Source organism: Corynebacterium freiburgense, assembly GCF_030408815.1.
Lineage (GTDB): Bacteria > Actinomycetota > Actinomycetes > Mycobacteriales > Mycobacteriaceae > Corynebacterium > Corynebacterium freiburgense.
The window spans coordinates 576,714-634,384 of sequence record NZ_CP047355.1 but is presented as its reverse complement, the minus strand read 5'-3'; the positions used below and the strand labels follow the sequence as shown (position 1 = coordinate 634,384).

The following is a 57,671-nucleotide window of genomic DNA, read 5'->3' as shown; positions in this document are numbered from 1 at the left end:
CTGGATAATGCACCCATCCGTGTTTAATTTCTGTTTGGAGTTTAATATTTCGTAAGCTTTGGAATTTAAGTACTTTTACTAACTCTGGAACATCAACGTATTTTGAAGTTAAACCACCACGTAAAACATTGTCACAATTAGCCATTATCTCTACACCCATACCACGCACATATGCATGTAATTGGCCAGCGTCTAAGTATATTGCTTCACCAGGTTGCAGTGTGAGTTTATTAAGTAATAATGCACCTAAAACCCCAACGTCTCCAGGATAAATATTCGCAATTTCAATAAGGTTTTTACATGCTTCCTCAATCCAGCCATGCTCAGAGGTGCCAGCAATATGCGCCCGTGCTTTATCTACTAACGCCCCAATAAGTTCGTTTCGTGCAGCTGTCGGGATAGTGATCCAGGTGGTAAATAGCGCACGTAGGTTAGCTTCCTCGTCCGCTGGGGCACCGATAAGCATCGTGCGGTAGCGTTCCAACTCCGGGCAGGCTAGCGCATCGAATAATATTGCGGTTTCTGCAAGAGGCCGGAATCCAGCCATCGCCTCAAATTCCGTAAGGGCAACAATAAGTTCCGGTTTATGGTTATCGTCTTTGTAGTTTCGCGTCGGGTCCTGGATCGCAATACCCGCTTGGTTTTCCCGAGCAAATCCTTCGATTGCTTGTTCACGCGATGGGTGTGCTTGAAGACTTAACGGCTCATTCGCCGCGAGTATTTTCAGCAAAAAAGGTAGATTTTCACCGTATTGCTTTAGTACTCGCGGCCCCAACATGCTTTCTGGGTCTTCGGCAATGCAATCAATAAGTGGTTTGCCATTGAGTAGCGAGGATCCTCCTGGATGGGCACCAAACCAAAGTTCTGCTTCAGGTGAGGCACTTGGCTGTTCACCTCGTAATTTTGCGATTGCTGTGCGAGAGCCCCAAGGGTAGGCGCGAATAACGCCAGAGAGCAATTCCACGAAGTTCCGTCCTATTCATGAAGTTCGAAAACGGCTGCGGCTAGGGCACGAACAATGAGTCGAGCGGCCGTCGCCAAGCGACCTAATTGAGTATCTGGGCAGTGTTGCGCGTAGGTCGCGGTAGCAAATGCAACCGAAGGGGCATGGTCAACACCCCACATAACAACCTTTAAGCGTAGCATCGAGCCTTCTGAGTCCAAGAATGGATCATGGAATAGATCGCCGCTATCAGGAACTCGTTCACTCACGGATTCCATTACGGTAGCGTCGGCGGCAAAGCACGGTATTCCATTACGCTGCCATACTCGGGCAATAACTTCGGCTGCGGCCTGAAATTCTGGAGTTGAGGTATGTATTACACAGGCGTCGGCAACCGCTGTACGAAGTTGCCTGGCTGGATTCATATCGGTGTCACGCTCGGGACTTAAGGCCAAAAGATCTTCATCGATGGCATTGGCAACTCGTTCGAGTTCTTCTGCTACCAGGTGCTTATCAAAGGCAAGCGATTGCAGTATTGCGAATAGTGCGTATGCTAACCGAATTGGATTCTGCTCTGGCCCTGCGGTTGGCGGTACCGGAATATAAGGTGCCGGGCTTTCGTCGCGCAAATAACTCGACCCTTGGACCAAAATAGTTCTCGCCCCTCGGCGCATAGCTTCACTCATAGCAGCTGTTGCACGTTCTTCTACACGCAAGGAACCATCAGTGGCCACCAGTAGGATATCCAAAGGGCCAGTGTAGAGGGGCAGTTCGGCTGTAACTACCACTGGGCATGGAGATTGAAGAGTGCTGAGCACTAGCCGTGCTACCGCAGCATCTTCGGCACTTTCAGAAAGTAGAATAACGCTGCGGGCCATCATGCCTTCAAGGTCAGCGAGTTCACCTGCCTCGATGTATTGCGCCAGTGCCCGAACATGAGCACCGGTGTGCGCGACGTCGAAAAACCGCACAATTTCCGGATCGTAACGTGAGCCATCCGAGTAGGAGAGGTCCATACCGTCCCACACTAGTGAAAAATCAAGCCCGAATAATCGCCAAGATTTCGGCTACCAATGAATCCACTTCATCCTGAGAGGGAGCCTCAACATTTAGCCTGAGTAATGGTTCAGTATTGGATGCGCGCACATTAAACCATGCTGGTGTACCAACCAGCTCGACAGTGACACCATCTAAGTGGTCCACATGTTCCGTACGGTGAGCAAATGCATCAAGCACGGCTTGGGTGCGCTCAGCTTGAGCTTGTGCGGACGCAAGCCGAGAGTTAATTTCTCCAGATGCCACGTATGGGCTGTAGCGCTCCATAAGTTTCGAAAGCGGCTGCTCCTGCCCACCCAACGCCGCGAGGACATGCATTGCAGCAAGCATGCCGGAATCAGCATTAAAAAATTCGGTGAAATAGTAATGCGCAGAATGTTCACCACCGAATACTGCCCCAGTTTCGGCCATTTGTGCCTTAATAAAAGAGTGCCCAACGCGGGTGCGTACAGCTGTCCCGCCGTGAGCAATGATTGTTTCGGGGACAAATTTTGAAGTAATGAGATTATGAATAATCGTTGCACCGGGATACTGCGCTAAATAGCGCTCTGCCACAATCGCACAAATCGCCGATGGACTTACTGGTGCCCCGGTTTCATCAACCACAAAACAGCGGTCAGCATCGCCATCGAACGCTAGCCCGATATCTGCCCCGGTTTCGACTACAAACTGTTGTAGATCTACAAGGTTTTTAGGTTCCAGCGGATTAGCTTCATGGTTTGGAAAATTCCCATCAAGCTCAAAATAGAGCGGCTCGATCGCTATTGGTAGCCCCTGTAATACCGCCGGAACGGTCAATCCACCCATACCATTGCCAGCATCTACAGCAACCTTTAAGGGCCGGATATTGCGTAGGTCTACCAACCCACGGAGAAATTCGCCATAGCTTTGTAGTACGTCGCGGTCTTCTATTGTGCCGGTGCGCCCATCCCAGAGTGGGACGCCGTTTACTAAATCGTCGATAATTGTTTTGAGTCCAGATTCTTGCCCGACTGGTCGCGCGCCTGCTCGGCACATTTTTATACCGTTATATTCGGCAGGGTTATGGCTCGCGGTAAACATAGCGCCGGGGCACTCTAATACACCTGACGCATAATAGAGTTCATCAGTTGAGGTCAGACCTAGGGCAATAACATCAAGCCCTTGTGAGGCTGCACCTGAGGCAAACGCAGCGGACAGCTCTGGGGAACTATCACGCATATCGTGTCCGACCACAATCACGCCTGCTCCCTCGGTGCGCATGAGCCGCCCAAATGCCGCACCTGTGTCTCGCATGAATTCTGCGTCGAAACCATTACCTACTATTCCGCGAACATCATAGGCCTTAATTACAGCTTCAACGGATTCACGGGTTCGCATAGAGCACTCCTTGGGTAAGCGAAAAGCACTACCTGTGCATTCTACGCACGAGTGTTTGAGCGTGCCTTAGTCTTCGGTGTTGGGTACGACAAAAAGGTGGCCTTTCCGATGAATCGGAGGTGTTTTCGGCCGGTGCACTGGGTGATTTGTACCAGTGGTTTTCCGTGCGGAACGTTCTTGTCTGCGCACTCGTGAGGTTGGGTTTCCGTGGTGTTCATCGAATTCCTGCAGGATGAGTCCGCTGGCATTACGCCCTGCCTCGCGGACAGCCTTTGCGAGGGCGGTGAGATCATCGTCGGCATCATCATGCTCAATATCGTCAACTCGCAGCATTTCCCAACCAAGTGGAGCGGTAATGCTTGCGGCGTGGGCTTCGCAAAGATCCCAACTATGAGGTTCACTGTTTGGGGCTAATGGCCCCACAACTGCAGTGGATTCGGAATATGCATAGGTGAGGGTGGCTACAGCAGGTTTGCCGCAGCCGGGGCGGGAACAGCGTCGGAAATTGCTCACAAAAGCAGAGTCTAGACCTAAAGCAGAACTTTAGGTAGCCCGCCACCCCGTTTCCCACCAGAATTAATTCCGGCGTGCCCAACTGGTTTCTTAGGCTGAGATGAATAGAGTATTGGATTATGCGGAAAACAAGTTCCAGGGATCGCCATGGGCGCGGGGTGCGTGGCCCACTGTTTCCACGTTCCATTCCGCGATACCGCACACGAAGTGAGCGTTTCGACGCCCTGGTCCTTGATGCATACGCTCCGTTACAGCAACGCTATACACAGGCTTTAGCCAACTTAGATATTGCTATTGACCTGGTTCCTCGAATGCGGCTACACGGTGTGCAATTCTTAAGCGACGAAGTATTTGCAGATGGCCCCGTCCCTCTTGGCCGCGTTATTCCCGCTGGAATCAATACTCGGGGCGTACCAACCAGACCGCGCATTGTGTTATTTCGAACCCCAATTGAGCAACGCAGCCGCACACTTGAAGAGCGCCGCAATCTTATTCACACTGCACTTACTGCCTTGGTGGCGAACCATTTAAATATATCCCCACAAGATATTGATCCCTCGTATCATTGGTAATACATGTTTTGGCCCCGATTACCGCTAGAAAGTAACCGGGGCCAAAACTAACTACTAATTACAGGGTTAGACATTAACCTATCTGACGCTTAAGGCGACGGCGTTCTCGTTCAGAAAGGCCGCCCCATATACCGAAACGCTCGTCATGTTCCAGTGCGTACTCTAGGCATTCGTCCCGCACAGCACATGCTTGGCAGATACGTTTTGCTTCGCGAGTGGATCCCCCCTTTTCTGGGAAGAATGCTTCTGGGTCAGTCTGAGCGCAGAGTGCTTGTTCCTGCCACTCCTGCTCCACAAAGCCAAACAACTCGTCCAAAGTAAGGGCCGAGCTATCCACACTGCCCGTGGCGTCGCGGAGAGTTGCGTCGCTAGCGAAATCTTCCACGCTATGCTCCTCAGTTTCTCCGTTGATTAATTTCCATGCCGCACTAAATAAACGGCGTGAAGATGAACAGTTGTGATTACACATTGCTTCCGATGCGATCGTCAACCCGCCGTAAAAGATGTGTGATTTTCAAGGTATTTCTGTTTCACTTCTTCACCAACAGTCACTTGCGCCACATAATGACAATAGAGGGGGTAAACAGCGGGGGTACTACATATAGTGCCTCAGGGGCTTAAATAACAATATGTACCACCACCACTACACACAGGCCCCTTTAAGCATCGGATGAGAAGCGAATCCCATTATCTGGGATAATTACCCCCGGCCACACCCGCATGCCTTTGCCTAATTCGCACCGTGCACCAATATGCGCACCCTCCCCAATTACGCAATCGGCAATACGTGCATTGGCCCCAATACGAACGCCAGAAGCAATAATCGAATTCTCAATCACCGCACCAGGTTCAATTGTTACACCGTCAAATACCACGGTGGCATCGAGCCGACATCCAGCTCCAATTTCGGTTCCTCGGCCCACAACTGTGCCACCAAGAAGCAGCACACCATCCTTCACACCCGCGGTTTCATCAACAATGCTTTCGCCCGTCTGTCCCACTAAAAGTGGCGAATACGCAATGCCTCGAACTAGGTCAGAAGAGCCGCGAACAAAATCATTAGGCGTCCCCATATCGCGCCAATATGCATGGTCTACATGACCATAAACTCGGCGCCCTTCCTCCAGGAACTTAGGAAAGGTTTCGCGCTCTACACTTACCGCCCTACCTGCAGGGATACATTCGATGAGTTCGCGGCGGAATACATAACATCCAGCATTAATCTGATCAGTGGGAGGATCTTCAGTTTTTTCCAAGAACGCTTGTACCCGCCCCTCCCTATCCGTTGGCACACAACCAAATGCACGTGGGTCTGGTACTCGAACAAGATGCATGGTTACATCCGCTTCCTTAGAAACATGCGTTTCTAAGATCGCCGTGAGATCCGTGCCACCAAGCACATCCCCATTAAATACCATTACGGTGTCATGCCGAAGCATATCGAACACGTTTCTGATTCCACCGCCGGTACCGAGGGCTTCCTCCTCCACCACATATTCGATTTCAAGGCCAAATTTCGAACCGTCCCCGAAATACTCCTCAAAAACCTCAGCTTTAAACGATGTTCCTAACACCACGTGAGTAATCCCGGCTGCCTTAATACGAGCCAAGAGGTGTGAAAGAAAAGGCACACCAGCGGTGGGCAACATGGGCTTAGGTGTGGATACCGTAAGGGGGCGTAGACGAGTCCCCTTTCCACCGACGAGAATAACGGCATCTGTATTGCTCGCCACTGATGTGATTTCATTCATCGCTAGGTGGTTACCTTTCAACTCTAAGTTCACTTTCGAATTTTCGTAGCTCCCACAACTACGGCAGCGCGGACTCGCAAACCAAGCCACAGCGCGGCGCGTAATGGAGCTTGCCAGATTCCTGGATGCCGGTCAGCCTGGAACCGGTATGCGCTATCGTGGTGCGCTGGCAGCATAATTTCCGGGTGTTCGCCCGCAGCATGGCCTTTTGCATGCATAATCTGCGCGGAAGGACAAAAGATATTGCTATATCCGGCGCGACTAAAGCGGTCCCCCAGATCCACATCTTCCATATACATAAAGTAGCGTTCATCAAATCCGCCAATGGCGTCAAACGCATCCCAGCGAAGCAATAAACATGAACCTGAAAGCCATCCAGCTGGCCGTTCACGGGTCATATCTGCATTATCTTTATAGGACTTGGACCATGGATTATTTGGCCAAATAGTGCCAAAAAGTGCATGCCCAATACCATTACGAAGTGTTGGTACAGCGCGTGCAGAGGGATATGCTGACCCATCAGGTTCACGGATATAAGGCCCAATTGCCGCAGCTTGCGGGTGACGGTGTGCACACTCAATCATTGCGTCAATGGCACCGGGATCAAACACGACATCTGGGTTACTGACCACAAAGAATTCGGTGTCTATTTCGCCCGCGTTTCGACGCCCCGCCAATGCGCGCGCCGCGACATTGATAGCACTTCCATACCCAATATTTCCACCGGTAGGCAGGAATTCGATGGTATCCCTGGCTGCTGCTTCCGGGATACCATCTGTAGAGCCATTATCTGCCATAACAATATGTGTCGGCCTATGAGTGGCGTGTGGTACGGACTCTAAAAAATCTTTGAGGTACTTGCCAGGCGAGTACGTTACGGTAATAACGGCTATTGGAGTGTTCACAGCCACTAGATTCTAGCCGTAGTCGCACGTGCTACACCCGTTTGCCACGCAGGTAAGGGCTGGAAACCCGCAGCCTTCCATGATGAAGTATCGAGCACAGACCAAGCAGGCCGTGGGGCTGGCCTGGGAAATTGCTCAGAAGCACATGGCAAGACCCTGGACGGATCAGCCCCGGCACATTCAAAAACCTCTCGCGCCACATCCCACCAGGAAGCTTGCCCCTCCCCCACCGCGTGAAGAATTCCCTCCGGCTGTTGTACAACCACATCCCAGAGTCCACGTGCTAGATCGATGGCATAGGTTGGGCTCCCGATCTGATCATTCACCACCTGGATATCACGTTGCTGTGCAGCTAATTCCAGCATGGTGGATACAAAACACGAATGCATTGGCAATGTCCGCCCGCTATATACCCAAGCGGTACGAATAACTGCGGCGTGCGATGCTGTAGTGAGTACCGCTTGCTCACCGACCAGTTTTGTTGCGCCATATACAGAAGCCGGTGCGGTCGGGTCGTCGATACGCAGTGGATGTTGAAAATTCCCACCAAATACATAATCTGTGCTCAGTTGCACAATGTAGGGTCCACGTTGAGCTAGGTAACGTGGTGCATGTCCATTAATGGCCATTGCTTGGCCTTGATTTTCCTCCGCCTGATCAACCGCCGTGTAGGCTGCTGCATTGATAATTACGTCTACATCCAGCGCCGGATGTGCGGCGACAGCAGTCGGATCCGTAATATCAAGTTCAGTCCGCGTAAGGTAATGGACTTGAGCATCTGGAGGTTGTGTGAGACGTAACGCGGCGGCAACTTGGCCGCCTCCACCCACCACCGCAACCCTCATGGCTTAGACTCCTTGAATTAGAAATAAAAACAAGGACCATCGTAACTTTGGGAGTTTCTCAGTGACCGACCGGTACCGTACCGTCCGCGACATCCAGGCCGCACCATCAGCACCCGCGGCATTCCGGCAAGCAGGCCCACGCGCCGTACGTGTACTCCTGGCATTGATGTCCACGTTGGTCCTTGTGTTTTCCGGAATGGGGTATTTCCTGGTTGGGGCATTAAGCCAAACCGTATCCGGTACTGGCAATCTAGGTCTTGGCGACGGTGAAGGCAGCCGACCTGGCCAAGCAAAAGATGGTGCTACAGATATCCTTCTTGTGGGTTCCGATTCCCGCTCTGATGCCCAAGGCAATGCTCTCACTCCAGACGAAATCGCTATGCTTCGCGCTGGTGATGAACCGAATGATAATACTGACACTATTATGCTGATTCGCGTGCCCAATGACGGCACCTCTGCTACAGCCATTTCTATTCCTCGTGATACTTATATTCGCGACGATGAATTTGGCAATATGAAGATTAATGGCGTGTATGGAAACCATAAGGCCAAGCGCCTTGGGGAATTAATCGAAGACGGCGTAAGCAATGAAGCAACTCGTGAAAACCAAGCAAAAGACGCCGGGCGCCGCGCATTAAGCGAGGCTGTTTCCGACCTCACTGGTGTAACCGTTGACCATTACGCTGAAGTTGGCCTCCTGGGATTTGTATTGCTTACCGACGCCGTCGGCGGCGTCGACGTCTGCCTCAACGATGCCACGTACGATGAATTCTCCGGTGCCGATTTCCCCGCTGGACGCCAAACCCTAAATGGCCCCGATGCGCTATCCTTTGTGCGCCAGCGACACGGACTTCCTCGCGGAGACCTTGACCGCATTGTGCGCCAGCAGGTATTTATGGCTTCATTGGTCAATAAAGTCCTTTCTTCTGGCACATTATCCTCCCCAGGCAAGCTAAATGAGCTTTCTACCGCCGTCGGCCGAAGCGTCACTATCGATGAAAATTGGGATATCACCCAATTTGGTTTGCAGCTCCAAAACCTTGCGGGCGGCAATGTGCACTTTGAAACCATCCCCGTTACCAGTATCGACGGTGTGGGCGATTATGGCGAATCCGTAGTCACGGTGGATACCAAACAAGTGCACACCTTCTTTGAGCAATTGCTCAAACCAAAAGATCAGCGCGCTGAAATGGGTAACACCCCGCCTAGCTCTTCTGAAACTCCGGCACCTGAAGACCCAGCAAAACCACAACATAGTGCCAATATCTATGTATTAAATGCCGGTGGTGTTTCCGGCGAAGGCGCCCGAGTAGGCAATCATCTCACCGAATTGGGCTACAACATTGTGGAAGTAACCAACGCCCCTGAAGGTTTATACACCGATTCCCGAGTACTCTCAGCCAATGCCAATGACCCTGCCGCCCGCGAACTTGCGAAGCTCCTTGGTGATGTCCCGATCGGCGTTTCTCCATCCTTAGAGCCCGGTGAACTCGCGGTTGTAGTGCACACAGATTATCGCGGACCTTCTTCCCAGGAAACCACGCAAGAAACCAGCTCGCAGCAAACTTCTGTTGGGCAACCTGGTTCACCAGTAGATGAAGAAAGCGCCTCACCAAAGTTTAATGCTGGCGGCGACGGCCCCCGTTGTGTGAACTAGGGTACTTCTTCGCATACGCTAGGCCGCATGGAACTGCTACGTCATCTATTAGACGCCCAAGCCACCACGCCTAGACTTACTGTGTATAACGAAACTACTGGTGCCCGCCTTGATTTTTCCGCAATCACGCTGGATAACTGGGCTGCCAAAGTGGCAAATATGCTGGTAGAAGAGTTTGATCTTAGCCCTGGCGAAAGCATTCGAATAGATCTTCCTGCCGGATGGCAAACTGTAGTTTTAGTGCTGGGTGCATTAGCGGCAGGCATTGAACCGAAATTCTCGGGCGAGGGTGACGTGCTTTTCACTGCCCCCGATCGCCTGGCTGATTTAGAAGGATGGATTGCGCTTGTAAGCGACGATCCATTTGGCCGCGGCATTGCAGAAACGGGTGGGGAGGTTCCACCCGGAATTATTGATTTCGGCCCCACTGTTCGTCTTTATGGTGATGTATTTGATGCCCCCACGCCGGCCCTTCCAGATATAGTCCCCACATCCCTGCCGGCAAAGGTTCGCACCCTCGCAACAGGATGGACCGATGCACAAAGTTTTGCAGCTCAGGTGCTGGAACCGCTTGCCGCTGGCGGTTCTACAGTGATTGTAACTGGGCTTGCCGACGCCACGCGCCTTGCAGCCATTGCAAAGGCTGAGCGAGTCACCCTGCCATTGCATTCTTAGCACCCAAAAAGGATTGCGCAATTTACCCCCGAGTTGGGTTAAATAGCCCACATAGTAACCATATGAGTGATTCGGGTTACTACATTAGGGGGGACGTGAATTTCTTCTGTCGATTGCGTCAGAAAAACCAAACGAGAAGGAAGTATCCCTATGAAGCGCATTGCAGCGGCAACTATTTCACTGCTTGCCTCCGCCGCCCTCTTTGTCGGATGTAGCTCCGACACCGGCAGTACCACAGGCAGCAGCTCCCAAGCCGCCGACGAGGCTTCGGGCGCACGTGGACCCATTACATTCGCAATGGGTAAAAACGACACCGATAAGCTCAAGCCGATCATCGAAAAGTGGAACTCCGAACACCCCGACGAGCAAGTAACGCTCAAGGAACTCGCCGGTGAATCAGACGACCAACGTGAAACCCTCGTCCAATCCCTCCAAGCAAAGAGCACAGACTATGACGTCATGGCTTTGGACATAATTTGGACTGCGGACTTTGCCGCCAATCAATGGCTTGCTCCACTCACTGGTGATCTTGAGGTAGACACCTCCAAGCTTCTCCAACCAACTGTGGAATCCGCAACCTATAACGGCACCCTTTATGCAGTTCCGCAAAACACCAATGGCCAATTGCTATTCCGCAATACAGAACTTGCACCAAATAAGCCAAATAATTTCACAGAACTGGCTGATTCCTGCAAGGATCTCCCTGAAGAAAAGGAATGCCTCACCCTCCAACTCAAACAATATGAAGGCCTTGCGGTAAACACCGTTGGCTTTATTGAAGGTTGGGGTGGTCACGTTGTTGAATCAGACGGTAAGACTCCTGCTGTGGACTCCCCAGAGGCTAAAGAAGGTATGCAAGCCATGGTGGATGCCTATAAGCAAGGTGTGATTTCCAAGTCTTCTACGGGCGCTACCGAAGAAGAAACCAATAATGCATTTGTTGGTGGGGAAACTGCCTACGCCATTAACTGGCCATATATGTTTGATAATGCTGGGGAATCAAACTCCGCCGTTGCAGGTAAATTCGAAGTTCAGCCACTAGTAGGCAAAGACGGTGTTGGTGTTTCCACACTTGGTGGCTACAACAATGGAATTAACGTAAATTCCAAGCACAAGGCCACTGCTCGGGACTTTATTACCTTCATTATCAATGAGGAAAACCAAACTTCCTTCGCTGATGCTTCATTCCCGCCAGTATTGGCATCGATTTATGAAGACCAAAGCTTGGTTGATAAGTACCCATACCTGCCAGCGCTCAAAGAATCCTTGGAAAACGCCGCTCCACGCCCTGTGAGCCCCTTCTACCCAGCTATTTCTAAGGCCATTCAAGATAATGCCTATGCTGCATTAACCACCGATAAAAGCGTCGATGATGCTGCAGCAGATATGAAAGCAGCTATTTCCAACGCCGCAAAGTAATGAAATATTACTAAGAGGGGAGAGCATTGAACGCTCTCCCCTCTCTGCTTTTGTTTTTGCACACAACCTAAACTGACACCAATTGTGAGGAACACTGTGACCAAAAAACCCACGCGCGCAGTCATTCTCTTAATTACTCCGACCCTAGCGGTGCTTTCGGTAGTTATTGGCTATCCAATTTTGCGCGCTATCTGGCTGTCCTTCCAAGCGGATAAACGCCTCGATCCGGAAACCGGCATTTTTATTGAAGGTGGTTTCGCAGGAATTGAACACTATTGGTATTGGCTTTCACAACGATGTATGGGTGCCGATGGCACCATTGGCACGTGCCCTCCCGGAGTGCTGGCCACGGATTTCTGGCCAGCGGTCCGCATTACATTGTTTTTTGCCATTGTGACCGTGGCATTGGAGACGATCCTTGGCATGTGGATGGCAATGGTCATGAATAAGGAATTTAAAGGGCGTGCTTTTTTACGAGCCGCCGTATTGATTCCTTGGGCCATTCCCACTGCGGTCACCGCAAAACTGTGGCAGTTTATTTTCGCGGATCGGGGAATTGTTAATGCCTTATTAGGCACTCATATCCATTGGACAACGGATCCTTGGGCAGCCCGCGTTGCGGTAATTATTGCTGACGTTTGGAAAACCACCCCCTTTATGGCCTTACTCATTTTGGCTGGTCTCCAAATGATCCCGAATGAGCTTTATGAAGCCGCGCGCGTTGATGGTGCTTCCCGATGGCAGATTTTTACAAAAATCACCATGCCATTAGTAAAACCTGCGCTCATGGTCGCAGTGTTATTCCGAACCTTGGACGCATTACGGATGTATGACCTACCAGTCATTATGATTTCCAGTTCTTCGAATTCTCCAACAGCAACCATTTCACAACTCGTGGTAGAAGATATGCGACAGAATAACTTTAATTCAGCTTCCGCGCTTTCCACTTTGGTATTTTTGCTGATCTTTACAGTCGCATTTATTATGATCCGATTCTTTGGCGCTGATGTGTCTGGCCGCGCCGCCCGTAAGGAAGGTGCTACACGATGAAAACAGTCCGCACATATGCTGGTGTTGTCCTGATCCTTATTTGGGGTTTGGCACCATTTTATTGGATGCTGATCACCGCATTACGGGATAAGAAATACACGTTCGATACCACCCCTTGGCCAACCCACGTTACATTAGAAAACTTTTACGACGCCCTCTCCACCAGCGAAGGCAATAATTTCTTACGCGCCATCGGAAATTCCCTACTTGTTGGCGCCCTCACAACATTCCTTGCAGTTCTTGTCGGGGTCTTTACCGCCTATGCATTGGCTCGCCTGGATTTCCGCGGCAAGGGTTTTGTGACCGGTATTGTTTTGGGCGCTTCTATGTTCCCAGGCATTGCATTAGTCACTCCACTGTTTCAGCTTTTTGGCGATCTCGGCTGGATTGGCACCTATCGCGCATTGATTATTCCAAATATTTCCTTTGCATTGCCGCTTACTATTTACACATTGGTATCGTTTTTCCGCCAGCTTCCATGGGAATTAGAAGAAGCGGCGCGTGTCGACGGCGCGACGCGCGGCCAAGCATTCCGGCTTGTGCTCCTCCCACTTGCCGCCCCTGCCTTATTTACCACCGCAATCTTGGCTTTTATTGCCACCTGGAATGAATTCATGCTGGCTAAGCAGCTTTCTTCCACATCGACCGAACCGGTTACTGTAGCAATTGCCAGGTTCTCAGGCCCGAGCTCATTTGAATTCCCCTACGCATCTATTATGGCGGCGGGATCTTTGGTAACCATCCCGCTGGTCATTATGGTCCTTATTTTCCAGCGAAGAATTGTTGCCGGGCTCACAGCCGGTGGCGTAAAAGCCTAATTGGTAGTATGTTCACATGGACCCCGAAGACCCTACCCGCGAAACCAGGAGAAAACTCCAACGTGATGCCCTCACCGGATTTCTCTCCTTTTTTGCCTTGGTCTCCGTAATCCAAGCCGTGCTCAATCTTTTTGCCCCAGAACCCGCAATTTGGCCAGCAGCGCTCGCACTAATCCTAGTGATACTTACCATAATTAGTTGGCGCAGCAGCTAAAAATAGGCCAGCTGCTTTTTGGGGCTACTCCACGATGCTAACTTCAGCTTTAATATCCTCAAAGGAGGATTCGTGGATTTTCTTATATTTGCTGGCACACCATTACTTATTTTCTTAATTGGAAAGCGATACGGACTCATCACCGCCGGAATAGTTGGCATCATTGCAACTATACCAATATGCTTTTATTATCAAGCATGGAATATTCATCCGCTGATTTTCTGGCTCGTACTTTACATTGCCGCAATATCTATTCTTAATGCAATTTTGGTGCGATCAGGCGCAATAGAAGTCGCCCACTATCACCTAATTCGAAAATTCCCAGCCCCCGAGAAGCACGTCTTCTTTGCCATGGCCTACTTGTATCTCATCACCACATTCACCGGTAATGGATACCTTGTGTATTCCGCATTCCCATCGATTTACCAGATATACAATCAGCCACTTCAGAAACCCGACTTAGCTAATAAATTTTATGCCCTCAGTCTTCCAGCCCAAGCTGGCGCCCTTACATCACCGATGTCAATTCTTCCGCTAAGCCTAGTATCGACCATCCTAGCAAGTGAACGTCCATTCCTACCAAGCATGTATCTCGCCTTTTGCGGCACAATTATATTTTTTACAATAATGTTTTCTCTGGCCGAAATAAAACCCAGAGTTAATGAACCAATGGTTGTCCTCGATCCTATATTTATACACCTTGAAACTAATCCCTTAAGTCATAGAACCAGCGATCAACGATATAGGTCAAAGAATGCTAATTGGGTTCTAATTACCTATTGTTTTGGGACGATAGCGACGTTAACCATAACAATACAAGCTTATTTGAATCCGATCACAGTTTACAATACAACAATTACACCACTTACTGCAGCAACTCTGGCTACACTTGCACTCACATTGCTACTTGGATTAGTAAGCCAAGTATCTGTTACCAGTTTGCATAAATCTCCCGTGGCAAAATTAGGTTTATCTTCATTTTTTGGAACACTAGCGTTTACAACGGTGCCCAATGCCATCATAGTTAAAAACTTCGATAGCATTTATGAGTCACTGCATAGTGTTCTATACGCATCATTTGTCACACCACTTGGGCCCCTAATATGGTTTTTCTTATTACCAGGAATCTTAGGGGAATGGCTAGCATCCCTTTAAAGTTTAAGTTTGTGAATTAACAATTTTTAATTAAGCTAGATTTTTTAAAGGTAAATACATGAATTTGCTTCTTTTTGCAGTTACCACACTAATCGTTCTAATAGTTTGGAGACGCTATGGAATCAGCATTGGCTGCCTAACGTGTAGCTTCATTATCATACTCCCATATTATGTGATCCCTAAATGGAGTTTTGAGTCCTCGACAGCAATTACCATAGCATTAATGACTGCGTTTTGGAGCATTAATATAGCGCTTATTAATTCTGGCACAATGACGATGACGCGCCAAGTTTTCCTTAGGAAATTCGCCACCATACAAACATCACGAACTTTACAAGCGCTATATACTTTTGCTGTGACTTTTCTGACCGGTAATGGTTACCTCATGCATTCTACACTCCCCTTAATACATAAAAACTCCAGTAAACAACTAGGGCCGGACATCTTAAAATACCAGGTAAAAAGACTAAATGTCGCCACACAACTTGGCGCTTACCTCTCACCACTATCTCCACTGGCTTTAATCTTTGCACCAATTGTATTAACAAATGACAACGCAGCTTTTCGGACAGTTACGCTACTAAACTGGTTTATTATAGCCACGTATTTTACTTTGCTTACCGCCTTGGTTTTCAATAAATTTATCCCCCAATCAGAATCAGGTTTTATTTTCAAGCCATTATTTAGCCACATCGAAAAACCATTAAACTTTGCTTCTTTCTATGAATATGAACGCAAGAGCGCCCGCAATAAACTGCTATTATCGGTTTATATTGGCGGAACTGTTTTAGCGTTGAGTAGCATAATATGGGCACCATATGTGCCTATCGCGAATCAATACGCTTTTAGAAACTGCTTATTAGTTTCCGCTAGCGTGCTAACAGTTACAGCTGCTTTGCTAACTCTTTTCTCGAGAAAGGGTAATCTATACTCATTTTTGGTGGATAATAAAGAATTAAACTTTTTACTATATGCAAAAATTATATGTTACTGTTTTTTCATTTTGATCGTCGAGTTTATCGCTGATACTTTTTTTCAAAAAGATTTTCGCAAATTGCTGGATTTCTTTCTTTTTGATCGTAGCTCGTTATATACGATACTGGATTACTTTATCAATGGGGCTTAATCTTTCACCAGTTTTCGCATATTCAAACCAAACTAAAATATTTTTCACCGTGACTACGTATTCCAGCTGGCAGTATTGTCTTATACTTTATGACCTATATGGTCACGGTTTGCACTACACTGCTAAGCGTCAAGTAGGTACTCACGCATATAAGGCAAAGTAAAACCAAGGTACCCATATTTTGGGACCACAATAAGTTCCCGTGCTAAAAGGTTTGCGCGGCGTACTGATAGGGCGTTGGGTTTTACCCCGAGTGCTTTAGCAAGTGCACCGGTTGGTACGGGATCATTTCCTTCCATAAGGTTTGCCATCGCTTTCAGCATATTGACTTCACTATCGGGGACACCGGCAAGAGCAGGGCGGTGTACTTGCGTGCCCATGCGTTTAATAATCTGTGGGTGGGCTTGCCGTACATCGTGAAGCGTGATCTCGTCTCGCTGTTCCAGGCTGGCATATGTCCAAATCAGTGACCCCACAAGCTGAATGAGATATGGATAGCCTTGGGAAATGCTTGCAGCTGCTTCGGCTGCTTCTTCGGTAATCTCCTTTCCGCTATCAATGACTGTTTGGACTATTACATGTCGGGCTTCTTCGTGAGTTACTGGTAGCAGCTCTACTCGCTCTGCGCGACGTAGAAACGTAGTGCCATCATGCTGGAGTAGATTATTGATCCCTAGAGGCAGCCCTGCGGCTACAAATGCAATATCGTATTCATCACGGATTAAGTCTTGGACCGCAGTTGCTAGCTGGTGCATAAGTTCGGGCTCAACACTCTGCACTTCGTCTACGGTAATAAGCACTCCGGCTTCGTGTTGCCCTACCAGGCTGGCCAGCTCTCGGAATTTGGAAATAAGTGTAGGTACGGGCTTTTGCCCGGTTTCTACAGACGTAGAAACTGAACCGATTCCGGCGATTGATGCACCAGTGATTGTGCGGGTCGTTTGATCCTCTCCAAGAGCAGTCAATGCCTCAGGAATCGTCGATTGAATAAGCTGCTCTATAAGGTGGTTGTCGGGGTAGGCACGAAGTACTACCCACCCAGCTTGGCGGGCAGCATCTTCTACCTCATTCAGAAAGACAGTTTTCCCAATCCCACGACTACCAGAGACGAGCATTGCCCGGTAAGGGCTACCTATGCCTTCGACGAGTCCGATTTGAAAATCTCGGAGCGATTCTTGGCGGCCAGCTAAATATAGTGGGGAAACCCCGAAGCTTGGGCGGAAGGGATTTCGTTGGGCCATTCCAACTCCTTTCGCAATGGAGTAGATCTTATAGAACTCCACCCAAGGCTTAGAACTTATAGATCTCTCTGAATTAAATTGAACTCTTCAATAGTGGCCAATGATTCTAATGCAGATGCTGTATCCATAATAGACATCGCAAAGCCGTTCTGAATGAGCACATAGTCACCCACTTGGGCTTCTGGTAAATAAGCCAAGCAACAGGTGCGTTCTTGCCCAGCAATATCGAGCCTTGCGGAGGGCAGCGGTCCGTCTGTAATTTCGAGTATTTTAGCGGGGATTCCTAGGCACATTCCACGGTCCTTACATTCATTTGGCCTTCTGGCGCGGAACTACACGGCAAACACGGATCGGCTGCACGGATTGCGGCTTCTGGATCGAAACGCAATAGCATTTCCGCAAGCCAAGGTTCATTTTGCGCAGTTGGGGTGAGGATTTGGCAGGCCGTAAGCACACCATCAACCGCAGTATAAACATGGGCGAGGATCCCACGGGGGCCGTCGATAAGCCCCACGCCGGTGCCATCGCACAGTGTTCCAGGCGTTTCCCAAGGGCCACTATAATCCGCGGCTAATAGCACCTTTATTTGGTCGAGCGCATGGTTGATTTGGTGAGCTTGCGCGGCTATGGGATGCATATCGCCGAATTGTGCTAGCGGCCCCACCCGGTAGGGCTCGCCTTGGTAGGTGGGTTGTGGTGCGGGCTCACCGCGGTGCTTTTCCATGACCAACTCAGGCCACTGTTCAATAGGGGCCCCGGTACTTAACTTGGAACCTAGTGGATCAAACTTATCTTCGGTTTCCAGGCGGAGCGAAAGCCCCGAATAAGCATCATCCCATTCCAATTCTGGTACGGTGATCGGCTCTGGAATTGCAAGTTTTGAAATAGTCGCTGGGCGCACCCCACCAGGAAGAGCGACATCAGGAAAATGCCCTGGGCACCCTGCCATAGTGAGCACTTCTTTGGCGAACTTTTTCAACTCTATAGCCTTGTCTGGGCTATGCGAAAAAATCTTCGGGGCTACCGCATCGAGTACGGAACCATAATGCAGCAGGCGGCGTAGGTTTTGGGCTGCTGGTGGCGGCGAAACATCAAAAAGCATATCGAGGGCACGTATGCCCGCTAAGTGGTGCGTTACCGGACAAATCCCGCACAGGCGTTTGACTATATCGGGGACCTCAATAACCTTGCGCCCAAGCAACATAGAATCCAAGCGAGGTAATGCGGACAGGTCGAACCTAGGGCCGTTTTCTGTAACCACGATCCGGGCTTCGAATGGGTCAAGAAAGTGATCGAGCCGCAAGGTTGTGCTCATCTTCCTGCCTTTCCATAATAAAGAGGTGCATGAACTTGGTTTACTCACCGGCGTAATGCGAGCCGCTAAAGAAACAGCTGGAGAGCGCCCTATTTTACGTGTTGCCTTGCAGATAGGCACTCGCGCAGGCGTAGTTGAAGACGCGCTCTACGCCGCCTGGGAACTTGTTGGTGAAGGCGAACTTATTGTTGAAATTATACCCGCAACCGTATATTGCCCCGCATGTGCTCAAGAGCAAGAAATAGATGAATTTTTCGCCCTTATCTGCCCAGCGTGCGGCACCCCAACTGCAGATCTTCGCCATGGCCGGGAATTCGCTATTCAGTATGTGGATCTTGCCACCGAGCCATAAGCTCCCGCACCGCCGCAACTGCATTCGGGAGTGCTTGGATCACGCTTTCGCTCAGCCCTACGTGAAGCTCAGCTGATTCCGGTACGATCCCAACCACTGCTACCCGGCGCGGCTCATGTCCAAGGAGTTTTGCTGTGGCGAGCAGATCTAACAACCCCACCTGGTGAGGAGACAACTTCGATTGTAAAAGCCGTGGAACTTGGTCCCCTTCAAGCACTACAACAGTCCCTGGGGTGTCCCCTGCCACGGCGTCGAGGACGATTAAATCCTCGGCGTCTTGAACTATTGGCAATAATTCCATACCATTTGTCCCACCATCGATATATTCGACAGTGTCTTCGGCAGCTGTGCTATGGCGGCTAGGAACCCAATCAAGGTCATCAACTTTCTCAGCTCGAAGCCGACGCATAATGGCAAGTCCTATGCCATCATCACCCATAATTGGGTTGCCAATACCGAGTACAATCATCCGATCTCCGGTGCATCTACTGGTCGGGCTCCGCGACGCAACCATACGCCACCATTAAACATAGATGACACACCACCGTGGCGTTCCAGGGCATCTGCACGAATAGCCAAATACACATGAAGCACCACAAACGCCCACAAAACAAACATAATAAGCGCGTGGATTAATCGAATTACCGGAATACCAAACCAGTGCACCGGATAGGCCATAAGAATCCAAAACCAATTGTCCTGGTGGTAAAGCCCATACAACATAAGCCCGGTCCACATTTGGATAAAACACATTGCATAGATTCCAGTATAGGAAAGCTGCTGCAAAGGATTATGTGCCAAATAGAGCGGTCCGTGTTTGCGCAGGAACATATAGTACTGCATAGTTCCCCACAGGTTTTTTACGTCTTCTTTGGAGTTCAATGGCCACAGTGAACGCCAACGTAGCTGCCTGTCTTTAGCTGTAAAACTCAAGATCAAGCGGGAAAATCCAAGCCCTAACCACAAGAATGCGGACACATAATGGATAAGCCTGATCCAACCCATTAAATACCCAACATCTGGTCCGGTTTCTGCGGCAGGCCCAAAAAACGGCCGCATAATGTAATAGCCGGATGTGCTCATAAGCACAATAAGTGCCATATTGGCCCAGTGCTGAAAACGCAATGTTGCGGACCAAATGTTTACGCGTACCCATTCATTCGGATTAGCTGCCACATTTGAGGCAAGTTCCTGTGGGTGCTCCAAGGAAAGCGCCACAAAACCTTCCATGCGGTATTCGCCTATGGTGCCATCTGAGCCTACTGGTGCACTTGCCACTGCCAGACATCTACGGCCTGCTTTATCTTGGATTTCCGCGTTTCGGGTAATAAGCGCGCGCTCTTCGCGGGTCATTTTGGCGGATGCCATTACGGCATTAAAATCACCGCGCATAACCATTACATTGCCTACTTGCGGTAAATCTACTTTGGCTAAGGAGTATTTGCGCTTTGGGCTTGCGGGGCTGAATTCTGAAGTAAACGTTGGGACAATATCTGGGCGGTTCACCTTCAGTGAGGCATCCAGCGCCAAATCTACTGGGTCTTTGGAGCCTTCTGGGGATACTGCCGCCATCGCTAGAAGTCGTCCGGGGCTTAGTTTTCGCACCGGATAGCTGGTTGCCACACGAATCACTCGGGTGCTCATGGCGTAATCACCTGCACTTGCATATTGCCGTTTTCATCCATGATGTGCACAGCACAGGACATACATGGATCAAAGGAGTGAATGGTACGTAACGCTTCCAATGGTTGTTTAGGGTCAATGAGAGGATGTCTTTTATTCCCCGCAAGGGATTCTTCATACGGCCCCATATTGCCTTCGGGGTCACGGCCGCCAGCGAGCCATGTGGTAGGAACCACTGCCTGATAATTTGTGACCTTGCCTTTTTCTATACTGACCCAGTGCCCAAGGCAACCTCGGGCTACTTCTTGGAGGGCAAACCCATCGGCTTTCTTTGGCCAGGATGAAGGTTCCCATTTTGTTGGGTCGAAAACATTATAGTCACCACGGGTTAACCCATCAATAAATTTTGGAAGCAAATCATCACTGAGATGATGGGCTGTAGTCACTGCCTCGACCGCCCTGGCAAAGGTACGGCCACCAGTAGAATTCAATTGCTCGACTTTAATATCGAGTTTCTTGGCTGCTTCATCAACCAATTTTTTGGTGAGTTCTTCGCCTTGAATATATGCGGAGAGCACTCGGGCAATCGGACCAACCTGGGTTGGGCGGCCGTCGTACCGCGGTGCTTTGGACCAGGTATATTTATCGCTATCAGCTAGCCACGTATATGGCGGTTTTGGCCCGGTGTATTTTACTGTTGTTTCCCCAACCGCAGGCGCAACACCTGCGGAATCACCGTCTTTGTATGTGTACCATGCCGAGGAAATATATTCACGGATCATGCCAACTTCCAAGGGGTGCACTTTGGTATAGTCGCCGTCCAGAATTACGCCTGGTTTTACTTTGGGGTTTGTATTCGACACCGCTTGTTTATTGACGTCCCCCTGGAACCGCGTCCCAGACATGCCCACCGCTAGGAAGTTCGGGGAAGATGCCCCAATATCAAAGTAATCCTTATACACCGACATAATCGCTACGGCATCTGGATAATAACAATGCTCCACAAAATCCGAGATTTCCTTCACCCAAGCACCAATTTGATCTAATTGCACTTGGTTAACGGTTTCTGATTTATTCGGGTCAATTGAGCACGCCATACCACCAACAAGGAAATTCGGGTGCGGATTTTTACCACCAAAAACAGTATTTACCCGAATAATCGACCGTTGGAACTCCAATGCATCAAGATAGTGTGACACCGCCATCAAATTCGCTTCTGGGGGAAGCCTATAATCCGGGTGATCCCAATATCCTCCGGTAAAAATAGAAAGCTGCCCGGATTCCAGAACCCCCTGCAGGGTTTCCTTTACCTTGGCGAATTTTTCCTCTGAATTTCCAGTCCACTTCGAGCCAATAGACTTAGCAAATTCCACCGCTTTTGCTGGGTCTGCTTCTGCAGCAGAAACCACATTTACCCAATCCAAGGCGTGAAGGTGATAGAAATGCACAACATGGTCATGGATTTCTTGGCTAGCCATAACAAGGTCACGAATTAATTGTGCTTGCGGTGGTGGGTTCGAGCCAATGGCATCCTCAACTGCGGTAATCGAAGCAACTGAATGCGTTCCGGTGCACACACCACAAATGCGACCAACAAATGCCCATACGTCCCGCGGATCACGATCCTTCACAATGGTTTCAATGCCGCGGAATTGCGTGGTTTCACTCCACGCCTGCACAATCTTGTCGCCTTCTCGTTCAAGCTCGATGCGCAGATGCCCTTCAATACGAGTCAAAGGGTCAATAACAACACGTTCAGCCATTACTGATCGTTTTCCTTTCCAGGCATTGTTGGCATAGGCAAGTGCACTGGTTCACCAAACGCCGCTAATAATTCTTCGTCTTCCCGGTGACGAGACTTTCGAACCGCTGTAATACCGGCGTGCACTGCCGCACCGGCTGCCGCCGCACCGATCATGCCCCAACCGAGTTTTTCCACGCTGGATTCAATACCCACGCCAACCACATCAGGCAGCGTGGAATAGAACGGGGTGAACTTATCAAAGAAGTCTTTTTCTGTGCAGCCAATACATGGGTGTCCAGCGCCAATCGGCCAACCGGACTTTAAATTCCATTGAATAATAGGGCACGGGCTAAAGGTCGAAGGACCTTTACAACCAACTTCATAGAGGCACCAACCATTGCGAGCGCCCGCATCATCAAAGGAACGAACAAATTGCCCGGCGTCAAAATGTGCACGACGCGGACACGAATCATGGATACGCTGATCGTAGGCAAATAATGGCCGCCCTTCCGCATCTACTTTCGGTGCGGTGCCATGAGTAAGCACATACGTAATGGTTGCGGTAATAACTTCACCAATTGGCGGGCAGCCAGACACATTAATTACTGGCTTATCTTTAATAATTTCGTCTACACCTACCGCACCGGTTGGATTTGGACGTGCAGCCTGTACCGATCCATACACCGCGCACGCACCCACAGCCAAAATAACGGTGGCATTTTTCGCGGCGTCAAGAAGCACCTGCTCTGCTGAATGCCCGCCGATCATACAGTACACACCGTTTTCCTCGACGGGGACCGAACCATTCACCACCAAAATGTGGGGCTGCTCATTAAGATCATGCAGCGCTTTCTCCGCAGCCTCACCCGAAGCCGCCATGACCAGCTCGTTGTAATTCATGCTGAGCATGCCTAAAACTAGGTCCTCAACAGTGGTCCCACCCGAACGTAGTACCGATTCCATACAGCCCGTGCACTCCTGCAGCTGCAGCCACGCTACATTTGGCTTTTCGACGGCCCCGAGCTTATCGGCAATCTCTTGGGCTTGAGTTTCCAGTTCTTCTGCATGGGCTTGCGGGATCTCTGGAGCACCGTACGCAAATAATGCGGCAAGTCCGCCACAAAGCTTCATAAAATCGCGGCGTGAAACCCCCCGCCGCTCAAGGTTTTCGCGCAAGGAAGAACCCTGCCAACTAGCGCCGAAATCCATGAGATCCATCCTTTTTATTCGGTACATGCGTATGTTTGCAGACTATCGCCCCCAGGACAGTTCAGCCACCCAGAACTGTCGGCTCACGCTCGGCAAAAATCCGTAATTCATCGCCCCGAACTGCGGGAATCGCTTATACATCCCCGCAGGTCAGGGAACCCTTAGTTACCACAATGCAAGAAATCTCACAGGGGAAACTTACCCCCAAAGCACCCCTTTACACAGGAAATCAAAGCAGCAGTTGGGCCAATACACTACCAACCACACATGAGGTAACCACCCCAATCAAACCCGGAATAATAAACGAGTGATTAATAATAAACCGGCCAATGCGAGTAGTGCCCGTGCGGTCAAAGCCAATACACGCCAAATCCGAAGGATAGGTTGGCAAAATAAAGTAGCCGTAGGCCGCTCCATAGAAACCAACGAGCACTTCAGGGGCTACCCCTAATTGCAAACCAATAGGAGCAATTGCTACCAGCGCCGCCGCCTGGGAATTCACCAGTTTGGACACCACAAACAATACGATTGCATATGCCCACGGAGCTTGCTCAATAACTTCACCGAGGCTACTCTCCAACGCTAAAACATGCGTTTGAAAGAAGGTGTCTGCCATCCAGGCCACACCAAATACCGAAAACACCGCTGTCATACCGGCTTTAAACACGGTTGTCGACGCAATTTTACTATTGTCTGCCCCGCAAAACACCAAGATTATGGCGCCGGCTGCAAGCATAACCATTTGGATAACAAGGTTCATTGAAAGCGGTTTTAACTCACCGTTTTCCCCAGCAAATTCAGGACGGAGAAACTCAAAAGCACCAAGGATAACCACTATAAGAATCGCGGAAAAGAACACACCAACCGCACGATACGCGCTTGCCGGAAACACTTTCCCCAATAAAGTTTCACTAGCACCGTAAATGGCTTCTTTAAATTCGGGATCTTTTAGTTTTTCTTGGAACTGTTCGTCTTTATCCAGGTCTTTTCCGCGGCGCAAGGACCATAAGGCGGCAAGTACAACGCCACAAAGAGACGCTGGCAAAGCCACACTAAGAATCTGCGGAATAGAAAACGCTTTGCCGGTGACCCCCGCATTTTCCGCAAGTATAGAAACCAATGACACAGTGGCAACGGAAACTGGTGATGCCGTAATTCCCATCTGCGATGCCGTAGATGCTACTGCCATGGGCCGCTCTGGCCGGATATGTTTTTTCACCGCAATGTCTTCGATAATAGGAAACATTGTGTACACAACGTGACCAGTGCCGCATAGCACGGTAAGTGTCCAGGTAGTAAGCGGCGCCATTATGGTTATCATTTCTGGTTTTTTCCGCAGAAGTTTTTCCGCGAATTGCATCATTACATCCAAACCTTGGGATTGTTGAAGTGCAGATGCGCAACCAATGACCGCAATAATGGTGAGCATTACAGACATTGGTGGTTCGCCGGGTTCCAGCCCGAAAACGAACACCATAATGATGAGGCCAACCCCCGAGATCAAGCCTAATCCAATACCCCCATAGTGCGTTCCGCGAAGTAAACAGAACAAAATCACCGCTACTTGCAAAATAATTGCAAGTGTTGATGTTGGTTCCAAAATTGAAGCCAGCATAACGCTAACCTTCCCCTAGGAAATAAGAAATTAGCGTTATATAGGCTTAGCGTATCACTTAAATAGCCATTGAAGCCAGGATTCGATGCCTTCTCCCGTTTTTGCCGAAACTTCAAACACAGGCACACCGGGATGAACTTTTTCTAGATTTGCTTTAAAAAGTTCCATATCAAAATCAAGATAAGGAAGCAGATCGATTTTATTCACCACCACTGCTTCTACGGAGCGAAACATCACTGGGTATTTCAGTGGTTTATCCTCTCCTTCGGTAACAGAGAAGATCATGGCCTTGCGGTGTTCTCCTACTTCAAATTCCGCTGGACACACGAGATTGCCGACATTTTCAATAAGAACAAGGTCAAGGTTTTCAAGATCCAGGTCTTTTAAAGCACGCGCCACCATTGGAGCGTCTAGATGACATTCGCCACCGAATCCATGCCCCGTATTCAATAATGAAATTTGTGCACCATATCCTCCGAGGCGGTCCGCATCAATAGAAGTTTCAATATCTCCTTCGACCACCCCTACGCGGATTTTTCCTTGCGCGGCTTGCAGAACATGTTGAAGAACACTGGTTTTCCCGGCACCTGGGGAGCTCATAATATTGACTACTTGGACATTATGTTTATCAAAAGCGGCGCGGTTCTCTGCTGCGCATCGATCATTTTCTATAAAAATGTCTTCAAGTACTGCAATACGTTCTTTGCCGGTGGTATATCCCGAGTGGTCGTCGTGAGTGTGGACTGTGCCATCGTCGTGGCGGTGGAACCGACCCATGGTGAGTGCCTTTCTTAGTCAACATCTATGTCGATGACGCGGAACTCTTCCCCGGAAACAATGCGGGTTGGGGCGTCGCAAAGCGAGCAGGAAAAGTCCAGTTCACCGGTGACATTTGTGAGGTGCCCGGTTTCGCATTGGAGTTGTAGCGGAACCGGAATTATATGAAGGTGTGCAGTTTGAAGTGGGGTGTCTTGAATAACGAATCGCCAAGCATAGGCAAGTGTTTCTGGCACGACTTGGCGGAGTGCTCCTACTTCGACCCGCACTTGGCGGACAGTTCGGCCTGCTGCCGCACGCGCCACAACTTGGGCTAGTTGAGTACTTAATGCCACTTCATGCACAGCTTTGAACCTAACAAGTTTCTGTGAAAATCGCAGCTACTCTTCCGGCGGGGCACTTGGGATAGGAAGCCAATCCTCATACTTATCTCCGGCTGTGAGTGGTACCCCGTTGCGTTGCAGGTGGCGTTCTCGTTGTTTTTTCCTTCGCTTGCTTAGTGTTGTGCCCCACCTTCCAAATCCATCATATTTCGGAGGACGTAACGAATACTCTTCCGGTTCGGTTGCTTTGTTATGGCGGGTAGTTATACCTTCCGGGGTACCGGTGATTTTTCCAGCCAGTGGCCCGGTTGGCAGGGTTGTTACTATGCGGCCAGTATTGAACTCCCAGGTAATTGCACCATATTCATCGGCGGCGGCCCGGGCATGACGATCAGTTTTATAGTTGTGGTGGTGCCGGCAGAGTGACTGCAAATTTGAAAGTGTGGTCCAGCCACCCTGCTCGTGATTAACAATATGGTCGATATCGCAATAGCGCGCGTCGATATGGCACCCTGGGAAGCGGCATGTTCCGTCGCGGAGCATTACAAGCATGCGTTGCGCAGGCGTTGGGTCATGCACATCACGGCTAATTGCGGCTATCGACGTCGCGTTATGGTAGCGGTATTTCTGTGATAGGCGTTGTTGCTGGGTTTTTGTAAGGCGGCCAATGCCTTGTGCATAGACAAGTTCAGCGTCTTGGTCTGGCTCTAGTTCACATATACCGAAAATATGAACGGTGTGATTAAGGGTTGTGGTTCCATTTCCGCACAGCTGACTGGTAATTACCTCATCTTGGCGGATCCCCTGGTTTTTTGCTGCAACTTCAAGGTTTTCTTTGACCATATAGGCGGCGTCACTAGGCAGGGTGACCATAATAGTAGAAGCCCCCGGCTGCGTGGACTTTAATAATTCCACACCGAAATTAGGTTCAATTATGCGGTCAACTTCGGCATCTTGCACTTCAAGATCCTCATAAAGACCCAAACGGACGAGTTCATCACGCAATGCTTGGCGAATATGCTGCCAAGTTGGCAATGCCTGCCTGGGTTTGCTTGGGCTGAGTTGATTGACCAAGAAATTATCAATGCGATCCCACAACGCACTCGGTTGCCCTAAGCAAGGCGCGGCCACCAAACCCATCCAAATTGTGCGCAGCATTTCATAGTTAATATGACCGAGGTCTAATGCTAGTTGTTTGAGTTTAGGCAAATAATGATGCAATAGATAGCAGCCGCCGAGGACATTCTCCATCCGCATTTCAGAATATTGCCCACTCATTGCGGCAAAGTCTTTTACAATTTCCTCAATATTTTCATTTTCAAAGTCTATGCCAACAGTTGCCGATAAATACGTGCGCAGAAAACGTTGATTTTGCGCAATTTCATGAGCACCGAGTGGATTTTCTGGATGGTGCATAAGGAAACCAATTTCCTCAGATTTTCCCCGCGAACCCCGCCGAAGCATTGTTTCCATGCACCTCCTTTTTGATCTACTTTGATACTACCCCGCCACCAAAAGAAATTCTAGCATTTCCGCAGCTCAAGACCTATTTCAAACAACTGATTCCACTACCCCCACAAAGCGCCGTCACCAGGGAAAACAACATGCCAACCAATTGAACAAAACAAAATTTAGCCATATATTTTCATGGTGGACATAATGCAGAACTATGCGAAATTACACGCTAGAATGCCATCTACTCAATGTTTTCTATATAGGGGTCCAAAATTGATGCTTAGCGGATTTGCGACCGGCAAATATATTAAGGTGATACTGGCCACATTTTAAAATACACAAAAGGTTACAATATCACCCCCATTCAGAAGCTTGGAATAATTACCGTTTCCCCTGAACCATCCTCAATATACCAAACAAAAGAATTGCCACAATAATCACACCAAGTGCACCTAATACCAACGCAGCCACTACGCCCAAACCACGCTCTTCAGTGGTTTCAGTGACAGTGCTTTTCGACGTCCCTTCCCCTAAGGTTTCCTGATAGCTCAATGTAGGCTGCACCCTGGGTTCGCCAATGGTTTCGATGCCGAGCTTGAATTTCACAGGCAATGATTTGGTTTGTTCATCGGCATTACGGAAGTGCGTATTGTAACGAATACCCACGATTTGTTCCCCTGAGAGAAAACCTCTGGAATAGTTGTTATTCTTGGTATTTCCCCAGTTCAGAGGAGCACTAACACTATAGCCACGCCGGGATTCCATATCGCTCAAGGTAAGTTTGTGGATAGTGCTGAAGCTTTCCGACCCTTCAAAGGTTTCCAGATTCACGGGGGTATACACCGGATTTAGAACAACCCAATCGAGCGTTCGCCTAATTTCAGTAAACGCAACCTCCGGGTTTTCAACCTCAAATGGCGGGGCGTCGAAAAGCAATTGTAAGCGTTGGCCTTCTTGGACCGGCACTTTAAACCACTGCATTTCACCCGGCACGATCTCCACATCATATGCACCTGGCTGTACTACCTGAGCCTGACTCGGACCAAACGCAGCCGATAAGCGGCCTTGAGTTTCACCCACTTCTAAATTAGGAGAGGTCTCCGTTGTTTCAATCTTGGTTTCTGCAACCTCTAGCTGGGGCATTTTCCAGAGTGTAAACTCCGTGGGCAACTTTTTCTCCGCCGCAAGAGACCCCTTTCGTACCATACGAAGATAGAGTTCTCCTGGCGCACAGGATTCTCCAGCCGGCTTTGATACCACAAAACTAGTCAATGGGCTTTTGAACTCATTTGCGGCAGGATTTACTTTGTACTCTTGTACGCATTTAGTGCCGTGGGCATCAGTAAACTCGACCTCCTGACGTGCAAAATGGCCGACTTCGCCGCCTGCTGTATCCGGCGGAACCGTGATAAAGCTGGCGATAATTTGCTCCCCTTCCGCAACCTTGACCTTATAGTGCAAAGTCTGCTCGGCTGCCACTACATCCTGATAATGAGTAGGATCCGGAACTCCATTATTAAGCCCACCAACTTCCAAGAGCGGCGCATCTGCTATATCACTGGCGCCCTGTACCGGGACACCACCTGGCTGGTATTTTTGCAGGGTTCGCATAGTTTTTAGGACCAATTGTTCCTTGAGCGAAGCAGCATCTTGGGCATCGGCATATGAGCCACCCCCTTCTTGTGCAATACACTGCAACTCTGTACGAGCCTGCTCATCTACATTGAGGCCGATAACATTGATTACGATGTCAATGCCGCGCTGTTTAATCTCTTTGGCAACCTCACATACTGGTGGTGGTGCACAGGTATCAATACCATCAGAAACCAAAACGATCTGACGGGGCCCTTCCTTGGGTAACTCGTTTTCGGCCTGCAGGAGTGAAGCACCTATGGGTGTATAGCCGCGCGGATGCAGGCTTTTCACTTGGTCTATGATTTCTGTTCGATTACCACCAAGGGGGACTAGAGTACGAACATCCTGGCAGCCTAATTCTTTTTCTTCATCGGAGCTACCGGTTTCGGTCCCATAGGTAAGTAAAGCAACCTGCTGCTCAACAGGAAGCTCACTAAAAAGTTCCTCCGCTGCCTGCTTGGCGGCATCCATACGCGTTTGGCCACCTGCATCTTCAGCAAGCATAGAACCCGAAGCATCAACGATTACCGCCGTTGCTGGATGTTCTTCAGCGGTGGCAACTGGCGGTAAAGCGAGAACTAACACCAAAGTTAGGGACGTCGCAAATACTAGGATCCAACGAACACACGAAAAGCATTGCGGCAAACACATATTTCATAGGCTAACCAAAAATATTTCATAATGCGCACTAAATCAGCCCCGAATCGCACCACCGATTAAGGTGTCTAATCATGAGCGTTATCCGGAAACGATATATTCTGCGCGGAGTAGTTCAAGGTGTGGGGTTTCGGCCACATATTGCTAGGGTTGCTGCAGCGTATACGATTTCTGGATTCTGCGGGAACAATGACTCCAGCGTTTTTCTAGAAGTTCAAGGCAAACCTGACACGATCACAGCCTTCTTTACAGAAATGGTATCTACCCTGCCACCACTGGCGCAGGTGCTCACATATTCGGAAACTGAAATCACACCCGTGGAGGAAACTGGTTTCCATATTGTCGCTTCCGAACATTCATCCGGCGCGCGGTCACTCTTGCCACCAGATGTGGCGATGTGTGCAGACTGCCGAAAAGAAATGTTTGATCCAGCGAACCGCCGCTACTTCTACCCCTTTATTAATTGCACCAACTGTGGTCCTAGGTACAGCATTATTCACGATCTCCCATATGACCGACCAAATACCACAATGCAGAAATTCGAAATGTGCGGAGAATGCAAAACCGAATACACAAACCCTAAAAACCGGCGTTTTCACGCACAACCGATTAGTTGCTGGAATTGCGGACCGAAAATATGGATCGAATACAACGGCGAAACAATCGTTGATGACCCAATTTATTTGGCACAACAATTACTTGCCGAAGGGAAAATTCTGGCGGTCAAAGGGCTCGGCGGATTTCACCTTATGTGCGACGCTAATAATGCCCAAGCAATTGCGGAACTCCGTGCGCGCAAACGGCGTCCCGCTAAACCATTCGCAATAATGATTCCCTACGACGGAAGCGACGATGCTGTCCGCCCAATCCGGATTGGGCCCGGAACCGCCACTAAAGGCATAGCCCCTGGGCTCAGCGAAGTAGGCACCATGCTACCCTACACCCCACTGCATGAATTATTAGTGACGTCCCCGATGGTTGCTACTTCTGGTAATGCTCCAGGGGAACCGCTGTGCTACACCAACGAGGATGCACGGGAGAAACTCTGCCACCTGGCGGACGCATTTGTTATGCATGACCGCGATATTTACCTGCCTGTTGAAGATTCGGTAGTGCGCGGGACCACACCTATTCGCCGGAGCCGCGGAATGGCACCATTACCCATACCGATTCCCAAAGGCCCACCAATCCTTGCAGTCGGCGGAGAACTCAAAAATACATTCGCTTTGGCGGTAGATGAATTCGCCCATATTTCCGCCCATATAGGGGAGATGCAATCATTAGCATCCCAACAGGCTTTTAAACGCTCAATCGAGCAAATGCTCGCAATCCACCGCACCACACCTGAACTCGTAGTGTGCGATCTGCATCCCAACTATGCCACCACTGCATGGGCTGAACGGTTCTGCGATCAATACGATATTCCACTGCTACAGGTACAGCACCATGCCGCACACGCCTATGCACTCCTCGCCGAACATGGATTAACCAGTGGAATTGTGGCAACACTCGATGGAACAGGGTACGGTACCGATGGCACTATCTGGGGTGGGGAGCTTATACGAGTTGATGGCCCATCCTGGCAGCGCCTCTGGCATATTCCGCCTTTCCCATTGGTTGGTGGCGATCTGGCAGTTCGTGAACCTTGGCGGGTACTCCAAGGGATTACACACGCATGGGGCCTTGATTTACCTGGCCATCACCCACTTGTGGATTCGCAACTACGGTCAGGAGTTGGAGTGATTCCCACAACCTCCATGGGCCGTATTTTCGACGCCGCGGCCGCCGTCCTCGACCCAGAAATCAAGAATACCTACGAAGCCCAAGCTGCCATGTGGTTTGAACAACAGGCAACCTCCGGCAAATTCAGCTCCGCAAATACATTTGCAGAAGCGTTTATGGAACTTGCTCGCACAAAGGATGCCTATATGTTCCATCATGCGATTGCAAAGATCGTCGCAGCCAAGCTTAAAGAAACAAAAGCAGAGATTCCCGGAATTACAGGTGGCTGTGCCCTTAACCAAGTGCTTGTACAGGCAATACAAGAAGAGCTTCCAAATACTTTGCTCACCCACCGCATTGTGCCACCCAATGATGGGGGCCTTAGCCTGGGACAAGTCGCCGCTGGAAGGTTGGCAATGCGGAAAAACTAACACCAAATTTCCCCCATCTTTTAAGCACAAACCGCTACAAACCAATGAAAACGGCCTCAAACACGGACCTATAGAACAGATCTGCATATTTTAGTGTCCGCTTCTCATGCTATGTATCAGCCGAGCCAATTAATCTCACGGTATATGCAGTACAAATATTCCCCACTGAATTACATCATAATACAAGCAATGCAGAGCGAGTAGCACATATGTAATCTGCACAATTTGAACCAAAACAACCAAGATACATTTTTCACTATAAATATCATCCACCCCCGTATTTTAGGCTCGATGTAACATTGCTTGGTAAGCAAACCGATCGAGCAAGCTAACATTGGAAGTATTTGAATGCATAGCGAACCCGTAGCAAAACTCCGTGTACTTATAGCAGACAACGATCCATTAGCAATCTCAACAGTGAAACGTTACTTATCACGTGATACCGAAATGCAAATTGTAGGCGAAGCAGAGAATGGGCTCCAGGCCCTGGATATGCTTCAGCAATTTGATATTGATATTGTTATTGCCGCACTACGTATGCCACATATGGACGGAATCACACTTCTTCAAAACATGCGTCTCTCACAAATTCCCACCCCGTTTGTAGCGCTTACAACCCTCGACGATGACACCACCATGCTCAAAGTACTTCAAGCCGGTGGCGCCGGCTATATTCTCAAAAGCGCGAGTCCAAAAGAACTTGTCACAGCCATTCAGACAGTGGCAAACGGTGGAATTGCAATCTCCCCAAAACTACTTAATCGGCTTGTAGAACATATCTACCAAAGTGAAATAGAACCAGCAGAATCTTGCCCAGTAACAAGTATATTTATGGCACTTAATGAGACCGAAAAACGGGTGCTTGAGAACCTTTGCTGCGGAAAATCAAATGCCGAAATAGCTCGTACTTTACAATACTCGGAAGCGACAGTAAAAAAGTATATTTCGTCATTGATTGCTCGTTTTCATGCAAATTCACGGCTTCACTTAGCTATCTTGGTTGTTGAATCTGGCGCTCTAGTAAGGCACAAACATTGTCTAGAGTTTACTTAACGCTATTTGCAGTGTTTTTGATAACTTCTTGTTCTGCCAACAATGTACCGCTCCCGAATGCTAATGACCTTTTTCTTGGCCGTGACCCGGACCAGCCCGTCATTAAGGATGTAAGCGAACTAGGTATTTGTTCGCCGTATATTGTCAGCTTGGAATACCAAACCGATGGATCGGCAAAACTTATCTATCGGGGTCAGCCCGGCGACGAGGTGAACTATACCCTTCGCTACACAGACCGAGGCGAAGAGGAACGCCAAGCAAATGAGCAACAAAAATTAGTAAAAATAACAACCCTTTCCCCGGAGGAAACCAAGAACTTGCGCCAGGTTCAGGTCGCCGCTACCGGGGATATTGGGGTGCCAAATTCCTGCGTGATTGAAATTTAGTGCTATGAAGTGCGACGATGCGCCCTCAAAGTTCGCATAAGTAGATACCAGCTACCAAGCGTGGTGAGCACAGCCAATGGCAGTGCGATCAAGAACCTCGCCAATGTGCTCGCCAATTCCGGCCATACTGGAAACGCAATGATCCACAAGAATGTTTCTGCCAGTACGTCTCCGCCTAGGGTAATCGCAATAATGGTCCAGAAAACCATTGCGGCTATCGACGCCCCGGGACCAAACCTTACAGTTAATGCTAAGGCTAAACACAATAAGGTAGTTCCCACCAGCATCCACAATAAAATCTTTCCCGCAAGTGCAATTACGGGATATCCACCACCCAATAAACACACACTAACAATTGCCACCAAAACACCCAGAACAAGCGTTTGCATAATTGCAATCCCGGGCGTAATTTTCGGGTTTTCAATATGCATTAGCGTATAGGTATCCTGAAGTACCCGCCATACAAGTACCGGCAAAATTCCTGCCCCAAGCGGAACAATAATAAAGCTAAAAAATCCGCTCACTATTTCGATCGTGTACGTTCCAGCAGCGATAATAATGACCACTGCGGAAAGAACCATACAAATCCCCACGCCGCTGCCTTTTAAAGCAAGCATAAATGCTTCAAGAGGAAATGTCCTTGCGCTACGTTGCCCAGTTGGGGTAATCGCAGCTACCGAATTCATCTCAAATGGCTTTGTTACTTCAACTTTCGGACCCTGAACAACCTTAGGTTTTCTAGATGGTTGGCGCTCCCCGACTCGCGTAGCAACCGCGAACGTCGCAACGCCAAAGACAATGCAAAGCACCACCCCAAACCATGCTGGTTCATCCAGTGCGGGATGGCCAGCTTCCATTGGAACACCATTGACTTGAACGCCAATTGGAACTAAGAGAATACGAATGGGCCAAGTCGGTGGAATCAGCCACCACCAGGTAGATTCCGCAAAAGCAGTACCAACTAACTGCCATACTATTCCTGTGATAAGGGCTGCTATAGTGCCTAGCCTGCGGGCTACAATCGCGCCGATTCCCAATAAACCCAAGGAACCGATCCATGCATAAGTCGCTGCGATAACCCCATTGGTAAAGGGCGCACCAAATAAAATCACGCTGCCAAAACTCAATAATTGAACTAATGCGGAAACGAATGTAATTCCGAGGAGCCTGGCCAGGCGATCCTTATAGGCGGAAGCACCCCTCCAGGTAATTCCACCATTGCGAGCAGCTAGCTCACGCTGTTCAGAAAGTCCCGCCAACACCATCATTAGAGGAGCCGCCATGCCAGTGAAATACATGACTTGCCAGGAAAATGCCGCCGACTGAAAGCCCGCATTTTGCGCACCAACCGATAGCACCAAACTTAACGCTCCGAATATAAGTCCGATGAGCGAAAAGTACAGTACCGGGGAGGACTGTAACCGTATCCCCTCCACTCGAACATACTGCAGAAGTGATGCTGTTGCGTTCATTGTAATCCCTCATTCTGACCAGTAATACTCAAAAAGCGGGATTCCAGATCCTCTCCCTGCAGGAATTGTTCCGCGGTTCCGGAAAACACCGTGGTCCCACTATCAATTACGGTGATATCGTCAGCAAGGCGCGACACTTCCCCAAGCTGGTGAGAGCTAACCAACACGGTGCCACCAGCGCGCGCCCACTGTTGTAGGAATTGCCGAAGATCCGTAATTCCTTGTGGATCAAGGCCATTTTGTGGTTCATCCAAAATCAAAATGGGCGGCGAGCCTAACATTGCGATTGCCAGTGCCAGCCGTGCCCGCATTCCAGTAGAAAACGACTTCGCTTTCTTTTTCCCGGCTTGCGCCAGCCCGACAAGCGTAAGCACGCGATCGATTTCTGTTTTGGGCAACCCCAATAACAGTGCATGAATTTTCACATTATCCCGCGCCGAAAGATGATCATAGAGGGCTGGGCCGTTAATAGAAGACCCAATATATTTCAAGCTTTCCGACGTCACGGGCCTACCGAACACACTTACCGCACCGGTTTGCACAGGCACCAAACCCAACAAGGCTTTAAACGCAGTGGATTTACCCGCACCATTCCGCCCTAATAAAGCGTGTACCCTCCCCGAAAAAACCCTTAGGGACAAATTATTAAGGATCCTAGATCCGCCAAGTTCAACGGATATCTGCTGGAGTTCAATTGCTGTTTTCATACTTATATTGTGGCGAAGCTCAGCAAAAAAGTAATCCAACCACGGCACGAACTTGCATCTCCTACTCTGGTAGGAGAATCACTCAGTGGTATGCAAGCCAGCTTCCCGGGCCACAATAACCAATGCCACCCGATCCCGACAATTCAATTTCGCCAGCAAATGTGAAACATGTGTTTTTACCGTGGTGGCAGAAATTACCAATTCGCTTGAAATCTCTGGGTTCGTTTTACCCTGCGCAATCAATGCTAGGATCTCTGCTTCGCGGGGCGTCAATAAGCTTAAACCTTGTTGAGTTTCCGGTGCCAGCGGTTGCGAATCCTTGCGTAAATTTTTCCGCCATGCCTTAATAACATGGGCAGTTACACCAGAGCTTAATACCGATTCACCTTTATAAACAGAGCGAATCGCTTGCAATAATACTTCTGGTTCGGCATCTTTTAATAGAAATCCGTGCGCCCCCGCAGCCAATGCACGCTCGACAAAATCCGGGACATTAAACGTAGTGAGCATAAGCACCCGAATATTTGGTGCGATTCGGTTGATTTCCTGCAATGCCTGGATACCATCTTTGCCGGGCATTCGAATATCCAGAATGGCAATATCAACAGGTTGCTCCCTAATAGTATCGATTGCACTCTGCCCATCTGAGCAAGTAGCCACTACCTCCATATCAGATTGCGAGGAAATAATTGTGGCCAGAGCAGAAGCTAGAAGTGGTTGGTCATCAGCGAGGAGTACACGAATAGTCATTGTGGATCCTTTGGCAGCCAAGCAAACGTATTAGCCGTATTCTGTTCAAAATGAAATTCAAACTCTCCCCCTAGTGCCACGCAACGCTCTTTAATTCCCTCTAATCCAAAGCCTCCTGATGAGGGGAAACGTTGCGTGATTTTTGCCGGTGTACGGCTACAAACTCGCACTTCGATATGCTCTTCAACATCCCGTACTGACAAGGTCACATGGGTATCTACGCCCTGATGCTTTAGCACATTTGTCAATGTTTCAGTAAGTATTCGATGCAATGCCAATTGCACAATCGGCGAGTACTGCTGCGTTGAGGCATCAATATCGGCTTCAATACGTAAACCAGCAGATAAAAACCGATCAACTACATCCAGCAAATGCATCGTTTCTGGCACTTCAATATTTCCCGAACGCAATGCATTCACAATCATCCGCACTTCCGCAATGCCATCACCAGAAACTTTATGGATTGTTTCTAAATTGCTTTTCGCTGAATCCGGATTATATAGTCCCGCTGCAGCTTGCATCCGAATCAATGTGAGCGAATGCGCCAATACATCATGAATCTCTGATGCAATACGCAAATGCTCACGTTCCCGGCTACGCATAATGCTTTCCCTGCGAGAAATTTCTAGGCTTTTTCTCCGCCAAGCAAAAAGCACAAGCGAGATAATTGTCACCCAATGCAGCCCTAGCCAACTCAACATCTCATCGCCAGTGCGATACTCCAAGCCCCCGGTATTAGAAAGCCGCCACATAATTGGCGAAAAAACCGAACCAATACCCGCCACAACGGCCAAGGTAACGATAAGCCATTGCGAAATTTGTTCCGAACGAGACACACAATATAGAGCCCACAATGCAAGGAATAGTACAGGCGGATAACCGGTATTAATTGGCAAAACACTTATCGATGCTAGCGACCAAAACCCCAGCAAAACCAATGTAAGAACTGCACACACCAACGGATATACGCGCATAAATAAAGCGGTGCCGATAAGCAGCACCGCAATGGTGGCATGTACCCAAACAACAATCGCTATTTGTGGTGACTCTGGCCGTGCACTAATGGTATTTGCCCAAGCAACCCAGACATAAAACATGGCGACAATGCTCACCAATGTTGCTAGAAGAAAATCGCCTAAGGCTGGCCGCTTCGCAAACACACCTACCAGTGTAGCTATTCACCACAGTACGAACCACGCTCCAATACGTCATCAATCAACGGCTCGATCGGCTGCACAATAACATCGCCATATTTTTTAGAAACTCCGACAACAATTCCCGCCAATGCTTTGCCTCCATCTTCTCGCTGCATAAACACCGGCGCACCCGAATCACCTTCTTGTGTAGCTGTACCATCCAACGCAGATGCACGAAGCAAATCATGCGAAGTAATCCCCAGCTCCGGATTATTACCTACATAATCGACCTGTTCAACGTTGAGTTGTTCACTATTTGGCTTGTTCTTAGAAAAATCAAAAGTGTATAAATCAATCTTTTCGCCCACCCGCACGGTTGATTCAGAAAACTCAGTGCAATGATGGCTAAACACCGGGTTCTTAAGGGTGACTACCGTCGCATCAACACCCGGCAGATCCTCAATATCCTGGACTATTGCATCGGGATGTCCAAACACTTTCATATCCTCGAGGGAAGTGGCGGCATTAGTACAATGCTGTGAAGTTAAAAACTGATGTTCATTTAGTGAAATACCACTACAAAAACCATCACCCGTTGAAGCCGTGAATCCGTAAAGCACCAATTCGGCAGCATCCTGCGTATTCGTTGACTCAAATGTATATGGCTCTGAATACACTCCCTCAGGCAACTCACCAACACCAATGAGATTTTGCATATTCTCCTGTGCAGCTGCAATCTCGCTACACATCACCACACCAAATAATGCACAAACCAACCCTTTTTTAAACGCGCTATAACGGAGCATGAGTAACCTATTCTCTTTCAAATGAACTACTTTTCGAACAACAAATGGTGGAGACCTTTACTTGCGGAATACTGCTGATTAAAGCAGGTAATTCCAGCCTCCGATGCGGGATCTAAGGCCCCACATTCAGTGCGCACATTTGACATCATTAGCAATGTCCCAATGCCCGCGATAGCAATTGCCAGCAGGCTCATAAAAAGCGCTGCAATACTAAGCTTCTTCGCCTGCACAGTCCCTGCGAATTTGATACAAACACCAGAGACTAGTAGTGCAAGAACAGCGAGGACTCCAAACACAATGGCAAACCAGCTCGCAACTAGAAGAAATAATGAAATAACCAACATAACAGGGGCTAACATCGTTACTGCGCGATTCATGGGAAGACTCCTTTCCGCGAAACTCAATGCTCCGTATAGCTAATAACTACCGATCGTTCCACTAATCCGGCTTTTTCGCATTCCCCAACAAAAAACATACAGGCTTAGTGGCAGTAAGATACATATCCAAACAATTGCTGGAATTAGCACATTACAGGTTTCGAATAAATTTGACTCGGTTAAAGTTGAAAGTCTCAACGCCGACATTACCGAGGTCGTTGGAATATAGAATGCTAGAGATTGAATCCATTCCGGATAAAATTCCACCGGAAACATTACGCCGGAAAATAATCCCACAATCACGGTCATCGTCCACGTAAATGGTTCGCCACTTTTCGAATTGAGGATGTAACCCGCTGCACATAAGCCGATTGATGACATAAGCACGAACCCGACTAGTACGGTGAGCAATAGATTCAACCAGTTCACATTGGACGATACATGAAATATCACAAAGAAGCACGTGATAACTACCGTGCTGCTCACTAACGTTGAAAGCAAATTCACCAATAACCGTGTCACAATAATGGTGGGCAGTCCAAGCTTGGACATAATAATCATTTCTAGAGTTCCGGTGCGCTGCTCTTCACGAATCGTATCTTTTGGAACATTCATCAACATAAATAACACTGATGATCCCATCGCTCCGGTCACCATAAAACCAATGACATTGCCTCCATAAGCATCCAACCCTGGCAGCGAACCACCTTGAGAAATAAACATGCCGAGAATTCCGAATTGAACAAGGCCGACAATTGAGGACAACATCGTAAGCACCATTTGTGTTTTATAGGTGCGTTTTTCCCTCCAAAAACGTTTCATTTGAGGCACGATGAGCGCCACGGCGTCAACAATCATCGCAAAAACCCCTCAGAGTTGATAACAAAATCAGAAGCATCAGCCAAATCAGAATCATGCGTCGATGTAATGACAATGTGTCCACCCGCAGTGAGGGCCTTAATCATCGCACACACAATTCTCCTGTTGTGCACATCTAACGTGCTTGTTGGCTCGTCCAAAATGACAATTCCATGCGATGTTAAAGCCGCAACCAGAAGTCCGTATATGCTGCGCTGCCCGAGGGACAAGTCACTGAACCTGGTTTCAAAGAATTTTGCAGCATTGAATCTGGAGAACAACTCTTCGATTCGCTCATACACTTCGGCTTTATGTAATCCATTTAGCGCGCCAATAAACTCTGCATTCTGGTATCCATTAAGCCGAAAGTTAAAACTGCGCTCAGAATATAAACTCATTCCAATCCGCGAACGAAATTGGCGCCAATCATGTGCTGTAGTCCAATCCCCATAAGCCACACAACCGCTATTTGGTATTACTAGACCAGCTAAAAGTTTCAGTAATGTCGTTTTTCCTGAGCCATTTGGCCCAATGATTGCTGTAGAGCTTCCTGGCGGGAAACATTGAGACCAATGTGATAGGACCGGCTTATCAGGGTATGAAAAACTGACGTCTTTACAACGCAATGTGTTCATATGGAAGCCCCAGAATTTGTAATTGTTTTGGCAACGGCTTGGATTGAGAAATCGCTTGCACCACAATTTGCAGACCGCCAATTCCATCCCAAAACCCGAAATCGAGTCCGGAATTCTCCACATCATTCAATGCTTGAAGTTGTTGTTCTGCTCTCTCCCACCAAATATCAGGAATTGGTTTACGCATGAGATAGTTCAATGCCATACGCCCTGCAATTCCGTGACACAATCCTGGCCCATCAAAACCGCCAGTTCGTGGATCGACGTACTCTGGCGACGTAAAACTCAACTCGAGGCGTTTGGGAATAGCTAAACCATAGTTCGCCATATAAATTTCTAAAATTGGCAAACCGTAACACCAACCATTACGTGCAGTGGGGCCGGATCCAAAACCTACTGGTTCATCATTGAGCCACGATTCGCTTTCTGGATGCCCGCAAAGATAGTACGGAATACCGGGAACAATTGAAGTGTCATATCCTCGAACTAGCGCGGCCAGCAGCCCTGGAATAGCCTCTTGAACACTATGGTCCTTTGTACGCTGCACATGTGCCAGAAAGAGCCCTAACACACCACTGATTCCATGGGCCTGTCCAAAATCAAGAATTCCAAAAGCGGCTTTTGGTTCCTGTTGCACTACCTCGTGGGGAACAGCAATTGACGGCGTCCAAAAGAACTCATCAAAACTCGATTTAGCTACGCCAACCAAATATTGCAGTGCACCGGTAATAAGTTCCTGTTGTTCTCTTTCGGCGGGTGGGAAAAGCTCAAAATAGTAAAGAATTCCAGTCAGCCCAATCGCATAATCATAATCGAACCTAGGCATACCAATACTGGTTTGTAGTTTTTCCAAACTACAACGGACGTGATGCAGTAGCCGTGTTTCGATTTTATGCAATGCACCCACATATTCGGCAGGATCCTGTTTGGAGGTTTGGAGCAATAGTGCCAATCCAGCAAGCCCACCGAGCATTCCACCATGTGAATATTTGCTTGCGCCGAGCTGTTTAAAGATATGGTTTAGCTGCTTCATTGTGACCTGCCGCCAATCTTGAGAATCGTCGATCTGTGCCATTGATGCTGCAAGATATGCCGCGCCCAAATATCCTGAATTGATATCCAGGGGATCTGCCGATTTTGTTTGTCCGAAACTATCGTTTTCAAGCTTGACAAAGAGTAAATCTGAGGTGTTAAGCGTTATCATCTTTTACACTCTTTCCAATGTGCTGGTTTTTTGCCCGATTGCTTTCCACACAAGTTTTTCCTCATCACTGGAAATACCCAGCCGGTTACAGAACAAATGCGCAGCTACTGCCCAAGGTTCAAGGCTTTCCCCCACATGCTGCGAAATTATCTCCATTTGCCGCTGAACTTCGGCAAAGAATTCGTCGATTTCCGCGCCATTCTTCGCTAGAGATTCCGAGTATGAGTCTGGTATTCGCAGTTGCCTTTTGACACTACTTCCCTTACGAAAACCGCGTTGCACAACGGCTTTCTTGATATCTATTGGACTTAATTTGAGCCATTGAAAAAGAAAAAACGAGCGTTCTTCAAGGCTAAGAGGTTCAAGAAGTTGTTGATTCGCAATTGAGCTTACAAACGCGGATTCAACGATAAACAATTCCGTGAACGCAGCAAATGCTTTTTCACCTCCGTAACGTTCAATTTCAAGTCGGTGTTGCTGCTCTTTGACTTCAGCAACCCACCCGTCCCACACAAGTGTTTCTATAGAAGCTCGGGTCTCAATCTGCATGAGATCATCACGAGTCATTCGCAAACGCAGACAAGGCTTTCCACTCTGTGTGCGATAGCGTACGAAGTAATACGGTTTGGGCAGTTTTTGCAAGAGTGGAATTAGCGGTGCGACCGCATTTCCGCGCGGCACTAATTCAATATTTACCCAGGTACTCGTTGCCGGGATAATCTGCTCGCACCCAAAGTTGAACACGTCAGCAAACTTTGGTCGGGAAGCATACGTTTGTTCTTGCGCGTTCTGCGGGCACTGGAATGTCACAACTAGCTCACTATGAATCCGCTTCCCCTCATGATCTACGCTCAATGGCGAGCCTTGTTCTACAGACGCATCTTCTACCCAATTTCCACCAGATCGAAGCAAGTATATCAATGCTGCGCTATCTTGAATTAGCCTTCGGTTTACGAGTACTTTTCGGTCATGACTTCCAAGCCGAACCCACTCTGAGATCGAAAGACCATCGCACCACTGATTAAAGTCAGCGGCAATTTCGTTACCGCGAAAACGGTATTTTGGACGTTCCAAAATAACATTGTCATAGCGAACACCAGGTAGTACATCGTGATATTGTTCCAATGCTTTCCAGCTCCATGCCATTATTGGCCAATCCACGGTTGTAGCCAGGTAAAGTAATCGGACCCAATCTGGATATAACTGGATGGAAGCCATGCACGAAGGCTCAAATCGAAGCCTTGTCCCGTCCTGCGTTTCACAATAAATCCGATCGCCATCAGACCAGAGGTACAGGTCTTTACAAAGAAGTTCCTTATTGTTTGTAGAAAACCCATTGACATTTACGTTGTAATCAAGAGAGTGAGACGACTCTCGGATCGCATTCACATTGGCCTTTGGCCCCATCCAATCAATCCCCGCATTTACGGCACCGGGCACAGCTTGAGCCGCTGAGGGCGGGGCGTCGGAAAGCAACCGATATCGCGTGGTTAACGTTGGTCCAGGAAGAGCAACAGTGCCATCGCAGGCAATTAATAGTGGTTTATTGTCGGGCGTACCTGAAAGTTGCGGTACTACTGGCACCGCAAACGACGTCAACTCCGTGGAATATCGCCCTTTAGTTGTAGCGTTGTGGATTCGTAAAAGATCCCGAATCTCTTTTTGGTTCAGGTCAATCCATTGTTGTTTGTGTGCCGCCGCCCAGCCGCAAAGTTCAACCTTCTTTTCGTCAGGTGAGGTATCCCTTGTTGCGGTGAATGCATCGATCACACCTTGGTAGGAAAATCCAAACGCCGGATGTATAAGGTCTGTAAGACAAATCCGGCTAAACCCATAACGTTCATGGATAAGCTCGGCGAACTTTTGTGCGACACCTTGATCTGCAGTATCCACCAGCCCATACTCGATCAATAATGAGTAACACCGCTCTAAGTTGGTCAATGCATATTCGTCAATATGCACAGTGGCATCACGTCGTACCTCAAAATCAGACGTTTGATTCTCAATAACCCATTGAGAGGTTAGTTCGTTGATACAACTGGTACTAGTTTTTGTGGAAACCAACTGCTTCTTGCAGCGTGCCGCATATCCCAAGCTGGATGAAGAGAGCAGAAACTCCTTGTGCAACAAACTAGTTAGTGCTTTTTCCACGGGTTCCGGGCTAGGAGCTTGAAACTCCACCATCAATGTTTGGACTAATTGCCCCCATGGCATCGCTTGCTTGGTTAAATCTGCAATTCGATTTAAAAGTTTATTTTTCCCAACTGATCCAAATGGGTCCTCGCTGTGTCTTGGAGCCGTCACATAGTACCGAGCCCCCACATCAATAACACACGGGTTCCACCGGACCTCAATGGGCGTATCAAATTCTTCCCGATGAGGAACGATTGGTTCCACGCAACCAATTTCCATTTCATTGTGCAGAACAATATGAATATTCCGCCCGATTCCCTCCGAGAGCTTTGATGCCTCATGTATATTTCCCACGCGCCCTAATAACCGTGAAGGTGTTGCCCGGGTTGCGGATCGCGCCATTAATGTAATCACGTGGCGTAACGTTTTGCGCCCCTTTTTCGAGCTAATGAGCAACTCTCCTTGGAAAATCGCCTGGATATTCCGATCAATAATTGGATGAAATGCTTTTAACGTAGTTCGAATTGTCGGGTTGCTGTATGCCAACCGTAATTTTTCGTAGTTTCCCTCAGCATGTAGGAATTCTAAATATTCTTCCCAACGTACCGAGGCTGACCGAATTCCGGTAGCTTTGGAAACAAGTTGACTTTTCACAGTGGCACTCCCCGATTTTTTAAGTTTTCTACAATTATTTTTCGCTGAGTTGGTTCCATGGCCTCGACTAACTCGACCAGTGATTGCTGCAAAACAGTACGCATATTGTCCGCAAACCAATCTTGGCAACCGGGAAGGATTGGGCCGCGCAAGTAAAATAGCGCCTTTGCAATATTCCCATCTTCCAAACTGGTTAAAACCTTGCCGAGGTCACTTGCAATCTCCGAGTTAGTAACGTACTCACGGTTTTCAGCATTGTATTCAATATCAACCCCCATTAAAGTACACCCCTTTACGGGGTACCATAGGGCATTTTTAGAACAGAAGTTATTGTAAAGCTTGGTCAAGATTGTTTTCTTGGAAATCTTGCCATTATTTTCAGAAAACAAGTACGCCAATTCTAGCGCCTTTATATTACTTATTGTCTTACCGTTTACGCTTGGATTGCCTGTCAATGTAATGGTGAGCACCATTATTCCCTTCTGCAAAAACCTTACGATGGTTAGCACAGCGATCTCAATCGATCACAATTGACTTTATAAATTCAGGCAAATTCAATCAAGAGTTTTTCACAGAATTATCCATAAGTAGATAACAGTGTAGACCTACGTAGAACACAATATACTTTATGCCCATATTCATTACCCTAAAGCACACGAAAAGAGCCCCCTGCCATTAATCCTATGGCAGGGGGCTCTTTTGCCGAGTTTCTATATTAGCGCGAAACATGCACCTCACAGGTGAAAGATTGAATTGCGCAGGTCTGCAGAATTCCTGTAATGCAGCCTGGAGTGCAAAGAGACTTTGACTTCCACTGCGTATCAATTCCGTCTGTTGCGTCACCTTCTGCGAAATCAAATTCATAATCAGCCATTTGAATAGTCCTTCCAAAATAGTAGTACTAGCGCCTTGTCGCCTTTGAGTAATTTGTTTGCGACAAGGTCAAATTTAATCCAGATTTCGCGTTTGAAAAGAGCAAACGCATTCAAAGAAATTAAAGCCGTACCAGAACAACACAAAGGAATTCAAAATGTATTCAAATAGCCCTCAAATGCCTTTACAGCTAACAAATCCGTGGCAATGGGTCACCCACCAACATGTCCACCATGCGGGTGCCACCAAATCCTGTTTTCAAAACAACCGCCGCAGCAGGTTCTTCGACCACAGTTCCTATTACTTTTCCTTCCGGCAAAACACTTAGAGCGTTTTCGACGTCCGCCTCCGGCACTACCGCCACAAAGGTTCCTTCATTTGCCACATAGAGTGGGTCAATTCCAAGCATGTCACAGGCAGCCCGTGTCATATCCCGCACCGGAATTTGTACATCTTCAAGTGCCACGCCGAACCCAGTGACTTTCGCAAGTTCATTCATTACTGTTGCTAGCCCGCCACGGGTGGCATCACGCATCCAACGTGGGTTGCAATTCGCAAATAGAGCTTCAGTCATTCCGTGTACTGATTGGGTGTCGGATTCAATTGGAGCGCTAATTGCCAAGTCTCCGCGAGCAAGCATAACGGCCATACCGTGATCCGCAATAGGGCCGGAAACGATAATGCGGTCGCCGGGCTGGATAGGCGTCGAAAAGCGCCCAGGCGGGATAACCCCTATGCCTGAGGTATTGATATACACCTTGTCACCTGCACCTTTTGGAACAACTTTGGTATCCCCAGCAACGATGTGCACACCAGCCTTTTCGGCAGCCTCACGCATTGATTGCACAATTTCCCGCAATTCCGTAATGGCGAGCCCCTCTTCAAGGATAAAACCGACGGAAATGAGTTTTGGTTGGGCACCAGCTACAGCAAGGTCATTGACCGTGCCATTAATTGCCAATTCACCAATGTTGCCGCCTGGGAAGATAATAGGGCTCACAACATAGGAGTCTGTAGAAAATGCAAGCGAACTACCGTGAGCTTGTACAAGTTCCGCAAGGGGAATTACTGCGGAATCGCCCTGTTGGTTTAAGACCGGATTATCGTAGGCGCTATAAAACACAGCCTCAATAAGAGCGGCTGAAGCCTTGCCCCCTGCACCATGTGCAAGCGTCACGTGACTTTCATTGAGCCGAGCCTTACGTGAACGTACGCGCGAAATATTGAGGTTGACGCGACGTTCATCCTCATTAAGCCGGTTTTTCGGGTCCATGGTTCTCCTTGCCAAAGTATGTTCAGCTCAATGGTAGCCCCGCTGGTACTGTGAGGTGTGGTTAAAGGAGGAGCATTATGTGCTTAGGCGTACCCGCACAAGTGGTTGAAATTCAGGATGATTCACGGGCAAAAGTCAGTATTAGCGGCGTTTCCAGAATGATTTCTACCGAACTTTTGATCGGCGAAGACCTTGCTCTAGGCGATTGGGTGCTTGTGCACGTCGGCTTCGCTTTAAGCAAAATCGACGAGACCGAAGCGCAAATTACTCTCCAGCAAATTAAACAACTCGGCGGAGATACCTTCGAAGACGAGCTGGAATCGTTTACATCATCTGATATTGGTTAGGACCGCAGCCCCATGAAATATGTTGATGAGTTCCGCGACCCCGACGCCGCAAAAGCCCTATTAAAGCGCATTACTATCGACGCGGAACGGGTAGGCCGCCCCCTCAACCTTATGGAAATCTGCGGAGGCCACACCCACACGATTTACCGCTACGGACTAGAAAATTTACTCCCCGAATCGATCAATCTTGTGCACGGTCCTGGATGTCCAGTCTGCGTCATTCCAATGGGCCGCGTGGATGATGCTCTCTGGTTAGCCGAACAAGACAATGTAATACTCACCACATTTGGCGATATGATGCGCGTCCCAGGCTCTCATGATTCCCTGCTTGGCTCGCGTGCTCGTGGTGCCGATGTCCGTTTTGTTTACTCCCCCCTCGATGCGCTCAAACTTGCGAAGGAAAACCCGGATAAGCACGTGGTGTTTTTCGCCGTTGGGTTTGAAACTACGGCTCCATCTACGGCAGTTACATTAGAAACCGCCCGCCGCGAACAAGTCCCAAACTTCTCTGTATTTTCCAACCATGTGACTATCGAACCACCCCTACGCTCACTTGTAGATAACGGCGAAACGGAAGTTCATGGTTTTATCGGCCCCGGCCACGTAGCCACTATTGTTGGCACCCAAACATTCGAATTTCTCCCCCACGAATTTGGCCGCCCGGTAGTTATCGCTGGTTTCGAACCCCTGGATATTTTGCAAGCGGTTGATATGCTCCTGCAACAATTTATCGACGGCCGCGCCGAGGTAGGAAACCAGTACGCTCGCGTTGTTCGTACAAAAGGCAACCCTGGTGCCCTAGCCCTTATGTCCCGCGTCTTCCAAACCCGCGAAACCTTTGAGTGGCGTGGACTTGGTTGGCTTGATAATTCCGGGCTTGGCATCGCACCGGAATACGCCAAATGGGATGCCGAACGCATTTTTGAAGTTCCCGGAAATCGCATCCCCGACCCGAAAGCCTGTGAATGCGGATCGGTACTCACTGGCCGCATTAAACCATGGCAATGTCGTGTGTTCGGCACCGCTTGCACACCAGCAACACCTATTGGTACCTGCATGGTTTCACCCGAAGGTGCCTGCGCCGCCTACTACAACTTTGGCCGTATCGACCGCGAAGCACACGCAGCATTGGCTCATACATAGAAATAATGATCGAACGCGTAAATAAATTTGGACAGCCAATAGGGGCAGCTCTGCCACACTGGACTCCGGCTTCTATTCCCCAGCGAGTCACTCTAGCTGGTTCCTATTGCTCACTCGCACCACTTGAGCGCACTCATGCTGCAGACCTTTTTCGGGCCTACAGTCAAGCAAACGACGATAGTATGTGGACCTATTTACGGCATGGACCATTCAAAACTCTCGCCGAATACGAAACCTGGGTAGAGGCTGCCATTACCAATGAACATGCCATTACCTACGCCGTTCTTGATAGTGACACCCAGCGCCCTTTGGGAACACTTGCGCTTATGCGCATCGACCCAGACAATGGTTCCATCGAAGTTGGAAATGTGACTTTTTCTCCAGCTATGCAAGGATCAAGAATTTCCACAGAAGCACAATTCCTTGCCATGAAATACGTATTCAATACCCTCGGCTACCGGCGATACGAATGGAAATGCGACTCACTCAATCTTCCCTCGCGGCGTACCGCCCAACGCCTTGGCTTCCAATATGAAGGAACGTTCCGTAACGCAATGGTCTATAGCGGACGAAGCCGCGACACCGCATGGTACTCCATTACCGATATTGAATGGACTCTTCTTGAACCGGTGTTTCAGCGTTGGCTCCAGCCTGAAAATTTTTGCGGAAATAAACAAGTTCATTCGCTTGTTACGCTCAGGGAGCTGCACCAAGGAAGCTAAGCTAACTCGCTGGGATTCTATGTACTGTTATTTGCTTGCTGGGCGCCTTGGGGTGGTTTATGGGGTTTGTGGCTTGGTTTTGGCCGGTGGTTTGGCTGTGTGCTTGTGGTTTTATTGTGCGCGTCCGATGACCTGGGATTTGATTAGGGCTGAGTGGTCTTTTTGGAGGCTGGTTGGTCTGGTTGGGGCTGCCGGCCGAGAGGCGCTCTGTCTTTTGGGGTACTGGCCGGTCCTTCTTGGGTGCTGGTTGGGCGTGTTGTCACAGATTCCATTTTTTCGGCGGATTTTATGGAATTTGTGACACGATAGGTAGGGAACCTGTCACAGATTCCATTTTTTTCACTGTTTTTATGGAATCTGCGACAAACCCCAGGTCAACGATTGTGCGCAAGATTGGTTGCTGTCACAAATTCCATTTTTTCAGCCGATTTTATGGAATCTGCGACAGTAGAGATGAAAACATCACCAGTTTGATAGGGTGAGCCTATCAAACCGCAGGGAAAGCGGCCCGAAGGCTCGGGAAACCAGCCCACACCCGGGAAAGCCCAACCCGCGCCCAGGAAACCAGCCAGTACCCTTCGCAAGTCAGCCGAACCACCCAGAAACTCCGGAAAAGCAACCAACCCGCTCGGGAAACCAACAGCAGTCAGTATAACTTTTGGAAGCAAATTCATTTCTACCCTAAATTTGGGTAATCTTTAGCAAAGCTCCTACATTTCATCTTTACTTATATAGTAAGCAACTTACTAATTTAAAGATAAAACCAACTCAACATGCACGAAATTATTGCCAACACATTTTGCCGCATGGAAGGAAAGTGATGAAGAATCTACGCACTTGGACTGGCTTCCTACTCATAATAATGGGGATTGCACATAGTTTTAGCACCAATTGGCATCCCCTTCTGCAAATGATCTATCAAGGGTGGTGGAAAAGTGCAGACACACCAGCAGAGAGGGCCGCATTATGGTTCCTTGTCGCCGGATTTGCCCTTATCATTATGGGATTTTTGGTAATCAATCACTATCCCACTCGAATTGCTGCGGCCGTATTGTTATTTATATTAATGCTTGGCACTTTTACCTCCACCGCTCTTTTTGGCGCAGCTATTGGAATGATCGTCGCCATTTTACTATTCACCAGTGCCATTTGGGAATATCGATCCAAATCTAAATCAAGAACATAATTAACCACCCACAAATCGGTGTGCGCACTACTTCAATAGTCCACAATTTAAGCAAGGTTTTAATAGGTGAGCCTTGCCTAAATAAAACCCACACCATTCAATCAAAGTATCAAAATGGTAAAAATTGAACTCACCTCTAAAAAAGGACCGCCTTTGCATTGCCGCACTTCAGCGCGAGATTATCTCCACTTTCCTGTCACAAAAATGTGAGCATCACAAGCGACACTTGCAGATTATCCTTGCGATCTTATTTACATTCGAGTAATTTCACATAAAGGAAAGCATTCAACAATAGGTACTCCAATACAAAAGCACCGCGGAATTAAACATGAAGTTGCTCGCAGAAACCCGCCGAATCCTATATGACAGCATCACGGTAGGCGCAAACGAATTCCTTAGGGAACACTTTTTACTAGCTGAACAAAATCGAACTAATTTCCATTTGTTTGGCGCACAGGCCGCCCTTTTCGCACAGAGGCGTATTCCGACAACACTTTTTAATTTTGTTACGCGCTCCTATAGAAAACACGGGTTTGAAGTTGTAGGGTTGGGCTATCACTCTGTTGTGATAGCTGATGGCGAAAACGCCGTTCGGAAAATTCATCATCGCACGTTGCATATGTTTCCCGAACAGCGAAATGCCTATATTGATCGTCTGTATCACAAGCAAAGAGTGCTTCAGAATTTTTTCCCAGAAAATATGGTTACTGATCAGGAGTTTGTTGTTGAAGAGTTTCCAGCAAACCCGGATTTGCCAGTTGTGGTTTCTAAACAACCACGTATCTATGGCAAGTTTCTTTCTCGTGAAGAAATCTTGCGCACCGATGCAATAACAAATCCCAGCCGTGAAATGTTTGAAAATGCCCGGACCCTACCGGATATTGTTGGCAAAGAAAATGTAGTCATACCTGCAAACGGTGACTGTCCTGTCGTTATTGATACAATCCCGCTTTCCGAACATGACCCTAGTGACTATGCGGCATTCCTCGCCGCTGAATCTATTATGGGTGAAGCATTACGACGTGCAAACTACCAAAATTTATAATTGGATCCTCGCTGATACGTTTTCCACCTTCTCCAGATCACACGCGCAATAGAGTGTATAAAGGCGAATGCTTCGCGTAATAAGTGTTTTGCAAGCACATTTCGAGGTGTCGGCGCACCGATAACTCGCATAGGAATATTGTGATGCCAAGCCCAAAGTTTTACTCGTGGCTTGTGGTAGGTATTGGTCACTACTAACCAACCATTGGCACCAAGGAGTCCGTGTACTCGCTCAAGATTTTCATTTGTGGAGGTGGCATGTTCCTCCAAAATGATTGCTTCATCCGGTATTCCTCGGGCGAGTAGCCAGTCCCGCATATACGGGGCTTCACCGAATCCTGTCACTACAACGTTTCCATGGATATGCGGCAATGCCGCTTCCAACCTGCGGTCGAGTGCGGGGCCCGGGCGGCAACCGAGAATAACTACGGGTGTATTCATTTGCCCATAAGTCGGTCACGAAGTGCTTGGTCTTTGCGCAAAACTTCATCACGCATTCGCTCTTGGTAAGCCACCATTTTTTCTATAAGCTCCGGCTGCCCGGCACTGAGGATGCGTACTGCCAGCAAACCAGCGTTTTTAGCACCACCAATGGAAACTGTAGCCACCGGTACGCCTCCCGGCATTTGCACAATGGAAAGGAGCGAATCCATACCATCGAGTTCACTCAAGGCCCGAGGAATACCAATCACGGGCAGCGGGGTTGCTGCAGCCACCATACCTGGCAGGTGTGCTGCCCCACCAGCACAGGCAATAATGCACTTCAAGCCTCGAGTATGCGCTTCTCGTGCATAGCTCAGCATACGGTCAGGCGTGCGGTGTGCAGACACAACTCCTACTTCAAAAGGCACATTGAATTCGGCAAGGATTTCGGCGGCTGGTTCTACTGTTGGCCAATCCGAATCGGAGCCCATAATAATGCCTATGTCTGGTGTCATTTCAGTCCTTTTCTGGTAGGTAACCGTCGGCCCAAGTTGCATGTACGAGGTAGTGGGCGGCGAGTTCGGCGCGGCGTCGTAAAGCTTGGAGGGGTTCGTCGGAGCAGATGGTAATGTGACCAATTTTACGTCCAGGGCGCCAATCTTTGCCGTAAAGGTGCACCTTAGCGTCCGCAAACCGCGCCCAAACATTAAATACGCGTTCGAACATAGGCATATCGGGGTCTTCTTCCCCACCTAAAACATTCGCCATAACAGTATGTTCACCCAGGCAGCGCGTGGACCCTAGTGGAAGGTCTAAAATTGCACGTAAATGCTGTTCGAACTGACTAGTAACGCAACCATTTTGCGTCCAATGCCCAGTATTATGCGGCCGCATAGCTAATTCATTGACCCAAATACCGTCTGCGGTTTCAAAAAGCTCTACCGCCATCACACCAGTAACATCAAGAGATTGTGCGATATGGCAAGCAAGGCTGGTTGCGCTATCGGCAAATTTGCAATTCGGTGCGGGGGCAATTGCTTCCACACAAATACCATTGCGTTGCACAGATTGGGCTACTGGCCAGGTTTTCATTGCGCCAGATGGGGTGCGGGCAACCAATGCGGAAAGCTCGCGGATAAGCGGCATTTTTTGTTCCGCCATAAGGGGAATGTCTTGGCTGAGTAGCGTTTCCACTAGGGTCTGTAATTCATTACGATCAGCCGGGAACCATACACCTTTACCGTCATAGCCACCCCGTCTGGCTTTCAAACACACTTGCCCATCTGCGGCAGTCCAGAATTCAATGGCATCAGCCTGCGTTTGTATATCTGCAAATTTAGGAACGGGAGCGCCGATCTCCGCTAAACGCTGCCTCATATAAAGCTTGTCTTGGGCAAACACCAAGGCTCGAGGGCCGGGTTGCACATTCACACCTTCCGAAACCAACTGATGCAAGTGTTCGGTTGGAACGTGTTCGTGGTCAAAGGTGACTACACTAGCGCCGGCGGCTGCAGCTCGGAGATCATCGAGGTTGCGGTAGTCGCCAAGCACAATATTGTGGATGACTTGGGCAGCTGAGGTATCGGGGGTTTCCGCAAGAAGTCGAATAGATTGGCCAAGTTCGATGGCCTCGGTATGCATCATGCGGGCAAGCTGCCCATCCCCAATCACGGTAATGATGGGCATTCCAGAAGGATGGGAATCAGAGGGGTGGTTACTCACTCGGTTAACTATAGGCGAGCTGGTTTATAGTCTCCGCAATTCTTTTCGCTTTTGGCACTCCCGGAACGTGTACGGCACCTGCCTGAGTGTGCAATGTAATCGTGTTTCGATACCGCCCAGCACCCCGCACTGCCTGCAGAGGAATGGTTGTTGTGCGAGAAAATAAACCATCGTTTCGCACACGGATTTCAGTGTCAGTAACGGTAAATCGACGTCGGCGTTGCCGCACCAAGGGCAATACAAAACGCCAAAGTACACATAAAAACCAAGCGAGCACAACAAGGTTGCGCCAAGCATAAACGTCTCGGTCAAGATAGCCCACAGCAATCCAAAATATCGCCGTAATAGCCAAGGTCTCTATAACATGCCGGGTCATAGCTCGCAGCGGTGCGGTGACATCAATATAGGTCATTGCAGCCTCAAGTGGGTGACATCTCCGGCCGCAAGTATATGGCGTTCTCCCTGCGTATCGACGACCACCAGCCTTCCGTCATCAGCTACGTCTACGGCGGTACCAATAAGGGTTTTTTCTTCTGGAAGCAGCACCTTTACTTGCTTCCCGATTGACGAACAAACTTTCCGATAATCTGCCATAAGCGTAGGTGTGTCGGCCATCCATTGCCGCAACCTCGTTTGCAATGCAAGCAATATATCCCCAGCAAGTTTCGTACGATCAAAATCCTTATCAGGATACGCAATATCCAGAGAAATAGCGTGAGGCACAGGCAGTTCCGCCTCTGTTAAAGAAACATTGAGTCCGAGCCCGAGCACAAGTGCTGGCTCGTCCCCTAATGAGACTGCCTCCCCAAGAATCCCACAGAGTTTTCGGCCGTGAACAAGCACATCATTCGGCCATTTCAGTTTGGCCGGGATAGGCAGGGCGTCGAGAATAGCGAGCCCAGTAATCAAGGGCATAGTGCCAAGCCTTTGCAGCGTTTGCCCAGGTGGACGAATTAAAATAGATAGAATTATTTGACTTCCTGGCGGCGCAGTCCAAACCCTGCCGTGTCGGCCACGGCCCGCACTTTGATACTCCGTAATATGAGCGGTCCACGCCGGCGCACCCTTATGAGCTGCGGCTACTAGGTCAGCATTGGTAGATCCGGTTTGTTCGGTATACACAATGCCGTGGTAGTTTGCGCCAATATTTGCCTGAAGTTTGGCTATATCGATCGGTGTGCGGTCTGTCATAAGCGCCACTTTAGCTGAGTTGCCACTTATTTTTTTCGGGTGTTTTGGATCTAAAAACTTTGCATTTCTCAGCATTTCCGCTGCTCATTCATACAAAAAGTTGATTTGCATCACACCAAATCTTGCAACGTGTCACAAATCACGTGGCTTTTGTAGTGGAAACAAACACTTCTATGGTCTACTATTCCAAAACATGACCATTTCCTCACGTTTGATCGAGATCGCGCCCATGACTACCGCCGATAAGATCGCCGATCTTAAGGCACGGCGCGCCGAGGCGCAGTATCCGGTTGGCCACCGCCCAGTGGAAAAAGTCCATAATGCTGGTCGTCTTACTGCCCGGGAACGCCTTGATTACCTTCTTGACGAAGGCTCCTTTATGGAGACTGATCAACTCACCCGCCACCGCACCCATGCATTTGGGATGCAAAAGCGCCGCCCAACCACCGACGGCATTATTACTGGTTGGGGCACTATTGACGGCCGTGAGGTTTGTGTTTTCTCACAAGATGGCACCGTATTTGGCGGCGCCCTTGGCGAGGTGTACGGCGAGAAAATGATTAAGATTATGGAACTCGCCGTAGCAACTGGCCGACCACTGATCGGCCTTTATGAAGGTGCGGGTGCCCGTATTCAAGATGGCGCGGTATCCCTAGACCTTATTGCGCAAACTTTCTACCACAATATTAATGCTTCCGGTGTGGTCCCACAGATTTCGGTGATTATGGGTTCTTGCGCTGGCGGTAATGCTTATTCCCCCGCACTCACTGACTTTGTAGTAATGGTCGATCAAACGTCCAAAATGTTTGTTACCGGCCCAGATGTTATTAAGACCGTAACCAGCGAAGATATCACCCAGGAAGAGCTCGGCGGCGCGAGCGTTCATATGGAGAAAGCGGGTAACTCTCACTTCACCGCATCCAGCGATGAGGAAGCACTTGATTGGGTGCAAGATTTAGTATCCTTCTTGCCTTCTAATAACCGCCTCCAGGCACCTTTAGAACCATATGATCGTGAAGAAGGCACCATTGAAGAAAATATGACTCCAGATGATCTAAAACTGGACCATATTATTCCGGATTCCCCCACGATTCCTTACGATATCCGCGAAGTTATTGAGAGCATTACTGACGACGGCACCTACCTAGAAATCCAAGAAGACCGCGCCCCCAATGTTGTTATTGCATTTGGCCGCGTAGAAGGTCAATCTGTTGGTTTTGTAGCAAACCAACCAATGCATTTTGCTGGCTGCCTTGATATTGATGCTTCCGAAAAAGCCGCCCGATTTGTACGCACCTGCGATGCATTCAATATTCCTATTGTGATGTTGGTAGATGTTCCCGGTTTCCTCCCAGGCTCCGGCCAGGAATATGACGGCATTCTCCGCCGTGGCGCCAAACTGTTGTACGCCTACGGTGAGGCTACCGTACCGAAAATTACCGTGACCCTCCGTAAGGCATATGGTGGCGCCTACTGCGTCATGGGGTCTAAGGGCCTTGGTGCTGATGTTAACCTCGCATGGCCGACCGCACAGATCGCTGTTATGGGCGCTGCTGGCGCCGTTGGTTTCCTCTACCGCCGCGAGATTGCCGACGCCGCAGAGCGCGGTGTAGACGTTGTAGAACTTACTAAATCATTCGAACGCGAGTATGAAGACTATATGCTGACGCCATATCTCGCTGCCGAGCGGGGTCTTATCGACGCCGTGATCGTACCGTCCGAAACTCGCGGTCAGATTGCACGCAATTTACGTCTATTGCGCGATAAGAATGTCCCTCGCCCAGCACGTAAGCACGGCAATATCCCGCTATAAGCCACCCCCCGGATATCCCCCCGAAATTCTCATGTGATCTTGAGCGGTTACCCCCAAATATGTGGGAAATACCACTCAAGATCACAGTTGTTTTCCCACACTGGCAAAAAACAGCGAAATAGGACTTACACTGATTGCCATGACTGCTGCCAACACCGGCGCTGAAGCGCCTGACCTCACCACTACCGCCGGCAAGCTGGCTGACTTACGCGCCCGCCTTGCTGAGACCCAAGCCCCAATGGGCCAAGCCGCTGTGGAAAAGTCCCATGCGGCCGGTAAGAAGACCGCGCGCGAGCGCATCGAATACCTTCTAGACGAAGGTTCGTTCGTAGAAATTGATGCTCTTGCACGTCACCGCTCCAAGAACTTCGGATTGGACGCAAAACGCCCTGTAACCGACGGTGTAGTCACAGGCTATGGCACCATTGATGGCCGCAAAGTTTGCGTCTTCTCCCAGGACGGTGCCATCTTCGGTGGTGCACTTGGCGAAGTTTATGGCGAAAAGATCGTCAAGGTCATGGATATGGCCATTAAGACTGGTGTGCCATTGATTGGCATTAATGAAGGTGCTGGTGCCCGTATCCAAGAGGGTGTTGTTTCCCTCGGCCTCTATTCCAAGATCTTCTTCCGCAATACCCAAGCATCTGGTGTGATCCCGCAGATCTCCCTCATTATGGGTGCTTGTGCTGGTGGCCACGTGTACTCCCCAGCTCTCACCGACTTCATCATTATGGTGGACAAGACCTCCAAGATGTTTATTACCGGTCCGGACGTTATTAAGACCGTTACCGGTGAAGAGGTCACTCAGGAAGAACTCGGTGGCGCTCACACCCACATGTCTACCTCAGGTACATCGCACTACACCGCATCTGATGATGCCGACGCCCTCGATTGGGTACGAGAGCTGGTTTCCTATCTGCCACAAAACAACCGCGCCGAAACACCACGTGCCGAAGCCGACATTATGGTTGGTTCCATCCAAGAAAACATTAACGACTCTGACCTCGAGTTGGATACGTTAATTCCAGACTCCCCGAACCAGCCATACGATATGAAGGACGTCATCACCCGCATTGTCGATGATGGTGAATTCTTTGAAATCCAAGAAGGTTACGCCGAAAACATCCTGATTGGTTTTGGCCGGGTAGAAGGACGCTCTGTCGGTATCGTAGCCAACCAGCCAATGCAATTCGCTGGCTGCTTGGACATCAAAGCTTCAGAAAAGGCTGCCCGCTTCGTGCGCACCTGTGACGCATTCAATATCCCAATTATTGAATTTGTTGACGTCCCCGGCTTCCTACCTGGCACCAACGAAGAATACAACGGTATTATCCGCCGCGGTGCAAAACTCCTCTATGCATACTGCGAAGCAACCGTTGGCAAGATCACTGTGATTACTCGTAAATCCTACGGCGGCGCATACTGCGTTATGGGCGGCAAAGAAATGGGTGCAGATATCGTGCTCGCATGGCCAACCGCCCAGATCGCCGTTATGGGCGCTGCCGGTGCCGTCGGCTTTATTTACCGCAAGGAAATCAAAGCTGCGGCCGCAGAAGGCAAAGACGTTATGCAGGTCATGAAAGCATACGAGCGGGAATATGAAGAT

The 57,671-nt window shown here is 48.9% G+C and carries 59 protein-coding genes (2 of these 59 cut by a window edge); 20 read left to right on the top strand and 39 right to left on the bottom strand.

All coding sequences use genetic code 11. The features are described 5' to 3' along the window. The 4 genes from manA to CFREI_RS02895 all read right to left on the bottom strand — a co-directional run. Positions 1–964: the 5' portion of a mannose-6-phosphate isomerase, class I gene (gene manA, locus CFREI_RS02910; protein WP_027012503.1), read on the bottom strand. The gene continues 227 nt to the left of window position 1, outside the view; 964 of the gene's 1,191 nt are visible here — the first part of the coding sequence; the start codon lies at positions 962–964; its stop codon lies beyond the left edge, outside the window. Positions 965–975: 11 nt separating this feature from the next. After that, the gene (locus tag CFREI_RS02905; protein WP_035111977.1) at positions 976–1,959 is read right to left on the bottom strand and encodes a hypothetical protein; all 984 of its coding nucleotides are present in this window, start codon (positions 1,957–1,959) and stop codon (positions 976–978) included. A 22-nt stretch (positions 1,960–1,981) separates the two neighbouring features. Next, a complete protein-coding gene (locus CFREI_RS02900) occupies positions 1,982–3,358 on the bottom strand; it encodes a phosphomannomutase/phosphoglucomutase (RefSeq protein WP_027012501.1) in 1,377 nt (458 codons plus the stop codon). A 66-nt stretch (positions 3,359–3,424) separates the two neighbouring features. Beyond that, complete coding sequence (locus tag CFREI_RS02895; protein ID WP_027012500.1) at positions 3,425–3,871, bottom strand: DUF3499 domain-containing protein; 447 nt, start codon at positions 3,869–3,871, stop codon at positions 3,425–3,427. A 119-nt stretch (positions 3,872–3,990) separates the two neighbouring features. Between CFREI_RS02895 and CFREI_RS02890 the strand changes: the two genes are divergently transcribed. Further along, positions 3,991–4,443 (top strand): metallopeptidase family protein, encoded by a 453-nt coding sequence (locus CFREI_RS02890; RefSeq protein WP_027012499.1) that lies wholly within the window; start codon positions 3,991–3,993, stop codon positions 4,441–4,443. 73 nt (positions 4,444–4,516) lie between these two features. On the opposite strand, the gene CFREI_RS02885 is transcribed toward CFREI_RS02890, so the two are convergent. The 4 genes from CFREI_RS02885 to rfbD all read right to left on the bottom strand — a co-directional run bounded on the left by CFREI_RS02885 (position 4,517) and on the right by rfbD (position 7,944). After that, complete coding sequence (locus CFREI_RS02885; RefSeq protein WP_027012498.1) at positions 4,517–4,828, bottom strand: WhiB family transcriptional regulator; 312 nt, start codon at positions 4,826–4,828, stop codon at positions 4,517–4,519. Between the two features lie 274 nt (positions 4,829–5,102). Further along, complete coding sequence (gene manB / locus CFREI_RS02880) at positions 5,103–6,194, bottom strand: mannose-1-phosphate guanylyltransferase (protein ID WP_027012497.1); 1,092 nt, start codon at positions 6,192–6,194, stop codon at positions 5,103–5,105. Between the two features lie 29 nt (positions 6,195–6,223). Beyond that, positions 6,224–7,099, bottom strand: coding sequence for a glycosyltransferase family 2 protein (locus tag CFREI_RS02875; protein ID WP_027012496.1), 876 nt, complete (start codon positions 7,097–7,099; stop codon positions 6,224–6,226). Between the two features lie 5 nt (positions 7,100–7,104). Further along, positions 7,105–7,944 carry a dTDP-4-dehydrorhamnose reductase gene (gene rfbD / locus CFREI_RS02870; RefSeq protein ID WP_027012495.1) on the bottom strand — a complete coding sequence of 280 codons (840 nt, stop codon included), beginning with the start codon at positions 7,942–7,944 and terminating at the stop codon, positions 7,105–7,107. Between the two features lie 61 nt (positions 7,945–8,005). On the opposite strand from rfbD, the gene CFREI_RS02865 reads away from it, so the two are divergent. From CFREI_RS02865 to CFREI_RS02830, 8 genes are all read left to right on the top strand, one after another. After that, complete coding sequence (locus CFREI_RS02865) at positions 8,006–9,601, top strand: LCP family protein (protein WP_027012494.1); 1,596 nt, start codon at positions 8,006–8,008, stop codon at positions 9,599–9,601. A 27-nt stretch (positions 9,602–9,628) separates the two neighbouring features. Beyond that, positions 9,629–10,276 carry a TIGR03089 family protein gene (locus tag CFREI_RS02860; RefSeq protein ID WP_027012493.1) on the top strand — a complete coding sequence of 216 codons (648 nt, stop codon included), beginning with the start codon at positions 9,629–9,631 and terminating at the stop codon, positions 10,274–10,276. Positions 10,277–10,426: 150 nt separating this feature from the next. Further along, positions 10,427–11,695, top strand: coding sequence for an ABC transporter substrate-binding protein (locus CFREI_RS02855; RefSeq protein WP_027012492.1), 1,269 nt, complete (start codon positions 10,427–10,429; stop codon positions 11,693–11,695). Positions 11,696–11,791: 96 nt separating this feature from the next. Further along, positions 11,792–12,745 carry a carbohydrate ABC transporter permease gene (locus tag CFREI_RS02850; RefSeq protein ID WP_035112069.1) on the top strand — a complete coding sequence of 318 codons (954 nt, stop codon included), beginning with the start codon at positions 11,792–11,794 and terminating at the stop codon, positions 12,743–12,745. Next, a complete protein-coding gene (locus CFREI_RS02845; RefSeq protein WP_027012491.1) occupies positions 12,742–13,563 on the top strand; it encodes a carbohydrate ABC transporter permease in 822 nt (273 codons plus the stop codon). The genes CFREI_RS02850 and CFREI_RS02845 overlap by 4 nt, the downstream gene beginning before the upstream one ends. 16 nt (positions 13,564–13,579) lie before the next feature. After that, positions 13,580–13,777 carry a hypothetical protein gene (locus CFREI_RS02840; RefSeq protein ID WP_027012490.1) on the top strand — a complete coding sequence of 66 codons (198 nt, stop codon included), beginning with the start codon at positions 13,580–13,582 and terminating at the stop codon, positions 13,775–13,777. 72 nt (positions 13,778–13,849) lie between these two features. After that, positions 13,850–14,932 carry an anaerobic C4-dicarboxylate transporter family protein gene (locus CFREI_RS02835; protein WP_027012489.1) on the top strand — a complete coding sequence of 361 codons (1,083 nt, stop codon included), beginning with the start codon at positions 13,850–13,852 and terminating at the stop codon, positions 14,930–14,932. Positions 14,933–15,155: 223 nt separating this feature from the next. After that, on the top strand, positions 15,156–16,058 hold the full coding sequence (locus CFREI_RS02830) for an anaerobic C4-dicarboxylate transporter family protein (protein WP_169719148.1): 903 nt from the start codon (positions 15,156–15,158) through the stop codon (positions 16,056–16,058). 122 nt (positions 16,059–16,180) lie between these two features. On the opposite strand, the gene CFREI_RS02825 is transcribed toward CFREI_RS02830, so the two are convergent. The 3 genes from CFREI_RS02825 to CFREI_RS02815 are packed head-to-tail and all read right to left on the bottom strand — an operon-like array spanning position 16,181 to position 18,614. Continuing rightward, positions 16,181–17,299: an ATP-binding protein gene (locus tag CFREI_RS02825; protein ID WP_027012487.1), complete on the bottom strand. Its 1,119-nt coding sequence runs from the start codon at positions 17,297–17,299 to the stop codon at positions 16,181–16,183. 56 nt (positions 17,300–17,355) lie between these two features. Continuing rightward, positions 17,356–17,592: a HypC/HybG/HupF family hydrogenase formation chaperone gene (locus tag CFREI_RS02820; protein ID WP_027012486.1), complete on the bottom strand. Its 237-nt coding sequence runs from the start codon at positions 17,590–17,592 to the stop codon at positions 17,356–17,358. Further along, positions 17,583–18,614, bottom strand: coding sequence for a nickel-dependent hydrogenase large subunit (locus CFREI_RS02815; protein ID WP_027012485.1), 1,032 nt, complete (start codon positions 18,612–18,614; stop codon positions 17,583–17,585). Before CFREI_RS02815 ends, CFREI_RS02820 begins: the two co-directional genes overlap by 10 nt. Positions 18,615–18,639: 25 nt before the next feature. Here CFREI_RS02815 and CFREI_RS02810 point away from each other — a divergent pair, with 25 nt between their 5' ends. Beyond that, positions 18,640–18,966 (top strand): hydrogenase maturation nickel metallochaperone HypA/HybF, encoded by a 327-nt coding sequence (locus CFREI_RS02810; protein ID WP_027012484.1) that lies wholly within the window; start codon positions 18,640–18,642, stop codon positions 18,964–18,966. Here CFREI_RS02810 and CFREI_RS02805 read toward each other — a convergent pair. From CFREI_RS02805 to CFREI_RS02765, 9 genes are all read right to left on the bottom strand, one after another. Next, positions 18,932–19,435 (bottom strand): HyaD/HybD family hydrogenase maturation endopeptidase, encoded by a 504-nt coding sequence (locus CFREI_RS02805; RefSeq protein ID WP_035111976.1) that lies wholly within the window; start codon positions 19,433–19,435, stop codon positions 18,932–18,934. The genes CFREI_RS02810 and CFREI_RS02805 overlap by 35 nt on opposite strands. Beyond that, positions 19,432–20,610 (bottom strand): Ni/Fe-hydrogenase, b-type cytochrome subunit, encoded by a 1,179-nt coding sequence (gene cybH / locus CFREI_RS02800; RefSeq protein ID WP_027012482.1) that lies wholly within the window; start codon positions 20,608–20,610, stop codon positions 19,432–19,434. Before cybH ends, CFREI_RS02805 begins: the two co-directional genes overlap by 4 nt. Next, positions 20,607–22,352 carry a nickel-dependent hydrogenase large subunit gene (locus CFREI_RS02795; protein ID WP_027012481.1) on the bottom strand — a complete coding sequence of 582 codons (1,746 nt, stop codon included), beginning with the start codon at positions 22,350–22,352 and terminating at the stop codon, positions 20,607–20,609. Before CFREI_RS02795 ends, cybH begins: the two co-directional genes overlap by 4 nt. Further along, a complete protein-coding gene (locus CFREI_RS02790) occupies positions 22,352–23,542 on the bottom strand; it encodes a hydrogenase small subunit (RefSeq protein WP_027012480.1) in 1,191 nt (396 codons plus the stop codon). Before CFREI_RS02790 ends, CFREI_RS02795 begins: the two co-directional genes overlap by 1 nt. 229 nt (positions 23,543–23,771) lie before the next feature. Then, positions 23,772–25,157, bottom strand: coding sequence for an anaerobic C4-dicarboxylate transporter (locus tag CFREI_RS02785; RefSeq protein ID WP_027012479.1), 1,386 nt, complete (start codon positions 25,155–25,157; stop codon positions 23,772–23,774). A gap of 54 nt (positions 25,158–25,211) precedes the next feature. Then, entirely contained in the window at positions 25,212–25,934 is a 723-nt protein-coding gene (gene hypB / locus CFREI_RS02780; RefSeq protein WP_027012478.1) for a hydrogenase nickel incorporation protein HypB, read from the bottom strand. A gap of 14 nt (positions 25,935–25,948) precedes the next feature. Beyond that, positions 25,949–26,278: a hydrogenase maturation nickel metallochaperone HypA gene (locus CFREI_RS02775; RefSeq protein ID WP_027012477.1), complete on the bottom strand. Its 330-nt coding sequence runs from the start codon at positions 26,276–26,278 to the stop codon at positions 25,949–25,951. Between the two features lie 36 nt (positions 26,279–26,314). Continuing rightward, complete coding sequence (locus CFREI_RS02770) at positions 26,315–27,730, bottom strand: HNH endonuclease signature motif containing protein (protein WP_027012476.1); 1,416 nt, start codon at positions 27,728–27,730, stop codon at positions 26,315–26,317. A gap of 363 nt (positions 27,731–28,093) precedes the next feature. Further along, a complete protein-coding gene (locus CFREI_RS02765) occupies positions 28,094–29,998 on the bottom strand; it encodes a vWA domain-containing protein (RefSeq protein WP_084170727.1) in 1,905 nt (634 codons plus the stop codon). A gap of 80 nt (positions 29,999–30,078) precedes the next feature. On the opposite strand from CFREI_RS02765, the gene CFREI_RS02760 reads away from it, so the two are divergent. From CFREI_RS02760 to CFREI_RS02750, 3 genes are all read left to right on the top strand, one after another. Beyond that, entirely contained in the window at positions 30,079–32,157 is a 2,079-nt protein-coding gene (locus tag CFREI_RS02760) for a carbamoyltransferase HypF (protein ID WP_027012474.1), read from the top strand. Between the two features lie 348 nt (positions 32,158–32,505). Then, the gene (locus tag CFREI_RS02755) at positions 32,506–33,210 is read left to right on the top strand and encodes a response regulator transcription factor (protein ID WP_027012473.1); all 705 of its coding nucleotides are present in this window, start codon (positions 32,506–32,508) and stop codon (positions 33,208–33,210) included. 11 nt (positions 33,211–33,221) lie between these two features. After that, on the top strand, positions 33,222–33,596 hold the full coding sequence (locus CFREI_RS02750; protein ID WP_027012472.1) for a hypothetical protein: 375 nt from the start codon (positions 33,222–33,224) through the stop codon (positions 33,594–33,596). Between the two features lie 2 nt (positions 33,597–33,598). Here the strand turns inward: CFREI_RS02750 and CFREI_RS02745 are convergent, their stop codons facing one another. The 13 genes from CFREI_RS02745 to hypE form a co-directional block, all read right to left on the bottom strand. Further along, complete coding sequence (locus CFREI_RS02745) at positions 33,599–35,068, bottom strand: ABC-2 family transporter permease (RefSeq protein ID WP_084170726.1); 1,470 nt, start codon at positions 35,066–35,068, stop codon at positions 33,599–33,601. Next, the gene (locus CFREI_RS02740; RefSeq protein WP_027012470.1) at positions 35,065–35,775 is read right to left on the bottom strand and encodes an ATP-binding cassette domain-containing protein; all 711 of its coding nucleotides are present in this window, start codon (positions 35,773–35,775) and stop codon (positions 35,065–35,067) included. Before CFREI_RS02740 ends, CFREI_RS02745 begins: the two co-directional genes overlap by 4 nt. 78 nt (positions 35,776–35,853) lie before the next feature. Continuing rightward, on the bottom strand, positions 35,854–36,525 hold the full coding sequence (locus CFREI_RS02735; RefSeq protein ID WP_027012469.1) for a response regulator: 672 nt from the start codon (positions 36,523–36,525) through the stop codon (positions 35,854–35,856). Next, positions 36,522–37,685, bottom strand: coding sequence for a sensor histidine kinase (locus CFREI_RS02730; RefSeq protein ID WP_051255914.1), 1,164 nt, complete (start codon positions 37,683–37,685; stop codon positions 36,522–36,524). The genes CFREI_RS02735 and CFREI_RS02730 overlap by 4 nt, the downstream gene beginning before the upstream one ends. 14 nt (positions 37,686–37,699) lie before the next feature. Then, positions 37,700–38,467 carry a trypsin-like serine protease gene (locus CFREI_RS02725; RefSeq protein ID WP_027012468.1) on the bottom strand — a complete coding sequence of 256 codons (768 nt, stop codon included), beginning with the start codon at positions 38,465–38,467 and terminating at the stop codon, positions 37,700–37,702. 26 nt (positions 38,468–38,493) lie between these two features. Further along, positions 38,494–38,844 carry a hypothetical protein gene (locus CFREI_RS02720; RefSeq protein ID WP_027012467.1) on the bottom strand — a complete coding sequence of 117 codons (351 nt, stop codon included), beginning with the start codon at positions 38,842–38,844 and terminating at the stop codon, positions 38,494–38,496. A 39-nt stretch (positions 38,845–38,883) separates the two neighbouring features. Further along, positions 38,884–39,702: an ABC transporter permease gene (locus tag CFREI_RS02715; RefSeq protein ID WP_027012466.1), complete on the bottom strand. Its 819-nt coding sequence runs from the start codon at positions 39,700–39,702 to the stop codon at positions 38,884–38,886. Continuing rightward, the gene (locus CFREI_RS02710; RefSeq protein ID WP_169719147.1) at positions 39,699–40,337 is read right to left on the bottom strand and encodes an ATP-binding cassette domain-containing protein; all 639 of its coding nucleotides are present in this window, start codon (positions 40,335–40,337) and stop codon (positions 39,699–39,701) included. The genes CFREI_RS02715 and CFREI_RS02710 overlap by 4 nt, the downstream gene beginning before the upstream one ends. After that, positions 40,318–41,541: a lanthionine synthetase LanC family protein gene (locus CFREI_RS02705; RefSeq protein ID WP_027012464.1), complete on the bottom strand. Its 1,224-nt coding sequence runs from the start codon at positions 41,539–41,541 to the stop codon at positions 40,318–40,320. The genes CFREI_RS02710 and CFREI_RS02705 overlap by 20 nt, the downstream gene beginning before the upstream one ends. 3 nt (positions 41,542–41,544) lie before the next feature. Then, positions 41,545–44,328, bottom strand: coding sequence for a lantibiotic dehydratase (locus CFREI_RS02700; RefSeq protein ID WP_027012463.1), 2,784 nt, complete (start codon positions 44,326–44,328; stop codon positions 41,545–41,547). Continuing rightward, positions 44,325–44,801 carry a hypothetical protein gene (locus CFREI_RS02695; RefSeq protein WP_027012462.1) on the bottom strand — a complete coding sequence of 159 codons (477 nt, stop codon included), beginning with the start codon at positions 44,799–44,801 and terminating at the stop codon, positions 44,325–44,327. The genes CFREI_RS02700 and CFREI_RS02695 overlap by 4 nt, the downstream gene beginning before the upstream one ends. A gap of 242 nt (positions 44,802–45,043) precedes the next feature. Next, positions 45,044–45,202 carry a gallidermin/nisin family lantibiotic gene (locus CFREI_RS02690; protein WP_084170724.1) on the bottom strand — a complete coding sequence of 53 codons (159 nt, stop codon included), beginning with the start codon at positions 45,200–45,202 and terminating at the stop codon, positions 45,044–45,046. A 189-nt stretch (positions 45,203–45,391) separates the two neighbouring features. Then, positions 45,392–46,474, bottom strand: coding sequence for a hydrogenase expression/formation protein HypE (gene hypE / locus CFREI_RS02685; protein WP_027012461.1), 1,083 nt, complete (start codon positions 46,472–46,474; stop codon positions 45,392–45,394). A gap of 77 nt (positions 46,475–46,551) precedes the next feature. Between hypE and CFREI_RS02680 the strand changes: the two genes are divergently transcribed. Genes CFREI_RS02680 through CFREI_RS02670 form a run of 3 tightly spaced genes read left to right on the top strand, consistent with a single transcriptional unit; the run spans position 46,552 to position 48,686 of the window. After that, a complete protein-coding gene (locus CFREI_RS02680) occupies positions 46,552–46,821 on the top strand; it encodes a HypC/HybG/HupF family hydrogenase formation chaperone (RefSeq protein WP_027012460.1) in 270 nt (89 codons plus the stop codon). 12 nt (positions 46,822–46,833) lie between these two features. Then, positions 46,834–47,964 carry a hydrogenase formation protein HypD gene (gene hypD / locus CFREI_RS02675; RefSeq protein ID WP_027012459.1) on the top strand — a complete coding sequence of 377 codons (1,131 nt, stop codon included), beginning with the start codon at positions 46,834–46,836 and terminating at the stop codon, positions 47,962–47,964. Positions 47,965–47,969: 5 nt separating this feature from the next. Further along, entirely contained in the window at positions 47,970–48,686 is a 717-nt protein-coding gene (locus CFREI_RS02670; protein WP_035111974.1) for a GNAT family N-acetyltransferase, read from the top strand. Between the two features lie 374 nt (positions 48,687–49,060). On the opposite strand, the gene CFREI_RS02665 is transcribed toward CFREI_RS02670, so the two are convergent. Continuing rightward, positions 49,061–49,360, bottom strand: a complete 300-nt coding sequence (locus CFREI_RS02665; protein ID WP_027012845.1) for a hypothetical protein — start codon at positions 49,358–49,360, stop codon at positions 49,061–49,063. A 146-nt stretch (positions 49,361–49,506) separates the two neighbouring features. On the opposite strand from CFREI_RS02665, the gene CFREI_RS02660 reads away from it, so the two are divergent. Continuing rightward, a complete protein-coding gene (locus tag CFREI_RS02660) occupies positions 49,507–49,872 on the top strand; it encodes a DUF6463 family protein (RefSeq protein ID WP_027012844.1) in 366 nt (121 codons plus the stop codon). Positions 49,873–50,200: 328 nt separating this feature from the next. After that, entirely contained in the window at positions 50,201–50,917 is a 717-nt protein-coding gene (locus CFREI_RS02655) for a hypothetical protein (RefSeq protein WP_027012843.1), read from the top strand. Here the strand turns inward: CFREI_RS02655 and CFREI_RS02650 are convergent. The 5 genes from CFREI_RS02650 to CFREI_RS02630 are packed head-to-tail and all read right to left on the bottom strand — an operon-like array spanning position 50,902 to position 54,252. Further along, the gene (locus tag CFREI_RS02650) at positions 50,902–51,357 is read right to left on the bottom strand and encodes a YdcF family protein (protein ID WP_035112065.1); all 456 of its coding nucleotides are present in this window, start codon (positions 51,355–51,357) and stop codon (positions 50,902–50,904) included. The genes CFREI_RS02655 and CFREI_RS02650 overlap by 16 nt on opposite strands. Then, entirely contained in the window at positions 51,354–51,854 is a 501-nt protein-coding gene (purE, locus tag CFREI_RS02645) for a 5-(carboxyamino)imidazole ribonucleotide mutase (protein WP_027012842.1), read from the bottom strand. Before purE ends, CFREI_RS02650 begins: the two co-directional genes overlap by 4 nt. Position 51,855: 1 nt before the next feature. Then, positions 51,856–53,025, bottom strand: a complete 1,170-nt coding sequence (locus tag CFREI_RS02640) for a 5-(carboxyamino)imidazole ribonucleotide synthase (RefSeq protein ID WP_027012841.1) — start codon at positions 53,023–53,025, stop codon at positions 51,856–51,858. 40 nt (positions 53,026–53,065) lie between these two features. Next, complete coding sequence (locus CFREI_RS02635; protein WP_027012840.1) at positions 53,066–53,473, bottom strand: hypothetical protein; 408 nt, start codon at positions 53,471–53,473, stop codon at positions 53,066–53,068. Then, positions 53,470–54,252 carry a biotin--[acetyl-CoA-carboxylase] ligase gene (locus tag CFREI_RS02630; protein ID WP_027012839.1) on the bottom strand — a complete coding sequence of 261 codons (783 nt, stop codon included), beginning with the start codon at positions 54,250–54,252 and terminating at the stop codon, positions 53,470–53,472. The genes CFREI_RS02635 and CFREI_RS02630 overlap by 4 nt, the downstream gene beginning before the upstream one ends. 193 nt (positions 54,253–54,445) lie before the next feature. Here CFREI_RS02630 and CFREI_RS02625 point away from each other — a divergent pair, with 193 nt between their 5' ends. Beyond that, positions 54,446–56,065 carry an acyl-CoA carboxylase subunit beta gene (locus CFREI_RS02625; protein WP_027012838.1) on the top strand — a complete coding sequence of 540 codons (1,620 nt, stop codon included), beginning with the start codon at positions 54,446–54,448 and terminating at the stop codon, positions 56,063–56,065. A gap of 139 nt (positions 56,066–56,204) precedes the next feature. Further along, positions 56,205–57,671, top strand: partial view of an acyl-CoA carboxylase subunit beta gene (locus CFREI_RS02620; RefSeq protein WP_035112064.1) — the 5' portion only. It continues 156 nt past the right edge of the window; 1,467 of the gene's 1,623 nt are visible here — the first part of the coding sequence; the start codon lies at positions 56,205–56,207; its stop codon lies off the right edge, out of view.

Bases quoted from the DNA above. Each gene is read 5' to 3' on its own strand.
- CFREI_RS02905 (WP_035111977.1), bottom strand. From the start codon at position 1,959: ATGGACCTCTCCTACTCGGATGGCTCACGTTACGATCCGGAAATTGTG.
- CFREI_RS02900 (WP_027012501.1), bottom strand. From the start codon at position 3,358: ATGCGAACCCGTGAATCCGTTGAAGCTGTAATTAAGGCCTATGATGTT.
- CFREI_RS02890 (WP_027012499.1), top strand. From the start codon at position 3,991: ATGCGGAAAACAAGTTCCAGGGATCGCCATGGGCGCGGGGTGCGTGGC.
- manB (WP_027012497.1), bottom strand. From the start codon at position 6,194: ATGAATGAAATCACATCAGTGGCGAGCAATACAGATGCCGTTATTCTC.
- rfbD (WP_027012495.1), bottom strand. From the start codon at position 7,944: ATGAGGGTTGCGGTGGTGGGTGGAGGCGGCCAAGTTGCCGCCGCGTTA.
- CFREI_RS02860 (WP_027012493.1), top strand. From the start codon at position 9,629: ATGGAACTGCTACGTCATCTATTAGACGCCCAAGCCACCACGCCTAGA.
- CFREI_RS02855 (WP_027012492.1), top strand. From the start codon at position 10,427: ATGAAGCGCATTGCAGCGGCAACTATTTCACTGCTTGCCTCCGCCGCC.
- CFREI_RS02845 (WP_027012491.1), top strand. From the start codon at position 12,742: ATGAAAACAGTCCGCACATATGCTGGTGTTGTCCTGATCCTTATTTGG.
- CFREI_RS02840 (WP_027012490.1), top strand. From the start codon at position 13,580: ATGGACCCCGAAGACCCTACCCGCGAAACCAGGAGAAAACTCCAACGT.
- CFREI_RS02830 (WP_169719148.1), top strand. From the start codon at position 15,156: ATGACTGCGTTTTGGAGCATTAATATAGCGCTTATTAATTCTGGCACA.
- CFREI_RS02825 (WP_027012487.1), bottom strand. From the start codon at position 17,299: ATGGCCCAACGAAATCCCTTCCGCCCAAGCTTCGGGGTTTCCCCACTA.
- CFREI_RS02820 (WP_027012486.1), bottom strand. From the start codon at position 17,592: ATGTGCCTAGGAATCCCCGCTAAAATACTCGAAATTACAGACGGACCG.
- CFREI_RS02815 (WP_027012485.1), bottom strand. From the start codon at position 18,614: ATGAGCACAACCTTGCGGCTCGATCACTTTCTTGACCCATTCGAAGCC.
- CFREI_RS02805 (WP_035111976.1), bottom strand. From the start codon at position 19,435: ATGATTGTACTCGGTATTGGCAACCCAATTATGGGTGATGATGGCATA.
- cybH (WP_027012482.1), bottom strand. From the start codon at position 20,610: ATGAGCACCCGAGTGATTCGTGTGGCAACCAGCTATCCGGTGCGAAAA.
- CFREI_RS02795 (WP_027012481.1), bottom strand. From the start codon at position 22,352: ATGGCTGAACGTGTTGTTATTGACCCTTTGACTCGTATTGAAGGGCAT.
- CFREI_RS02790 (WP_027012480.1), bottom strand. From the start codon at position 23,542: ATGGATTTCGGCGCTAGTTGGCAGGGTTCTTCCTTGCGCGAAAACCTT.
- CFREI_RS02785 (WP_027012479.1), bottom strand. From the start codon at position 25,157: ATGCTGGCTTCAATTTTGGAACCAACATCAACACTTGCAATTATTTTG.
- hypB (WP_027012478.1), bottom strand. From the start codon at position 25,934: ATGGGTCGGTTCCACCGCCACGACGATGGCACAGTCCACACTCACGAC.
- CFREI_RS02770 (WP_027012476.1), bottom strand. From the start codon at position 27,730: ATGGAAACAATGCTTCGGCGGGGTTCGCGGGGAAAATCTGAGGAAATT.
- CFREI_RS02765 (WP_084170727.1), bottom strand. From the start codon at position 29,998: ATGTGTTTGCCGCAATGCTTTTCGTGTGTTCGTTGGATCCTAGTATTT.
- CFREI_RS02760 (WP_027012474.1), top strand. From the start codon at position 30,079: ATGAGCGTTATCCGGAAACGATATATTCTGCGCGGAGTAGTTCAAGGT.
- CFREI_RS02755 (WP_027012473.1), top strand. From the start codon at position 32,506: ATGCATAGCGAACCCGTAGCAAAACTCCGTGTACTTATAGCAGACAAC.
- CFREI_RS02745 (WP_084170726.1), bottom strand. From the start codon at position 35,068: ATGAACGCAACAGCATCACTTCTGCAGTATGTTCGAGTGGAGGGGATA.
- CFREI_RS02740 (WP_027012470.1), bottom strand. From the start codon at position 35,775: ATGAAAACAGCAATTGAACTCCAGCAGATATCCGTTGAACTTGGCGGA.
- CFREI_RS02735 (WP_027012469.1), bottom strand. From the start codon at position 36,525: ATGACTATTCGTGTACTCCTCGCTGATGACCAACCACTTCTAGCTTCT.
- CFREI_RS02725 (WP_027012468.1), bottom strand. From the start codon at position 38,467: ATGCTCCGTTATAGCGCGTTTAAAAAAGGGTTGGTTTGTGCATTATTT.
- CFREI_RS02720 (WP_027012467.1), bottom strand. From the start codon at position 38,844: ATGAATCGCGCAGTAACGATGTTAGCCCCTGTTATGTTGGTTATTTCA.
- CFREI_RS02715 (WP_027012466.1), bottom strand. From the start codon at position 39,702: ATGATTGTTGACGCCGTGGCGCTCATCGTGCCTCAAATGAAACGTTTT.
- CFREI_RS02710 (WP_169719147.1), bottom strand. From the start codon at position 40,337: ATGAACACATTGCGTTGTAAAGACGTCAGTTTTTCATACCCTGATAAG.
- CFREI_RS02705 (WP_027012464.1), bottom strand. From the start codon at position 41,541: ATGATAACGCTTAACACCTCAGATTTACTCTTTGTCAAGCTTGAAAAC.
- CFREI_RS02695 (WP_027012462.1), bottom strand. From the start codon at position 44,801: ATGGTGCTCACCATTACATTGACAGGCAATCCAAGCGTAAACGGTAAG.
- CFREI_RS02690 (WP_084170724.1), bottom strand. From the start codon at position 45,202: ATGGCTGATTATGAATTTGATTTCGCAGAAGGTGACGCAACAGACGGA.
- hypE (WP_027012461.1), bottom strand. From the start codon at position 46,474: ATGGACCCGAAAAACCGGCTTAATGAGGATGAACGTCGCGTCAACCTC.
- CFREI_RS02680 (WP_027012460.1), top strand. From the start codon at position 46,552: ATGTGCTTAGGCGTACCCGCACAAGTGGTTGAAATTCAGGATGATTCA.
- hypD (WP_027012459.1), top strand. From the start codon at position 46,834: ATGAAATATGTTGATGAGTTCCGCGACCCCGACGCCGCAAAAGCCCTA.
- CFREI_RS02670 (WP_035111974.1), top strand. From the start codon at position 47,970: ATGATCGAACGCGTAAATAAATTTGGACAGCCAATAGGGGCAGCTCTG.
- CFREI_RS02665 (WP_027012845.1), bottom strand. From the start codon at position 49,360: ATGAATTTGCTTCCAAAAGTTATACTGACTGCTGTTGGTTTCCCGAGC.
- CFREI_RS02660 (WP_027012844.1), top strand. From the start codon at position 49,507: ATGAAGAATCTACGCACTTGGACTGGCTTCCTACTCATAATAATGGGG.
- CFREI_RS02655 (WP_027012843.1), top strand. From the start codon at position 50,201: ATGAAGTTGCTCGCAGAAACCCGCCGAATCCTATATGACAGCATCACG.
- CFREI_RS02650 (WP_035112065.1), bottom strand. From the start codon at position 51,357: ATGAATACACCCGTAGTTATTCTCGGTTGCCGCCCGGGCCCCGCACTC.
- purE (WP_027012842.1), bottom strand. From the start codon at position 51,854: ATGACACCAGACATAGGCATTATTATGGGCTCCGATTCGGATTGGCCA.
- CFREI_RS02640 (WP_027012841.1), bottom strand. From the start codon at position 53,025: ATGCCCATCATTACCGTGATTGGGGATGGGCAGCTTGCCCGCATGATG.
- CFREI_RS02635 (WP_027012840.1), bottom strand. From the start codon at position 53,473: ATGACCTATATTGATGTCACCGCACCGCTGCGAGCTATGACCCGGCAT.
- CFREI_RS02630 (WP_027012839.1), bottom strand. From the start codon at position 54,252: ATGACAGACCGCACACCGATCGATATAGCCAAACTTCAGGCAAATATT.
- CFREI_RS02625 (WP_027012838.1), top strand. From the start codon at position 54,446: ATGACCATTTCCTCACGTTTGATCGAGATCGCGCCCATGACTACCGCC.